General features: G+C 62.3%; 57 protein-coding genes (2 of these 57 running past the window's edge). 27 read left to right on the top strand and 30 right to left on the bottom strand.

The genetic code is table 11. From position 1 onward, the window contains the following. The 4 genes from QM609_RS11910 to QM609_RS11895 form a co-directional block, all read left to right on the top strand. Window positions 1–65, top strand: the 3' end of a protein-coding gene (locus QM609_RS11910) for a MerR family transcriptional regulator (RefSeq protein WP_003945791.1). Its footprint begins 223 nt before the window's first position; only the last 65 of its 288 coding nucleotides appear in the window; its start codon lies off the left edge, out of view; the stop codon is at window positions 63–65. 133 nt (window positions 66–198) lie between these two features. Next, complete coding sequence (locus QM609_RS11905; protein WP_050655891.1) at window positions 199–1,386, top strand: serine hydrolase domain-containing protein; 1,188 nt, start codon at window positions 199–201, stop codon at window positions 1,384–1,386. A gap of 188 nt (window positions 1,387–1,574) precedes the next feature. Further along, window positions 1,575–2,384 (top strand): PE-PPE domain-containing protein, encoded by an 810-nt coding sequence (locus QM609_RS11900; protein ID WP_003945630.1) that lies wholly within the window; start codon window positions 1,575–1,577, stop codon window positions 2,382–2,384. An 82-nt stretch (window positions 2,385–2,466) separates the two neighbouring features. Continuing rightward, on the top strand, window positions 2,467–3,315 hold the full coding sequence (locus QM609_RS11895) for a sterol desaturase family protein (protein WP_042449389.1): 849 nt from the start codon (window positions 2,467–2,469) through the stop codon (window positions 3,313–3,315). Window positions 3,316–3,333: 18 nt separating this feature from the next. Here the strand turns inward: QM609_RS11895 and QM609_RS11890 are convergent, their stop codons facing one another. After that, window positions 3,334–4,641, bottom strand: a complete 1,308-nt coding sequence (locus tag QM609_RS11890) for an FtsX-like permease family protein (RefSeq protein ID WP_042449387.1) — start codon at window positions 4,639–4,641, stop codon at window positions 3,334–3,336. Next, entirely contained in the window at window positions 4,638–5,483 is an 846-nt protein-coding gene (locus QM609_RS11885) for an ABC transporter ATP-binding protein (RefSeq protein ID WP_007734065.1), read from the bottom strand. Before QM609_RS11885 ends, QM609_RS11890 begins: the two co-directional genes overlap by 4 nt. Between QM609_RS11885 and QM609_RS11880 the strand changes: the two genes are divergently transcribed. Beyond that, complete coding sequence (locus QM609_RS11880; RefSeq protein WP_050655871.1) at window positions 5,458–6,207, top strand: helix-turn-helix transcriptional regulator; 750 nt, start codon at window positions 5,458–5,460, stop codon at window positions 6,205–6,207. The genes QM609_RS11885 and QM609_RS11880 overlap by 26 nt on opposite strands. 9 nt (window positions 6,208–6,216) lie before the next feature. On the opposite strand, the gene zapE is transcribed toward QM609_RS11880, so the two are convergent. Then, window positions 6,217–7,164, bottom strand: a complete 948-nt coding sequence (gene zapE, locus QM609_RS11875) for a cell division protein ZapE (protein WP_042449381.1) — start codon at window positions 7,162–7,164, stop codon at window positions 6,217–6,219. Window positions 7,165–7,275: 111 nt separating this feature from the next. On the opposite strand from zapE, the gene QM609_RS11870 reads away from it, so the two are divergent. After that, the gene (locus tag QM609_RS11870) at window positions 7,276–7,842 is read left to right on the top strand and encodes a TetR/AcrR family transcriptional regulator (RefSeq protein ID WP_042449379.1); all 567 of its coding nucleotides are present in this window, start codon (window positions 7,276–7,278) and stop codon (window positions 7,840–7,842) included. Window positions 7,843–7,852: 10 nt separating this feature from the next. Here QM609_RS11870 and QM609_RS11865 read toward each other — a convergent pair whose 3' ends face one another. Continuing rightward, window positions 7,853–9,013 (bottom strand): lipase family protein, encoded by a 1,161-nt coding sequence (locus QM609_RS11865; RefSeq protein ID WP_050655870.1) that lies wholly within the window; start codon window positions 9,011–9,013, stop codon window positions 7,853–7,855. Between the two features lie 209 nt (window positions 9,014–9,222). On the opposite strand from QM609_RS11865, the gene QM609_RS11860 reads away from it, so the two are divergent. Beyond that, window positions 9,223–10,017, top strand: a complete 795-nt coding sequence (locus QM609_RS11860; protein ID WP_042449377.1) for a putative protein N(5)-glutamine methyltransferase — start codon at window positions 9,223–9,225, stop codon at window positions 10,015–10,017. Here the strand turns inward: QM609_RS11860 and QM609_RS11855 are convergent. From QM609_RS11855 to QM609_RS11845, 3 genes are read right to left on the bottom strand one after another with little or no spacing between them, the layout of a single operon-like run. Further along, window positions 10,008–10,637 (bottom strand): TetR/AcrR family transcriptional regulator, encoded by a 630-nt coding sequence (locus tag QM609_RS11855; RefSeq protein WP_042449375.1) that lies wholly within the window; start codon window positions 10,635–10,637, stop codon window positions 10,008–10,010. The two genes, QM609_RS11860 and QM609_RS11855, sit on opposite strands and share 10 nt — an antisense overlap. A gap of 30 nt (window positions 10,638–10,667) precedes the next feature. Next, window positions 10,668–11,468 (bottom strand): ABC transporter permease, encoded by an 801-nt coding sequence (locus QM609_RS11850; RefSeq protein WP_003945537.1) that lies wholly within the window; start codon window positions 11,466–11,468, stop codon window positions 10,668–10,670. Then, entirely contained in the window at window positions 11,465–12,421 is a 957-nt protein-coding gene (locus tag QM609_RS11845) for an ATP-binding cassette domain-containing protein (protein ID WP_050655869.1), read from the bottom strand. The genes QM609_RS11850 and QM609_RS11845 overlap by 4 nt, the downstream gene beginning before the upstream one ends. 44 nt (window positions 12,422–12,465) lie before the next feature. Between QM609_RS11845 and QM609_RS11840 the strand changes: the two genes are divergently transcribed. After that, window positions 12,466–14,424 (top strand): glycoside hydrolase family 71 protein, encoded by a 1,959-nt coding sequence (locus QM609_RS11840; protein WP_238587987.1) that lies wholly within the window; start codon window positions 12,466–12,468, stop codon window positions 14,422–14,424. A 30-nt stretch (window positions 14,425–14,454) separates the two neighbouring features. Here QM609_RS11840 and QM609_RS11835 read toward each other — a convergent pair whose 3' ends face one another. From QM609_RS11835 to QM609_RS11810, 6 genes are all read right to left on the bottom strand, one after another. Then, window positions 14,455–15,915, bottom strand: coding sequence for an MFS transporter (locus QM609_RS11835; RefSeq protein ID WP_076948570.1), 1,461 nt, complete (start codon window positions 15,913–15,915; stop codon window positions 14,455–14,457). Then, entirely contained in the window at window positions 15,912–16,760 is an 849-nt protein-coding gene (locus QM609_RS11830; RefSeq protein ID WP_003945658.1) for a mycofactocin-coupled SDR family oxidoreductase, read from the bottom strand. Before QM609_RS11830 ends, QM609_RS11835 begins: the two co-directional genes overlap by 4 nt. A 103-nt stretch (window positions 16,761–16,863) precedes the next feature. Beyond that, window positions 16,864–18,057: a methyl acetate hydrolase AcmB gene (gene acmB, locus QM609_RS11825; RefSeq protein ID WP_064111503.1), complete on the bottom strand. Its 1,194-nt coding sequence runs from the start codon at window positions 18,055–18,057 to the stop codon at window positions 16,864–16,866. A gap of 126 nt (window positions 18,058–18,183) precedes the next feature. Then, a complete protein-coding gene (locus tag QM609_RS11820; protein WP_047269632.1) occupies window positions 18,184–18,594 on the bottom strand; it encodes a VOC family protein in 411 nt (136 codons plus the stop codon). Window positions 18,595–18,728: 134 nt separating this feature from the next. Then, window positions 18,729–19,730 carry an AraC family transcriptional regulator gene (locus tag QM609_RS11815; RefSeq protein ID WP_007734026.1) on the bottom strand — a complete coding sequence of 334 codons (1,002 nt, stop codon included), beginning with the start codon at window positions 19,728–19,730 and terminating at the stop codon, window positions 18,729–18,731. A gap of 31 nt (window positions 19,731–19,761) precedes the next feature. Beyond that, on the bottom strand, window positions 19,762–20,328 hold the full coding sequence (locus tag QM609_RS11810) for a GNAT family N-acetyltransferase (RefSeq protein ID WP_076948569.1): 567 nt from the start codon (window positions 20,326–20,328) through the stop codon (window positions 19,762–19,764). Window positions 20,329–20,413: 85 nt separating this feature from the next. Here QM609_RS11810 and QM609_RS11805 point away from each other — a divergent pair, with 85 nt between their 5' ends. Further along, entirely contained in the window at window positions 20,414–21,718 is a 1,305-nt protein-coding gene (locus tag QM609_RS11805; RefSeq protein WP_118606820.1) for an HNH endonuclease signature motif containing protein, read from the top strand. A 111-nt stretch (window positions 21,719–21,829) separates the two neighbouring features. Here the strand turns inward: QM609_RS11805 and QM609_RS11800 are convergent, their stop codons facing one another. The 6 genes from QM609_RS11800 to QM609_RS11775 all read right to left on the bottom strand — a co-directional run bounded on the left by QM609_RS11800 (window position 21,830) and on the right by QM609_RS11775 (window position 28,870). Then, entirely contained in the window at window positions 21,830–22,999 is a 1,170-nt protein-coding gene (locus QM609_RS11800) for a lipid-transfer protein (RefSeq protein ID WP_019746856.1), read from the bottom strand. Next, window positions 22,996–23,436, bottom strand: coding sequence for a MaoC family dehydratase (locus QM609_RS11795; RefSeq protein WP_042920527.1), 441 nt, complete (start codon window positions 23,434–23,436; stop codon window positions 22,996–22,998). The genes QM609_RS11800 and QM609_RS11795 overlap by 4 nt, the downstream gene beginning before the upstream one ends. Before the next feature lie 2 nt (window positions 23,437–23,438). Then, a complete protein-coding gene (locus QM609_RS11790; RefSeq protein ID WP_051649499.1) occupies window positions 23,439–24,440 on the bottom strand; it encodes a bifunctional MaoC family dehydratase N-terminal/OB-fold nucleic acid binding domain-containing protein in 1,002 nt (333 codons plus the stop codon). A gap of 7 nt (window positions 24,441–24,447) precedes the next feature. Next, window positions 24,448–25,599: an acyl-CoA dehydrogenase family protein gene (locus tag QM609_RS11785; protein ID WP_050657066.1), complete on the bottom strand. Its 1,152-nt coding sequence runs from the start codon at window positions 25,597–25,599 to the stop codon at window positions 24,448–24,450. Then, window positions 25,584–26,624: an acyl-CoA dehydrogenase family protein gene (locus QM609_RS11780; RefSeq protein WP_050657065.1), complete on the bottom strand. Its 1,041-nt coding sequence runs from the start codon at window positions 26,622–26,624 to the stop codon at window positions 25,584–25,586. Before QM609_RS11780 ends, QM609_RS11785 begins: the two co-directional genes overlap by 16 nt. 83 nt (window positions 26,625–26,707) lie before the next feature. Continuing rightward, window positions 26,708–28,870 carry an acyl-CoA dehydrogenase family protein gene (locus QM609_RS11775; protein ID WP_007734000.1) on the bottom strand — a complete coding sequence of 721 codons (2,163 nt, stop codon included), beginning with the start codon at window positions 28,868–28,870 and terminating at the stop codon, window positions 26,708–26,710. A gap of 94 nt (window positions 28,871–28,964) precedes the next feature. On the opposite strand from QM609_RS11775, the gene kstR reads away from it, so the two are divergent. Then, window positions 28,965–29,603: a cholesterol catabolism transcriptional regulator KstR gene (gene kstR / locus QM609_RS11770; protein WP_003945752.1), complete on the top strand. Its 639-nt coding sequence runs from the start codon at window positions 28,965–28,967 to the stop codon at window positions 29,601–29,603. Window positions 29,604–29,690: 87 nt separating this feature from the next. Beyond that, window positions 29,691–32,231 (top strand): trehalose-phosphatase, encoded by a 2,541-nt coding sequence (otsB, locus tag QM609_RS11765; protein WP_003945932.1) that lies wholly within the window; start codon window positions 29,691–29,693, stop codon window positions 32,229–32,231. 3 nt (window positions 32,232–32,234) lie between these two features. Here otsB and QM609_RS11760 read toward each other — a convergent pair whose 3' ends face one another. Further along, complete coding sequence (locus tag QM609_RS11760) at window positions 32,235–33,323, bottom strand: LacI family DNA-binding transcriptional regulator (RefSeq protein ID WP_007733995.1); 1,089 nt, start codon at window positions 33,321–33,323, stop codon at window positions 32,235–32,237. A 139-nt stretch (window positions 33,324–33,462) separates the two neighbouring features. Here QM609_RS11760 and QM609_RS11755 point away from each other — a divergent pair, with 139 nt between their 5' ends. The 7 genes from QM609_RS11755 (at window position 33,463) to QM609_RS11725 (ending at window position 39,361) form a co-directional block, all read left to right on the top strand. After that, window positions 33,463–34,413 carry a metal ABC transporter solute-binding protein, Zn/Mn family gene (locus tag QM609_RS11755; RefSeq protein ID WP_042920537.1) on the top strand — a complete coding sequence of 317 codons (951 nt, stop codon included), beginning with the start codon at window positions 33,463–33,465 and terminating at the stop codon, window positions 34,411–34,413. A gap of 120 nt (window positions 34,414–34,533) precedes the next feature. Then, entirely contained in the window at window positions 34,534–35,376 is an 843-nt protein-coding gene (locus tag QM609_RS11750; RefSeq protein ID WP_020723636.1) for a metal ABC transporter ATP-binding protein, read from the top strand. After that, a complete protein-coding gene (locus QM609_RS11745; protein WP_003945811.1) occupies window positions 35,373–36,254 on the top strand; it encodes a metal ABC transporter permease in 882 nt (293 codons plus the stop codon). Before QM609_RS11750 ends, QM609_RS11745 begins: the two co-directional genes overlap by 4 nt. Before the next feature lie 34 nt (window positions 36,255–36,288). Beyond that, window positions 36,289–37,050 carry a LamB/YcsF family protein gene (locus QM609_RS11740; RefSeq protein ID WP_047269640.1) on the top strand — a complete coding sequence of 254 codons (762 nt, stop codon included), beginning with the start codon at window positions 36,289–36,291 and terminating at the stop codon, window positions 37,048–37,050. Then, window positions 37,047–37,661, top strand: a complete 615-nt coding sequence (gene pxpB, locus QM609_RS11735; RefSeq protein ID WP_080961071.1) for a 5-oxoprolinase subunit PxpB — start codon at window positions 37,047–37,049, stop codon at window positions 37,659–37,661. The genes QM609_RS11740 and pxpB overlap by 4 nt, the downstream gene beginning before the upstream one ends. A 57-nt stretch (window positions 37,662–37,718) precedes the next feature. Then, window positions 37,719–38,591 (top strand): 5-oxoprolinase subunit C family protein, encoded by an 873-nt coding sequence (locus QM609_RS11730; protein WP_065456158.1) that lies wholly within the window; start codon window positions 37,719–37,721, stop codon window positions 38,589–38,591. 77 nt (window positions 38,592–38,668) lie between these two features. Further along, window positions 38,669–39,361 carry an LpqN/LpqT family lipoprotein gene (locus tag QM609_RS11725; protein ID WP_039973380.1) on the top strand — a complete coding sequence of 231 codons (693 nt, stop codon included), beginning with the start codon at window positions 38,669–38,671 and terminating at the stop codon, window positions 39,359–39,361. Between the two features lie 88 nt (window positions 39,362–39,449). On the opposite strand, the gene QM609_RS11720 is transcribed toward QM609_RS11725, so the two are convergent. Beyond that, window positions 39,450–40,091, bottom strand: a complete 642-nt coding sequence (locus QM609_RS11720) for a hypothetical protein (protein WP_047269642.1) — start codon at window positions 40,089–40,091, stop codon at window positions 39,450–39,452. Window positions 40,092–40,456: 365 nt separating this feature from the next. On the opposite strand from QM609_RS11720, the gene QM609_RS11715 reads away from it, so the two are divergent. Both QM609_RS11715 and QM609_RS11710 read left to right on the top strand, forming a co-directional pair. After that, a complete protein-coding gene (locus QM609_RS11715; RefSeq protein ID WP_003945935.1) occupies window positions 40,457–41,176 on the top strand; it encodes a hypothetical protein in 720 nt (239 codons plus the stop codon). Between the two features lie 180 nt (window positions 41,177–41,356). After that, the gene (locus tag QM609_RS11710) at window positions 41,357–42,154 is read left to right on the top strand and encodes a helix-turn-helix domain-containing protein (RefSeq protein ID WP_031332820.1); all 798 of its coding nucleotides are present in this window, start codon (window positions 41,357–41,359) and stop codon (window positions 42,152–42,154) included. Between the two features lie 21 nt (window positions 42,155–42,175). Here QM609_RS11710 and QM609_RS11705 read toward each other — a convergent pair whose 3' ends face one another. Next, complete coding sequence (locus tag QM609_RS11705; RefSeq protein ID WP_076948567.1) at window positions 42,176–43,165, bottom strand: iron-siderophore ABC transporter substrate-binding protein; 990 nt, start codon at window positions 43,163–43,165, stop codon at window positions 42,176–42,178. A gap of 200 nt (window positions 43,166–43,365) precedes the next feature. Here QM609_RS11705 and QM609_RS11700 point away from each other — a divergent pair, with 200 nt between their 5' ends. Together QM609_RS11700 and QM609_RS11695 are read left to right on the top strand one after the other, a co-directional pair. After that, entirely contained in the window at window positions 43,366–44,994 is a 1,629-nt protein-coding gene (locus tag QM609_RS11700) for an ABC transporter transmembrane domain-containing protein (RefSeq protein WP_050656962.1), read from the top strand. Then, window positions 44,991–46,772 (top strand): ABC transporter ATP-binding protein, encoded by a 1,782-nt coding sequence (locus tag QM609_RS11695; RefSeq protein WP_076948565.1) that lies wholly within the window; start codon window positions 44,991–44,993, stop codon window positions 46,770–46,772. The genes QM609_RS11700 and QM609_RS11695 overlap by 4 nt, the downstream gene beginning before the upstream one ends. Window positions 46,773–46,806: 34 nt before the next feature. Here QM609_RS11695 and rlmB read toward each other — a convergent pair whose 3' ends face one another. From rlmB to carD, 5 genes are read right to left on the bottom strand one after another with little or no spacing between them, the layout of a single operon-like run. After that, a complete protein-coding gene (rlmB, locus tag QM609_RS11690) occupies window positions 46,807–47,778 on the bottom strand; it encodes a 23S rRNA (guanosine(2251)-2'-O)-methyltransferase RlmB (protein WP_003945749.1) in 972 nt (323 codons plus the stop codon). 2 nt (window positions 47,779–47,780) lie between these two features. Next, window positions 47,781–49,175 carry a cysteine--tRNA ligase gene (gene cysS / locus QM609_RS11685; protein ID WP_003945830.1) on the bottom strand — a complete coding sequence of 465 codons (1,395 nt, stop codon included), beginning with the start codon at window positions 49,173–49,175 and terminating at the stop codon, window positions 47,781–47,783. 11 nt (window positions 49,176–49,186) lie between these two features. After that, window positions 49,187–49,663: a 2-C-methyl-D-erythritol 2,4-cyclodiphosphate synthase gene (gene ispF / locus QM609_RS11680; protein WP_047269647.1), complete on the bottom strand. Its 477-nt coding sequence runs from the start codon at window positions 49,661–49,663 to the stop codon at window positions 49,187–49,189. After that, window positions 49,664–50,362 carry a 2-C-methyl-D-erythritol 4-phosphate cytidylyltransferase gene (ispD, locus tag QM609_RS11675; protein ID WP_039972758.1) on the bottom strand — a complete coding sequence of 233 codons (699 nt, stop codon included), beginning with the start codon at window positions 50,360–50,362 and terminating at the stop codon, window positions 49,664–49,666. Between the two features lie 22 nt (window positions 50,363–50,384). Continuing rightward, window positions 50,385–50,873 (bottom strand): RNA polymerase-binding transcription factor CarD, encoded by a 489-nt coding sequence (gene carD / locus QM609_RS11670; protein ID WP_003945666.1) that lies wholly within the window; start codon window positions 50,871–50,873, stop codon window positions 50,385–50,387. Between the two features lie 265 nt (window positions 50,874–51,138). Here carD and QM609_RS11665 point away from each other — a divergent pair, with 265 nt between their 5' ends. Both QM609_RS11665 and radA read left to right on the top strand, forming a co-directional pair. Continuing rightward, on the top strand, window positions 51,139–51,774 hold the full coding sequence (locus QM609_RS11665; RefSeq protein ID WP_007726888.1) for a copper chaperone PCu(A)C domain-containing protein: 636 nt from the start codon (window positions 51,139–51,141) through the stop codon (window positions 51,772–51,774). 98 nt (window positions 51,775–51,872) lie between these two features. Next, window positions 51,873–53,306 carry a DNA repair protein RadA gene (gene radA, locus QM609_RS11660; RefSeq protein ID WP_003945739.1) on the top strand — a complete coding sequence of 478 codons (1,434 nt, stop codon included), beginning with the start codon at window positions 51,873–51,875 and terminating at the stop codon, window positions 53,304–53,306. Window positions 53,307–53,329: 23 nt separating this feature from the next. Here radA and QM609_RS11655 read toward each other — a convergent pair whose 3' ends face one another. Next, window positions 53,330–53,890, bottom strand: coding sequence for a PaaI family thioesterase (locus QM609_RS11655; RefSeq protein ID WP_003945494.1), 561 nt, complete (start codon window positions 53,888–53,890; stop codon window positions 53,330–53,332). A gap of 96 nt (window positions 53,891–53,986) precedes the next feature. Between QM609_RS11655 and disA the strand changes: the two genes are divergently transcribed. After that, window positions 53,987–55,072, top strand: coding sequence for a DNA integrity scanning diadenylate cyclase DisA (gene disA, locus QM609_RS11650; RefSeq protein ID WP_024487741.1), 1,086 nt, complete (start codon window positions 53,987–53,989; stop codon window positions 55,070–55,072). A 25-nt stretch (window positions 55,073–55,097) separates the two neighbouring features. Here disA and QM609_RS11645 read toward each other — a convergent pair whose 3' ends face one another. After that, window positions 55,098–55,841, bottom strand: coding sequence for a DUF4232 domain-containing protein (locus QM609_RS11645; RefSeq protein WP_007726893.1), 744 nt, complete (start codon window positions 55,839–55,841; stop codon window positions 55,098–55,100). A gap of 97 nt (window positions 55,842–55,938) precedes the next feature. Beyond that, window positions 55,939–56,577: a carbonic anhydrase gene (locus QM609_RS11640; RefSeq protein ID WP_003945421.1), complete on the bottom strand. Its 639-nt coding sequence runs from the start codon at window positions 56,575–56,577 to the stop codon at window positions 55,939–55,941. Between the two features lie 228 nt (window positions 56,578–56,805). On the opposite strand from QM609_RS11640, the gene QM609_RS11635 reads away from it, so the two are divergent. Both QM609_RS11635 and QM609_RS11630 read left to right on the top strand, forming a co-directional pair. Next, on the top strand, window positions 56,806–57,660 hold the full coding sequence (locus tag QM609_RS11635; RefSeq protein WP_228232436.1) for an MlaE family ABC transporter permease: 855 nt from the start codon (window positions 56,806–56,808) through the stop codon (window positions 57,658–57,660). Then, window positions 57,660–57,671: the beginning of an MlaE family ABC transporter permease gene (locus tag QM609_RS11630; protein ID WP_076948564.1), read on the top strand. 834 nt of this gene lie beyond the right edge of the window; 12 of the gene's 846 nt are visible here — the first part of the coding sequence; it begins with the start codon at window positions 57,660–57,662; its stop codon lies beyond the right edge, outside the window. Before QM609_RS11635 ends, QM609_RS11630 begins: the two co-directional genes overlap by 1 nt.

Here is a 57,671-nt window from a genome sequence, read left to right as displayed (position 1 = left end):
GCATCAACGCCGAGCTTCAGCAAGCGCAGGACCTGCGAGAGGAACCGGACGCGGCACCCGAATGAGGACTGCACTGGAACAGCAGTTGCGCCTATACGGTCGATCTGACCCCTCCTCCTTCCAACTGCGGTAAATTCGGCCAATTGGGACATTGCTCGGCGTCGGTTGCTCGATTTCCACATCGAAGGGATCGCAGGCATGACTTCCTCCCACCACCGCGCTCGGGTGCGGCTGTCTGCTCTGTCGATCGCCTTGACCGTTGCCATTGCAACCGCTGCGTGCAGTTCCGACGATGACTCCGCAACAAACACGGGCAGCGCCTCTCCCAGCACCTCGAGCAGTCGGGAATCCACCGAGATCACGGACATCGTCCGCCGCCAAGTGGCCGACTTGGGCCTCAGTGCCGCTGTGTTCGGGGTGTGGCGAGGCGACGACGAAGTTGCTCTCGGCGCCGTCGGAGAGTCCCCTGTCGGAGTTCCGGCGACAACCGACATGCAGTTGCGCGTCGGCCAACCGATGGAACCGATGCTCTCGACAGTCCTGCTGCAACTCGACGAAGAGGGAACGCTTCCCCTCGATCAACCGATCGCGAAGTGGGAACCGAACTTTCCACGCGCAGACACCATCACTCCGCGAATGCTGGCCAACAGCACGTCGGGCATCTCCGACTACGTGACCGATCCACAGTTCCTCAAACTCTTCACGGACAACCCGATGAAGGGCTGGACTTCTCGAGAGATCCTGGATCTTGCCAACTCCCGCCCGCCGTTGTTCGAACCCGGCACCAGTTGGGCGTACGCGCACAGCGACCTGACGCTGCTCGGCGACGTCATGGAGAAAGCGACTGGAAAACCGCTGGGCGAACTACTTCAGCAGCGCGTCTTCGATCCACTCGGGATGGATCACAGCAGCGTTGTACTCACGTCGCAGATGGACGAACCGATCCTGCACGGTTACACCAATGAACGTGGAGTATTCGAAGACTCCACTTTCTGGAATCCGACGGCGTTCCTGCACAGCGGAAACATGAACGCGCCTGTCGCCGACGTCGGAAAGTGGGTGCGCGCGCTGGGAACGGGAGAGTTACTCTCCGACAAGGCTTTCGAGCAGCAGATGGCGCCGACGACTGCGGGCTTGGGAAGTATGACGGCGGACAAGTTCTTTTCCTTCGGGACCGGGCACCTCGACGGCTGGCTGGTGATGAACCCGTCGTACGGCGGTTACAACGGTCTCGCGCTCTACTACCCCGATTCGAAGACGACGATCGTCGTCTACGCCACACTCGGGCCGACAACCAACGCGGACCTCAACAACACCGTGTCGATGGGGAAGGAGATCGGAACCCTCCTCGAGCCGGATCACCCGCCGCAGGTACCGACGCCGTGACGCCCCACACACGCTGGTAGTAAACAGCGCCGGTCGGCAACTTCCTGTTTACGCACGGATTACCTCCAGGACTTATCGCCCCATCACCATTCTCTTCAGTACCGAACGAAACGCGTCGGACCGCGGGTTGTCTCGCCAGTGAACGAGAACGTAGATAGATGGGGACAGGCCCGATGAGGAAATACGCGATGTCAGTGGCATGCACGGTTGCAGTCACAGCGGGGGTGACTCTTGTGATGTCGGTACCTGCCGGAGCGGACCCGAATGACGGTGGGTCGTGCCCGGCCGGTGCGGTATTCGCGGTCGGCGGAACGTGGGATCCGACGGGACAAACGACGCAACCCGTCACCGACCGCTACGTCGCCCAGGGTTACGCCTCCAAGCCGGTGACCTACCCCGCCAGCTTCTGGCCGCTCGGCGAACAGACGTACGACCAGAGCGTTGCCGCCGGCGCCCAGACGCTTCGCACCGAAGTCAACGCTTTCCACGCTCAGTGCCCGGGCAGCGAGATCGTCGTCACCGGATACTCACAGGGAGCACGGATTGCCGGCGACGTTCTCGGTGACATCGCACGTGACGGATCCATTCCCCAATCGCAAGTCGAAGGCGTCCTCTACGCCGACCCTCGCAACTCGGCCGGGGGCATCGAAACCGTAGTGCCCAATGTCGTTCCGGGAGCGACGATGTCCGGAGCACGCGGCGGATTCGGAGACATCGCAGTGCAGGAAGTCTGCATCGAGGGTGACGGCATCTGCAACATGCCCAAGCCGCGTGATGCGCCCGAGGTGTTCGTGGATTCGGTCTTCGGCTACTTCACGAAGCACAACACCTACACGCCGATGATGTCCGAGCCCGCTCCGCCTGCTCCCCCGGCGCTGCCGCAGACACCGTCGGTGCCACTGCAACCGGCTGACGTCGCCACTGCGATCGTGACACGGGTCGTCGAGAACATCACTCCGTATCTGAGCGCTGCACTCGCCACCGTGCTGACGAAGTAACGCGACACCGCTTGTTCGGCTGACTGAAAGTCGACCGATTCGTACAAGTCGAGGACCACCCGCGCCGTGCACCATCGAATACATGCTCACCCTCATCGTCAGATACGGGTACGTCCCGTTCATGCTCTTGGGAATCAACGGAGCCGCAATCGCGCTGGCGGCATCCGGTGCGCCGAAATGGTCACTGGTGGCATTGATTCTCTTCGCAGTGGTCTGCTCTTTCGCGGCCGAACGGGCGCTTCCCTACGAATCTTCGTGGAATGCTGCGGGACCGGACAGGTTTCGCGACGCTGTCCATGCGTTTGTCAACGAATCCCTCATCTTGGTCAGCGTCGCGGTAATCCCGTTGATGGCCGCGGTGATTCCGTTCGACGGGCTGTGGCCGAGCGGTCTTCCGTTTGTCCTTCAGGTCGTCTTCGCAGTGTTGGTTGCCGATTTCGGCATCACCGTGGTGCATTTGATCAGCCACAAGGTTGGATGGTTGTGGCGTTTCCACGCGGTTCATCACAGCCTCGAACGGTTCTACGGTATGAACGGACTGATGAAGCACCCCGTGCATCAGACTTTCGAAACCGCCGGTGGCGTCCTGCCACTGATCCTCCTCGGGATGCCCGTTCCAGTTGCCTCGGCGCTCGCGGTTTGTGTCGCTGTCCAACTCCTGCTTCAGCATTCGAATGCCGACTACCGCATCGGCCCCCTGTGTCCGATACTCGCCCTCAACGCCGGCCACCGATTCCATCACCTGAAGTGGGCGGGAATCGGTGACGTCAATTTCGGTTTGTTCACTCTGATCTGGGATCACCTGTTCCGCACTTATTCTTTCGATCCGGAAAAGCGCTTCAGCAGTGACGATCTCGGAATGGCGGCCAAGCCCGACTACCCGGACGACTACCTCGGCCAGTTGGCCGAACCGTTCCGGAGACAGAACTGACGGACGATCGGTGGAGATTCAGCCCGCGAGTACCCGTCGCATGACGGGCTTGGCTGCAAACGCACTGGCCAACACCAACGCGATCCCCACAGCCAGGGTGACGCCCAACTGAACCAGCGCCATCGGAGTGGTCAATACGGCTGCCCCTGCCAGCGGGAAGAGGAACAGCAGTGCAGCGCCGGCGCCGGCCAGTGCCATCACCACCACGGGAGTGCGAACGTGCCGCATGCGGGCGCTGTCCATCACCTCGACAGGTGTACCGGCCAGAGTCAGACTCCGATACAGCTCACGGTTGTCGAGGATCCCGGATACCTGGGTGAGCGCAGACGAGATTGCCGCCAACGTGAATGTTGCTCCGAGAGTGAACAACACCCCGGTTCTCATGTCCGCGAACAGGAACTCCTGCCCTGGCTGCACATCCTGCCCTTCCCCGTTGCCTATCGCGGCGAGGAGAGATGTGCCTGCGGCAACAAAGCTGGCCATCGTCACACCGCTGACCGTGCGCCACACAGCCTTCGGATTATCCAAGACCCGACGCGCCGCAATCAGCGAAGCACCGTCTTTGGCGCATTTGAGCATGATCCGTCCAAGCAGCGAAATGACGAACGGACCGACCAACGCAACAACGCCGAAGCAGAGACCAAGGCCCACCAGGATTGCCGCGATGCTTGCCGCGGAGCCCCCAAATGCACTCCACCCCAGAAGAACCCCCACCCCAGCCACCGCGAAGATCATCTTCGGTGCGGCGCTGGGATTGCCCGCCGTGACGCCCAACGGGCTCACGAACACCTGGCGCATCCCGAGCATCGACGTCAAAGCAGCCAGGATGGTCATTCCGAATACGATGCCCACCAGCGGAAGTGCGCCTACCCAAAGCTCACTCCACTCGAATGTCCGACCTTGAAATCTCAAGAGAGCTACGAGCGGCAACGCGAGGAGGTATCCCACCACACCGATCAACGCACCGGCCAAGCCCTGGATACCCGATTCCGCAGCGCACAGCGCAACGATCTGGCGAGGGGTGGATCCGATGAGTCGCAGCGAGGCAAGTCGTTCGTCGCGACGGCGCGCGCCCAAGCGGGCCGCCGCCAGGCCGAGAGTGACGGCTGGAACGATCATCAACACCGAAGCAACCCCTGCGAGTGCTAGGTACGCCTCGGCTTCGGGTTCGCTCGATCTGCCCGCAAATGCACCGTAGCCGCCGAGCACCGTCAGCAACAACGTCGTCGAGGCGGCAAAGGCCGTTACGGGAAGCGCGAAGGTACTCAAGGCCTTTCGGCCTTCACCTCGCACCGTCATCAATGCAACGCGCGCTGTGGCCTTCATGCCGCCACCTGTGTCCCGACGAGCGAACCGGCCTGCATCATCATCGTGCGATCACACCACCGAGCGACTTCGGCATCGTGAGTGACGACGACCAACGCAGAACCGATCTGTTGAGCCGAATCACGCAACACCCTCATCACTTCCCAACTCGTCTGCGCGTCGAGGGCACCGGTCGGCTCGTCTGCGAAGAGAACGGCGGGTTTGGTCACCAACGCTCGCGCAATCGCCACACGTTGCGACTGCCCACCCGACATCTGACCCGGGCGACGGTCCTGCAGCCCGTCCAGTCCCAATGGCGCAAAGAAGCCGTGCGCCGTCCGCTTGGCTTCGGCGATGGACAACCCGTTGAGCACCAAGGGCAAAGCGACGTTCTCGATCGCCGGAAGCTCCGGCAACAGTTGGCCCGATTGAAAAACGAATCCGTACGACTCGCGTCGGAGGCGGCTGCGGTCGTTCTCACCGAGGTTCTCGATATGCCTGCCGCTCAGCAGGATTGCTCCCGAGTCGGGCTTGACGATTCCTGACATGCAATGCAGCAGAGTCGACTTGCCCGACCCTGAAGGACCCATGATGGCCGTAGCAGTACCGGCGCGCACTTCCAGCGATACACCTCGGAGCACTGGAACGTCGCCGTACGACTTGCCCAGCGCGTGGACCGACAGGACTGCGGGTGCTTGTGCGTTGTTCATGATTCCACCTTCTCGTGAACCCCTCGCCAGCACATCGGCCCAGCGCACGATCTTCGAACCGAGTGCGGTCCTACCGGAGGATGACCGGACCCCGAGCTCTGTCAGGGTCGTCACTATGATTTCCGACATGACCTGGTCCGGCGCCGTCCACATGGAGCCCGGAATTCTCATGTTCACCGGCGCAGTGGGATCCGCGCACATGCATTCGCATGCCGCTGTTCAGATCATGATCGTCGACGACGGGGACGTCACGGTCACGGACGGGGACGGCCACAGTGAAGTCGTGCGGTCCGTGGTCATTCCATCCGGGGCGGTCCACGCGTTATCCGCCTCCGAGGGTGCGCGGGGACGAGCGATCTACGTGGACTCCACCACGGGAATGGGCCGGCGCATCAGGCCGCCTGTATCCGAGCACGGTGGTGTGGCCGACTGGTCGGACCGTGGGCAGACCGCAGTAGCGATGACGGACCGTGGCGCTGATTCGGATCTGGAATACGCAGCGAGGCTGATCGATTCACTGTCCGAAAGCAAGCAGCCGTCGAGCGTACGCGCTCTTCACCCTGCACTCGAGCATGCTCTGACGATACTGCCCGAGCGACTTTCGGGGCCGATAACGGTGACGGACACCGCCGCGCTGGTCTCCATCTCGCCCGGCCGATTGGGAAGAATCTTCAACGATCAACTGCAGATGAGTTTTTCGACCTACATTCGTTGGTTGCGGCTACGACGCGCCATGGAAGTGATGAGCGGTGGCGCAAGCCTGACAACCAGTGCCCACGAGGCCGGCTTCACCGACAGCGCCCATCTCAACCGGATCTGCCACAGCATGTTCGGACTCACGCCCAGCGCCGCGACCGGCGATCTCACCTGGAGTTGACGCTGCTCCTCAACTGATGCTGCCCACCGCCGACCTCGCCAGTAGCGACAGACGACTGTAGAGGCGCGCCAACCCCGGCACGTCCCGGAGGCTGCCTGCCACTTCTTCGACGTAAGCGTCGGCGTAGATCGTCAGCCGCGCATCGACGTCATAGAGAACATCGACGACATTCGCGAAACGGCGAAGGGCAAATTCCGACGCCTCGGCGAGCACCGGCACTCCGAAGATCACCCAGTCGTCGAAGCGGGCGGCGAGCGCGAGGTAATCGGCAGCCGAGGTCGAACCAGTGCACAGCACCTCGAAGTCGAACCAGACGACACCGTCTCGAATCGCCGAGCACTCCAATGTGCGTGTGCCTATTATCAATTCGACACTTTCGCCCGAAGGCCGCGTAGTTCCCGAGCCGAGGAGGAATTCTCCTGTCGCAAAACGGTAGTCCCCGGCACCTGGCTGTCCCGCCGTCCGATAGTCGACGGAGCCACCCAACTCGATCACCTCGAGAGTCCGTTCGATCAACTCGATCGACGGAACGAACTGCTCGTGAAAAAGCGGATTGGGAAGAAGATCGGTCGGCGGAACATTGGACGTGACGACAACAGTCACGCCTTTCGCGACGATTGTGTCGAGAACCCTTGCCATGAACATGGCGTCGGCGACGTCGTCGATGTGGAACTCGTCGAAACAGAGCACACGGATTCCATCGACGACGTGATCCAGTGCCACGCCCATCGAGCCGAGTTCATGCGCCCGAGAGTGCAGATCTGCAAAGAACCGATGAAAGTGAATGCGCCGCTTGCTGACCGGGAGCCTGTCGTAGAACTCGTCCATGAGCATCGTCTTCCCGCGGCCGACGCTACCCCAGAGATAGATCCCACCCCCGACCTCACCGCCCGAGATCCGGGCCTGCAGTGCGTCGAGGGCTTCGCGTGCCGCCAACTGCTCTTCGTCCAGTAGCATAAGACTCCTCTACGTCTGTAGAGTCGAGGCTAGTGATCGAAGGCAAATCGAGTCAATGTGACCCTCACGACGCACCATCTGCAGCATGCAACATCGACAACAAGGAACGACATGAAGCCTGATCGCAGAGCCCTCATCGCGGCATCCGCCGTCACGATCATCGCCGAGCAGGGCCCGCGTGCACTCACCCATCGGGCGGTTGATCAGTCCCTGGAACTTCCTGCCGGTTCGACGTCGTACTATTTCCGCACTCGCGAGGCACTACTCGAAGCAACCGCATTGCACATCGTGCACCGGTCACGTTCGATATTCGACGAACTCCGCGAGAGGCCCAGCGATCCTGCTGCCCTGACGGCCGAGTATCTCGATGATCTTCTCTCGCACCGCAGACACGAATTGATCGCGAGATATGCACTGCTCTTGGAAACTCCCCGAGATTCGGCATTGCACCAACTCCTCGAAGACAGCCTGTTTTCACGGGAGAAGGCAAGGCCTGTCTTCGACATCGTTGGCGTTGACGATCCTGACGTCGCCGCCGCAAATCTTCTGAGCCTTCTGGAGGGCTTGATCTTCGACTACTGCCTCGGAGCGCGTAGCCGAGATCCCCGCTCCTCCGAAACCGTTCGGCAACTTCGGATCCCGATCGACATCTATCTGCGCGGAGTTGGTGCCGCCTGAAAGATGTTGGTCAGCAGAGGCTTCCGGTGCATGGCCGTTGACCAGAGAACAGCGCCGCGACAAACGGGGTACTGTCTGGAACCGAAGCCGGAACGGTTCCCAGATGATCAGTGGGATAGGTATGGAATGCAAAGTCGACACCGTTGGCAGTAAGGTCGGCCGCGAACTTCAGTGTCAGCGGTGCCGGAACATCGATGTCCGACAACCCCTGACCGATGAAGAACGGGCGGTCGTATCCTGCGGTCGGCACAGTGAGCAGGTCACGCGCAGCCTCCATGAATACTGGATTGTCCAGCGACTTCGTCAGCACCTGCCCGAGTGTGACGGTTCCGTACTTCGTGCGCGCCTCGGTGTAGCACATGTTGTTCTCGACGTCGTCGAGGATGGTCTTGCCGAGCGGGGTCAGATACGAGTCGATGTCGATATCCGGCCGCGAAGCACGCAGTCCGTCAAGAACGTTCGCGATGTAGACCGTCGTACCCTTGAGCGGAAGCGCCGGGAAAGCCGGACCACCGAGCGGTAGAAGATTCTCGATGTTCGAGGGGACACCAGTGGCGACAGCGCCGCGGTAGTCCAACTCCGGCGCGTAAGCAGTGGCAAGCGAAGCGGTGAACATAGTCGCCTGCCCGCCCTGCGACTGCCCCATCGCAACCCATGCGCTCGAGAGGTCGTCGTCGACCGCACGAGCGGCACGCACCATGTCCACAACGCTGTGTGCAGCGGAACGCCCGTCGAGATACGGGTGAACACCGGGTGTTCCGAGCCCCACGTAGTCGGTGGTCACGACCGCGTATCCCTGCTCCAGCCAGTGACCCAGATGCGTCGCGGTCCGTTCGAGTGGAACACTGCTGCTCGGCGCACACTGATCCGCGACACCCACCGTCCCGTGCGCGTAGGAGATGACCGGCCAACCACCCTCGGGCGGAGCTCCCTCTGGGCGAAACACCACACCGGTACTCGTCATCGGCGCATCCTTCGGGCCCGTCGACCAGTACGTCACCTTCGTTGCGCTCACGGCACCCAGGATCACCCGGTCGGGACCGAGCAACTCCTGACTCACGACAGCACCCGGAGCATCGTTCGGTTCCGCTCCGGCCGGCGCCGCAACTGTCAACGCCACCAACGCACTCGCGCTCAGTCCGACGAGCGTCCTACACAGTCGCTTACTCACGTACTTCTCCTACCGATTGCGGTGACGGTGCATATGTGGTGATCGGCCCCACATCAGCTGATCGAGTTCAGACCATAGAACAGCCTTACCATTTGGTCAACCTAAATTTCCGCTCCGCATCGACCGTCGTGACACGCCTGCTCGGGTAGGGTGGCGATGTTCGATACGTGCAGGTCCCCCGCGAGATCAGGAGGCCGAAAGGCTCTCTCATGTCAGCACCTGATCTCCCGACCTTCCCTGCTTCGCAGCAGAAGTCGGTGGCCGCGATCCTCCGAGCAGCAGGTTGCGTCTTCGCCGAAGACGAGGCTCGCCTACTTCTTCACACCGCACGCTCTCGCGATGAACTCGACGCGATGGTCGACCGACGAGTTGCCGGCGAACCACTCGAGCCCGTCCTCGGATGGGCCGAGTTCTGCGGCTTGCGCATTCACATCGACTCCGGAGTCTTCGTCCCACGCCGGCGCACCGAGTTCCTCGCCCGGCAGGCCCGCTCACTTGTCACCCCAGGAAGCGTCGTCGTCGACATGTGTTGCGGCTCAGGAGCTGTCGGCGTTGTCCTGCAGTCGACGCTCGACGCCGTCGATTTGTACGCGGTAGACGTGGAACCGGCCGCAGTGCGGTGCGCTCGCCGAAACATCACACCGCCCGAGCGTGTACTCGAAGGCGATTTATTCGAACCACTGCCGACGAAATTACTCGGTCGCGTGGATGTCGTCGTCGCCAATGCACCTTACGTCCCCACCGAATCGATCAGGCTGATGCCGCCCGAAGCCCGTCTTCACGAACCGCTGGTCTCGTTGGACGGCGGTACCGACGGACTGGATCTGCAGCGTCGCATCATCGCGGACGCCGCGCCGTGGCTACGACCGGGTGGCTGTCTTCTCGTCGAGACGAGTACGGAGCAGGTCGAAATGACTGTTGAAACATTCACTCGGGGAGGGTTTCTCACTCGGGTGGCAACCTACAGCGAGACCGCGTCGACCGTGGTGATCGGTCAGCGTTGAAGGCGATCGGATCTTGGCGTGGACCACTCCCGAGCGCGGGCGGCAAAGCCGTCGACAAAAAGCCCGAACGCACGATCGACGCGGGCCCGGTCCCCGGTGGCCAGAAGATCCATCGACAGACCCCGCATTTGCGAGAGCAACAGAGTAGCGACAGAGGCAACATCGTCCTCGGGGCAACCCGCTTGTCGTAGACCGGCTTCCAGTGCCTCGATCCAATCGCCCACAAAACGGTCCAGGAACCGTCCGTAGCGGTCGCGGTCGCCGAGCGCGAGGGCGTAGATCTCGACCATCACCCGGAACCGCGGCAGGACCTCCGGCGTCGTACGTTCGGTCCACCACGCAGTCAGCACTGTCGCCGGATCGACCCCCGGTTTCATCGGCACCGCAATCGGAATGGACTCACCACGCATGTTCTCGATGACCTCGGAGAGCAGATTCTCCTTGCTATCGAAATGGTTGAGCAACGACGCATGCGACACACCCACGGCCTTGGCGAGCTGCCTCACCGTCAACTCCCCGACACCGTTGTCGATGACGTAGCGGGTCAGCGCGTCGAGCAACTCCTCACGTCGCCCGGCGTATCTCAGGCTGCGTTTGTCGATGCGTTCGGGCTCCGGCACATATCCACCCTACCGGCCGGAATCACCAGGTCAGCGGCTGACTGCCTTCTGATACCGACGAATAGCGAACGGCACGAAGACGATCAGCAAACCGAAAGTCCACAACAACGACGCGATGACCGGATTCTGCAGTGGCCACGCATCCGGAACCGTCATCGCAGGATTGGTATTGCCGAACAATTCACGCACCGCCTGAGTAACAGCCGACACCGGATTCCATTCGGCGATCACTTTGAGCGGGCCGGGAAGATTGGTGGTCTCGACAAAAGTGTTCGCGATGAACGACAGCGGAAAGATGACGATGAAGCTCGCGTTGTTGAATACCTCCGGTGTCCGGATCCAAAGCCCGACAACAGCCATGACCCACGACAACGCGTACGCGAAGAACAGAAGCAGCGCATAACCCGCCACCGCTTCGAGGAAACTGGAGTGAATCCGCCACCCGACCAGAAGACCGGTCAACGACATGACCACCAAACTGATGACGTTGATCAACACGTCACTCGACGTTCTGCCGGTCAGCACGGCAGACGGAGCCATGGGCAGCGATCGAAATCTGTCGATGATTCCTTTCTGAATGTCTTCGACCATCCCCAAACCAGTCCAGGTAGCACCGAATATGACCGTCTGCGTGAAGATTCCGGCGATCAGGAATTCTCGATACGACGTGCCCGGGACGGAGATCGCACTGCCGAACACATACGCGAACAAGAGCACGAACATGATCGGCGACAAAGTGGTGAACACCAGCAGATCCGGAACGCGCTTGATCTTGATCAAGTTTCGCCTGGCGATGGTCAAACCGTCTTCGAGCGCCATCTGCACGGTCATTTCTGATCCTCCAGTTCAGCCTGGTGCCCGGTCAGTGTGAGGAAGACATCGTCGAGAGTGGGTCTGCGCAGGCCGACGTCGAATACGCGGATGCCTCGTGCCGACAGAAGATTCAGCGCCGCGACCAACGCGTCGGTGCCGTCGTCGACAGGAACGGTGACGCGACGGACATTCTCTTGAACCTGAATGTCCCCCACGGCAAGCGAGCGCAATTCCTCGCGGACGATGTCGAGATGCTCGACCTCGTGCACGCTCAATTCGATGCGCTCACCCCCGACCCGCGCCTTCAACTGGTCTGCAGTACCGCGCGCGATGACCGAGCCGCGGTCGATGACGGCGATCTGGTCGGCCAACCTCTCGGCTTCCTCCATGTATTGCGTCGTGAGCAACAGCGTGGTCCCCTGAGCCACCAACCCTTCGATGACGTCCCAGAGACCGAGTCGCGCCCGAGGATCGAGGCCGGTGGTCGGCTCGTCGAGAAACAACACCTGTGGCCGAGCAACCAATGCGCCGGCGAGATCGAGACGTCGCCGCATTCCACCGGAATAGCCCTTGACCGGCCGATCTCCAGCCTCGACGAGATCGAACTGCTCGAGCAATTCTCGCGCTCGGGCCTTACTGTTTCGGGCGCCGAGGTGATACAGCCGCCCGACCATGTCCAGATTCTCGTAGCCCGTCAGGTACTCGTCGACCGCGGCGTACTGACCCGAAGCACCGATCTTGGATCGCAACGCCCGCGCATCCTCGACCACGTCCAGCCCGGCAACCTTGGCGCGTCCACCGTCGGGAATGAGCAGCGTCGTGAATATCCTTACCGCAGTGGTTTTTCCGGCACCGTTGGGGCCCAACAGAGCCATCACCGAACCCTCGCGCACTTCCAGGTCGATGCCGTCCAATGCCGTGACGTCGCCGTACTTCTTGACCAGCCCCTCGGCCACAATCGCTTCGGTCATGAGCCCTCCCGCATCGGTAATCCGTCGGTAGTCCGTTCCCCAGTGTGACCCAGGAGGCCGACACATTCCAGGAAATTTCGTCAGTTGCCCGGCTGCAATCACCTCCCTGGTTTCGCCGGTGCCTTTCGGCCACGAGGTACGGAACAGACCACACGTCCCAGTCCTGTCCAATACAGCCGATAAATTTCACCGACCTTTCGACGGATATATACCGCAAAGAAAAACCCGAAATTCTTGAACAAAGACCGCTTTCAGGTATTCATGATGAACGCGGCAGCGTTACACTCGTACAGCAAGTGACACTCGGGCCGGTGACGGTTGACTTATGGTGTCGAATCTCGAATTACAAATCAGACAGAGGCCGAAAAGAATTGAATCACCGATTCAGTGCACGCGGGGAAGACTCACACTTCGGGGGATCGAGAAAGGCTGACTGTGCCATGAGTATCAGAACTCGATACATCCGAACTCCGTGGATCCGAAAAACGGCGAAATATTCCTTCGAGACCATCTGCTTCACCCTGGCCGTGATTATCTCGGCCGCACTGATCGCCGCGTACAACACACAACCACGCTCCGCGCCGACGTACACGCCGGCCTCGTTCTCGGCGAATCCTGAATCTGCAGCGCTGCCCTTCGACATTCCACCCAAGTCGGCACTGAACGGAAAGTTGGTTTTCGCTCACTACTTCCCGCCCTATCCGGTTTCGATCGACAATGCGAATCCGTCTGGCGATTACTATGCGACACAATATCTTACGGTCAACGGCGAGAACAACAAACACGTTCGCTACGGAGGATTCCTCCGCGATCGGCCGACACCGCGGCAACCCATCGCCGATACGCAGTGGCGCCAACGCGACCTCGAAAACGAAGTTCGTTCGGCAATCGCCGCGGGCATCGACGGATTCTCCGTCGACATCATCGCCAAGGCAACCGACACCAGTTGGTGGGGTTCCACCGTGCCCACCGCCCTGATCAAAGCGGCCGCAGCAGTCGATCCGAATTTCAAGATCATGCTCATGCCTGATATGAACGGCGCGTTCAAAAACATGACCGCAGCTCAAATGGCAGCAGAGATGAAACCGTATTCGACCATGGCATCATCGTTCAAATTGAACGACGGACGACTAGTGATCTCGCCATTTCTTGCCGAAAACAAGACTGCGGGCTGGTGGTCGGAGTTCATCACTATTATGAAAAATTCTTACGGAATAAATGTGGCATTTGTTCCGGTTTTCCTCGACGCAGCAGCCAACCGGAATTCTTTTGCATCGATCAGCTACGGGATGTCGAATTGGGGTAACCGAAATCCGGCAGGAAATCCGCTCTCGGGCTCGAACCCGAACTCTCCGATGGGGCTTGCTGCTGCCGCTCACTCCTTGGGAAAGATATGGATGCAGCCAGTCGCCTTCCAAGATGTTCGTCCGAGTCAGTCGATCTACGACGAGGCACAGAATTCACAGAATCTGCAGAACATGTGGCAGATTGCGATTGCGTCCAACAGTGAATGGGTACAGCTCGTCACCTGGAACGACTACAGCGAGGGAACGTCGTTCGCACCCAGCGCCGGTCATGGGCGCGCGTTACTCGACATGAGTTCCTACGGGCTGTACAGCTTCCGCTCCGGCGCCTCACCCGCGATTGTTCGCGACACCGCGTATCTCGTCTATCGCAATCAGTCGGTCTCCGCGGTCCCCGTCAATCGCTCTGCTGCCCCTATGACACTGCGCCAATGGTCATCCCCCGCTCGCGATACCGTCGAGGTTCTCACCTTCTTGACCGCTCCCGCAGTCGTCAAAGTGACGGTGGGAACCACGATTACCACCTGCAATGCCCCGGCCGGGATGAGCAGCTGCATCGCCCCGTTGAAAGTAGGTTCCATCAAGGCCTCTGTCGTTCGCGGCACTACCGAGGTGTCTCGGGTGAGTTCGCACGCGGCGGTGACGGCCACACCGTACAACCAGAATCTCGAGTACCTGGTCGATTCCAGTCGGAGATAACGGTGACGAAGATCGGGTGAGTCCGTCGACTCACCCGATCTTCGTTGCGCCATCGGTTTCGGCTGCAATTGGTAACTCGGGCCGCGATACCGCCCCCGTCCGCTCCACCCTCACTGCCAAGGTCACCGCGGCCGCCAGTGCCGATACGCCCGCTCCGATCCAGTACAAAACCGCGAACGAATGCAGGGTCGGCACAGTGCTCGCACCGATCACCACCGTCGAACCGGCCAATACCGCTGCCGCAACGGCGCTTCCGGTGGAGGTACCGACCGAACGGAGCAGGCTGTTGAATCCGTTGGCCGAGGCGGTCTGATGGATCGGCGCAGATTCGGTGATCAGAGTCGGCATGGCTGCCAGGGAAAATGCCACACCGGCCGATACCACGGCAGCGCCGATCACGATATTGACCAGCGTCGGCGTCAACAGCACACGCAAGACGTATCCGATTGCGATGACGATCGCTCCTGAGGCCAACGTGGCCTTCGCTCCCCATCGCCTCGTCACCTTCGACGACACCGGCGCCAATCCGATCATCAGGACTCCGCCCGGCATCATCGCCAGTCCGGCTTCGGCAGCCGAGAGTCCGAGACCGTCCGCCGACGCCAGGGGCAACTGAAGTTCCTGCGTTGCCGCCAACGCGCTGATGAACATGGCAAAACCGAGTAATACTGCGCAGACGTTCGAAACCAGAATCGGAGCGCGAAGGGAAGTCCGCAGATCGACCAGCGGTGCCGGCGTGTGCAGTTCCCACGGAATCCATCCACAGAGCAAGACCACGCCGGACGCGATCAGAACCAGAACCTCGGGGCTTGCCCAGCCCCATTCGGTTCCTTTCGAAACGGCCAGCAGCAGTGCAGTCATAGCGAGCGTGAGGACTGTGGCTCCCAGAAAGTCGAAGCGTCCGCGACTCTTCACAGCCGATTCCGGCACCACCAGAGGCAAGACGACTATCAGTACGACCCCGAATCCACCGGTGACCCAGAAAAGCGCGGGTAGCCCCCAGTGCGCCGAGATCACCCCCGCCATCGGCATACCGAACATGCCGCCGATCCCCAACGTCGCACTCATGAGAGCTACTGCACCACTGAGCTTTTCCGGAGGAAGGACATCGCGCATGATGCTGATTCCGACGGGCAGAAGTGCCGTCGCGAACCCCTGCAACGAGCGTCCGAGGATCAGTAACCAGAAACTCTGGCTGAGCGCAGCAACCATGCAGCCGACGATCATCACGGCAAGGCAGACGAGCATCATCGCGCGCTTTCCGAACATGTCGGCGAGTCTGCCGATGAGAGGGGTCGCGACGGCACCGGTCAGCAATGTCGAGGTCACCAGCCAGGAAGCGGTGGACGACGATACTCCCGATGCCGTCGCGAACGCAGGCAGGACCGGCACCACCAAGGTCTGTTGCAGCGCGACCACCACACCGCTCAGACTCAGGACGCCGACGACCCACGCGGTCCGCGCTTTCGCGCGAACAGTCTTGTCCGTCAAGCGTTCGAGCGAGCGGCTACTCCGGCGTCGACAGGAACCACGATGCCACTCATGTGGGCACTCGCGTCGGCGGCGAGGAACAGGACTACTCGCGTGATCTCGAAGGGATCCAGCCAACCGACCGGCTGCGCATGCAGAGTCGCGTACACGGGTTCGACGTCGTCTGCCGTCGGCGATTCGAGGTCAGGCCGCATCATCGCGTACATCATGTCGTTGTGAATCATCGGCGTCGAGATGTTCCCCGGTGCAATAGCATTCACGGTCACACCCGAGTTTGCCAGTTCGAGCGACACACTCTTCGTCAAACCGATGACGCCCCACTTGGAGGCGCCGTACGCAGCCATCTGGGTGCCACCGGAGCGACCCATCATCGAGGAAATCGTGATGATGCGACCGTAACCGCGTTCCGCCATTCCACCTGACACGGCTGCAACGGTGTTGAACACACCGGTCAGGTTCGACGAGATGACTTCGTTCCACTGCGCCGACGTCATCGACGTGATCGGAGCGGGCACGGACACACCGGCATTCGCGACGGCGATGTCGACACGGCCGAACTCGGCTTCAGCGCGGGCAACGAGCGCGTCCATTGCGTCGCGATCAGCAGTGTCTGCCTTGACGGCAATGCACCGACGACCGGTGGCTTCCACCAAACGAACGGTTTCCTTCAGATCCTCCTCGTTTGCGAGGGGGTAGGCGACGACATCACTGTTCTCGCACCGGTCGCAGATCACGATGTCCGCGCCACGCTCCGCGAATGCGACAGCGTGGGCGCGCCCCTGACCGCGTGCGGCGCCGGTGATCAGTGCAACTTTTCCTTCGAAGCTGCCTTCGAGGCTGTTCATGCCGTCTCCTAGTTCGTCGTATGCAAGCGTGCGCTGTACTGCATGCGTACTCCGAACCCGCCCGAAAGAAACAGTCGATCCCGGACAGCGGGAATCCAGCCGATCACTGGTAAACGGCGGTCTCGAATTCCAGGTATCCGTTGATGGATCCAGCGTCCGCGAACGGCAGAATCTGCGTTGCCCAGAACCCGCCGACGCCGGTCTGCCGGTCGATCCAGTAATAGAGGTTGGCAAGACCCGCCCAAGCCAGCGATCCGGCCGGCCTACCGGTGGGTGCCACCTCTTCATTTGTCATGAAGGAGTATGCCCATCCTTTGGGTACACCGGGGAAGAATTCCGCATCGTTGGACAGCGTCGGGAGAACTCCGGGCAACAACCCCACGTGCTGGCCTTCGAGCCCGTTCTGAACGGCTGCAGCTACCGTCTCCGACGACAACACGCGACCCGAAGTGCCCGCGCCGTCGTTGAGCCACATACGGATGAACTTCATGTAGTCGCCGACAGTGCCGTGCAAACCGTGACCACCCATGTGCACCTCGGGTTCGGCCGGAAGCTCGAATCCGATGAGCGGAGTGAGGCTTCCGTCGCTCTCGCGCTGATGGATCGGTGCAAGTCGATCCTTCATCGACGGGCTCATCGTGAATGCCGTATCCGTCATCTCGAGAGGTTCGAAGATGCGCTCGCGCATGACATCGCCGAGTCGCTGACCTCGAATCGACTCGACGACCTGTCCGGCCCAGTCGATGTTGGTGCCGTACTCCCACTTCTCACCCGGGTCGAAGAGCAGCGGTGTCGTGAGCGCCGCTTTGCTACACGTGATCACGCTGGGCTGCCCATGTTCCTGCGAGAGCCGGTTGTACGACTCGTTGAAGAAGTCGTAGCCGAACCCTGCAGTGTGAAGGAGCAGCATGCGAGTGGTGATGTCACGCTTGGGTTCCCGAAGAACGGGGTTTCCGCCGGCGTCGAAACCGTCCAGGACCTTCAGCTCACCGATGTCGGGAACATAGGTCGCTGCAGGTGCATCGAGATCGAGCAACCCCTCCTCCACACATTGCAGGACAGCGGTACCGGTAATCGCCTTGGTGGTGGAGAAGAGCGCAAAGGTTGTATCGAGGGTCATCGGTTCGCCGTGACCGAGAGCCCGCTCACCGGCTGCACCCTCGTAGATGTTGCCTTCTCGATCCGTGATCATCGCGACGACACCCGGGACTCGGTCAGCCCGCTGAGTTGCTCGCGCCAGCACGTCGTCGAGGTGCTGCTTCGAAAGGGGCTTCCGCGCAATATCTTCGATCGTCACTGCATTTCTCCATCCGACTTGCAACTTATCTTGTCGAACAGAATGTAACGGCGATCACATACCCGGTTCTGCCTCGAAACGGCAGTAAAACTGTCTCGTTTCGGCAGAACCGGGCAGAGCTTGGAGTCAGCTCTGGGGCGCTCCGATATTCACCAGCCAGGAAATGCCGAATTTGTCTGTACAGGCGCCGAATTCGTCGCCCCACATCTGCTTCTCGAGTGGAACGCTCACCGTTCCCGTTCCCGACAACTGCTCCCAGTACCCGCGCAGCACATCGCCGTCGTCGCCGCTGAGGCTGACCGTGATGTTGTCGCCGGGGTTGTACGGCATGCCGGGCGGAGTGTCGGCACCCATCAGGGTGTATCCCTGATCGGTTTCGAGCATTCCGTGCATGATCTTGTCGCCGCCTTCACCGGGATTGCCGAACTCACCGAACGTGCTCAGCGCCAGCGTGCCACCAAAGATTTCTTTGTAGAACTCCAACGCCTCACGGGCATTGCCGTTGAAGCTGATGTACGGATTGAGTCGAGTTGCCATGACGTACTCCTAGCTCGTGGGATTGCTGTCACGTTCGATTTCAATCCTTGCAGAACGCTCCGACACGAAACAACGGATCACGGCAGTTCATCGAGTGCGTAAAACGATCGTCATGACCGTTCAAACAACTGTCCTCAGAGTCGATTCCGGGTCTCGGAAGGCAACTCTCCGAACCGTTTCCGGTATGTGGCCGCAAACATACCCAGATTGACGTAGCCCCAGGCGTTGGCGATTTCGGAGACGGTTCTCCCGTCGGAACGCAACAGTTCGCCGCGTACACCCTCCAACCGACGCGCGCGCAATCGTTGCCCCGGCGTGGTGTCTCGGTACCGTCGAAATCCCGCAGTGAGCGCCCGGACACTGACACCCACCGCAGCCGCGATCTCCGATGCCGTCGGCACCGAGCGAGCAAACGTATCGATGTACTCCTCTGCAGATCGCACGTAGGCAGGTTCGGCGGAGGCGACGTCGACGCCGAGTTGCAGCCCGGCCTGCGTCGCCCACTCGTCGAGAAGCTGAGCCGCGATGAGTTCTTGAACTCTGGCACCCAGCCTTTCGCTCGACATCGCCTCAGGCGACTCTGCAATTGCGCGAACGACGTAGTCCATCAATGCCAGCCAACTCGAGCCCCGCCCGCCGATGGTGCACTTGTGCCGCCACAGACGGTCGTCGGGAACCGACCCGAACCATTGCATGGCGTGATCGGCGACAAGCTGATGCGGCACAGTGAGATTCAGCTGCAGATGATCTTCGTCGAATTCGACGAAGTAGTCGGTCCGGCTACAGTCGGCGACAAAGGTCTCCCCCACGGCAGTATTCACCGCAGTTCCTCCGCCGAGGGCATGTCGACCGTTGCCTCTGATAGTCGTCAGAACCAGAATGTTTCCGGCCTCAGGCGAACATTCACCGACGGAGACCGGAATCCCGTAACAGAATCTGGTGACGTCGATCTTGCCGACTGCCGCGGAGTACATGTCCGAAGCCGGCTTCAACCGACTTCCGATCGGCGTGACCGTATACGGCATGTAGATGTTGTCGGACCACTCCTTGATGCGGTCCCAGTCCCGAGAAAAGGCCTGGTGATGCTGCATAGTGGGCCGGCCGGCCGCGTCGATGAGCAAGGCATCCTCGAACATGGTTCGAGTATCGCACCAGGGCCCGGGAAGGTCACGCGAAGTGAGCTGACGTGATCTCTGGCTGTACGGCGGCGGGTCGTGTTGCAGCAAAAAGCAGCGAATCCACCGCGGTCCCCCGGATCACCATGTGTGCCCTCATTCGCCCCTCCTCCTCCATTCCGATTTTGGTGAGCACCGACGCCGACGCCGAATTCTCCGGACGACACGTTGCCTGCACTCGCTGCGCTCCGAAGCGAGCAAAGGCGAATTCCAGAACCGCGCGCCCCGCCTCCGACGCATAGCCCCGCCCTTGGAACTTCGGGTTCACGACAAAACCGAGTTCCGCCCGCCGGTGCGCGGCGGATACTTCCCACACAGCTATCGAGCCGATGACTGCTCCATCGGCCTTCGACGTGATGGCCAGGGTGAACGTGCGACGTTCGACGAGCGCAGCTTCGAGTGCCGCGTCCGCCAGGAATGCCCTGGTCACCGCGGGGGTGTTCGGCCCCCAATCAACATATCTACAGACGGCAGGGTCGGACGCGTACTGATGGACGGCACCTTCATCCGCGGCAGTGAAATCTCGAAGAACAAGGCGTTCCGTAGTCAACGTGAACATCCAGCGATCCTAGAGCGAGCCCAAAAGCACCTCTTGACTCGAACGCATGTTCGAGTATGATTTGGGGAGGGGATCGGGGGATTCAATGAGTGTCTTGTTGTCGGACGTGGTTTCGGGTTCTGCGGTGGGGTTACGCGGACGTCTGTGGCAGTTGTCGGCTGCTGAGTTACGTGCGGCTGCGGTGTCGGCGAGCGCGGAGATTCTTCGTCTCGAGGCTGTGCGGGTGGCAGTGGTCGACGAACTCTCGATGCGCCCGGATGATCAGGTGATCGCCAGCCGCGGGGTCGGTTCGTGGTTGGCGGCCAACACGATGCTGCAGGTTCGGGACGGGAAGAAGATCGCCGCATTGGGTGCGGCTTTGCGGCCGTTTCCGGCTGTGGCGGCTCGGTTCGATGGCGGGGATTGCTCGTTCGAGCATGCCGTGTTGATCGTGGCGTTCTGCGAATCACCACCGAAAGGCATGCCGGAGGAGGCGCTACCGAAGTGCATCGACCTACTGTTGGCTGCTGCATCCGGTGTCGAGTCCACGACCACGAAGGTGCGGAACGTGATCGCGACCTTGGAGCGGTTGTTCGAATCGGATGAGATTCCACCCGCCGAAGACGTCGACCGGAACGAGTTGCGGATCGCGTCGACATTGAACGGTCGAGTGGTGATGCGCGGTGATTTCGACGCCCTCACCGGCGAAATGCTGTTGTCTGCGTTGTCGAATCTGACGATGCCCACCCCGGCACCGGACGGAACCCCCGATGCCCGGTCGGCGGCGAAACGCACGGCCGACGGGTTCACCGAACTGATCCGCCGCTATCTCGATTGCGCCAAGACCGGCACCGATGGTGGTCAGCGTCCGCACGTGAACGTGCACATCAACGCTCGCGATCTTGCGGAGCACCGGGACTGCGCCGCAACACCCTCCACTTCTGATGACGGAATGGCTGTATCGGATCTCGATGTCGGGCACATGCCCTGGCTCGGACCACTGTCCGTGTCACAGACCAGACTCCTCGGCTGCGACTGCTTCCTCTCCACCGTCCTGCTCGACGATCACGGCGCACCGCTCGATGCGAAACCAGGAAAGAGGTTGGTCACCGCCGATCAACGCGTCGCGTTGATCGCCCGAGACAAGGGCTGCGCCTTCCCCGGCTGCACATGCGTACCCGCCTGGACCGATGCGCACCACATTAAGCACTGGGCCAACGGTGGCCCGACGGTGATGAACAACCTGGTCCTGCTGTGCCGTTCACATCACCGGCTGATGCACCGCAAATCCGGGTTCGTCGGGAAATGGAAAATCCGCATCGGCGCCGACAACAAACCCTGGTTCATCCCGCCACCCTCGATCGACCCCGGACAGCAACCCAGGCCGGCGAACACCACCTTCAAAACCTGAGAGGTCAAACCTCTTTGGCGACAACAGAACACGAACCGAGCACCGCATCGAAGGAGACCTCGATGCGGTGCCAACCGGCCGTGACGCTTGATGAAGCTGTGCCCACGATAATCAGCGAGTCAGCACAAGCCCCGATGTCGGAACGCCCGTTCCCGCAGTCACCAGTACATTCTCGACGGAGTCGACCTGGTTGACCGAAGTACCGCGGATCTGCCGAACACCCTCGGCGATACCGTTCATCCCGTGAATGTATGCCTCGCCGAGCTGTCCACCATGGGTGTTGATCGGAAGCTTGCCGCCGAGTTCGATTGCGCCACCGGCGATGAAGTCCTTTGCCTCTCCCCTGCCACAGAAACCGAGTTCCTCGAGCTGCATCAGAACATAGGGCGTGAAGTGGTCGTAGAAGATCGCCGTCTGCATGTCCGACGGGCGCAGCCCACTTTGTGACCAGAGCTGATCGCCGACAAGGCCCATCTCCGGTAGGCCGGTCAAACCGTCGCGGTAATAGCTGGTCATGATGTATTGATCTGCCCCGCTGCCCTGTGCGGCGGCAGCGATAACGGCGGGGGTGTTCTTCAGATCTTTGGCTCGTTCTGGCGAGGTGACGACGATCGCGATGCCGCCGTCGGACTCCTGGCAGCAATCGAGAAGATGCAAAGGTTCGGCGATGAACCGCGAATTCTGATGGTCCTCGAGGGTAATCGGTTTTCCGTAGAAGAACGCCTTCGGATTGGTGGCTGCATGCTTACGGTCCGCGACGGCGATTCGACCGAAGTCCTCGCTGGACGCTCCGTATACGTGCATGTATCGCTGCGCGACCATCGCGACAAACGATGCAGGAGTACCCAATCCGTGAGGATAGGAAAAGGCGTTATCCGTGCCCGACGAATTGACCTGCGCCACAAGGCCGGAGTTCACCTGCCCGAAACGCGCACCCGATCGCTCGTTGAACGCGCGGTAAGCGACGACGACGTCTGCGACGCCGGTGGCAACAGCCATGGCGGCCTGCTGAATCGTCGCCGCAGCGGCACCGCCTCCGTAGTGAATGCGGCTGAAGAACTTGAGGTTCGGAATCCCCACCGAACGAGCTACTGCCACTTCGGTGTTGGTGTCCATGGTGAACGAGGTAAGACCGTCGACGTCGGCGGGTGTCAGACCGGCGTCGTCCAACGCGGCTTGAACAGCCTCGGCGGCCAGTCGCAGTTCACTGCGACCGGAGTCCTTCGAGAAATCCGTGGCTCCGATTCCGACGATCGCTGCCTTGCCGGACAATGCGCTCATTCAATGTCTCCGTTTTCAGTGTCTCCATTCGAGCCCGACGCCGGAAATGCCAGTGTGACCTGTGCGGTGATGTGATCTCCCAGGCTGTTCTTGCCGACCACCGCGAGTGACACGAGATCCTCGTCGTAGGAGGTCACCGTTCCGGAGAGCGTCAAGGTGTCGTAGGCGTACCAGGGGACTCCGAGGCGGAGTTTGATCGACGTGAGTACAGCCCGCGGTCCTGCCCAATCGGTCACGAATCGCTGCACCAAGCCGGTGTCGGTGAGGATGTTGACGAAGATGTCCTTCGAGCCGCGTTTCTGTGCGAGATCGCGGTCGTGGTGAACATCTTGAAAATCGCGGGTAGCGAGCGCCGCCGAGACCACAAACGTCGGGTCGCCGTAAATCGAAAGCTGCGGAAGAACCTCTCCCACAGTGATATCCGTCGTCGAAGTCATCGTCACTCCTTCACCGCAGAAACCGCAGACACCGCAGACACAGAAACCGGCTGCCAGGCGTACAGAGTCCAGGGAGTTCCCCCGGTCTCGTCGTCTCCGGGGAAGTCGAGGTAGATCGCCTCCACCTCCATTCCGATCGACACACTCGACGGATCGACGCCGCGCAATTCGCCGAGCATCCGCACACCCTCGGGCAGTTCGACCAGGGCCACGACGAACGGCAACGACCGACCAGGAACCTTGGGGGCGTGGTGAACGACAAAGCTGAAGACCGTTCCCCGACCTGACGCGACCACGTAGTCGGTCTGCTCCGACTTGTCTTTCCAGATCGCGGGCACCGGCGGGTGCTGTACCGACCCGTCCGCACGCAGTTGAATACGTAACTCGTGTGCGGCGACACCGTCCCAGAAGAACTGCGTGTCGAGGGATGCTGTCGGACGCAGCATTCGAGATGCGTCCAGGTCCGCAGGCACGTCAGTGGAGGAACTCTCGCTGACTGGCGGCGCGAACTTCAAGATCCGGAACATCATCTCCGAGACCAGTTCTTCGCCGACCCGCCAGAAGCTACGGGTAGTGAAGAACCACCCTTCACCAAGACCTGTCTTCTTGGGTCCCACTACGTCTTCCAACACCGAGGAGATGGTGACTTCTTCACCCGGCTTCAAGTAGCGGTGGTAGATCTGATCGCAGTTGGTCGCGACGACGGAGGTGAATCCGGCCTCGTCGAGGATGTCCGTCATCCGGCCCAACGGGTCGTCGGCTTCTCGAATTGCCCCCAGACCGCGCATCGTCCATACCTGCGCCATCGCCGGCGGTGCGACTATTCCGTCGTGTCCGGCGGCGCGGGCAGCCGATTCGTCGACGTAGATCGGGTTCTCGTCACCTATCGCCTCGACCCAGTTGCGGATCATCGGCAGGTTCACGGGGTCCCGGCCGGCGCGAGGAGCGCTTGGCCCGTCCTCTCGAACCCGCTCGGCAGCAGTGAGAATGGGATCTGACACGATTTGTTTCCTATCTCGGAACGCGAGGAAGCTTCAGGCCGGCGGTGGCGATCAATTCGCGCATCACCTCGTTGACTCCACCGCCGAAGGTGATCACCAGGTTGCGCTTGATCTGCATGTCCAGCCACTCCATGAGATCAGCAGTTTCGGGATCGATCGGATTTCCGTACCGCCCGACGATCTCTTCCGCCAGTCGACCGACCCGCTGGATACGCTCGGTCGCAAACACTTTGGTTGCCGAAGCGTCGGCGATATCCACCGACTCCGAATCACTCGACGCCACTTGCCAGTTGAGCAGTTCGTTGAGGCGGTACGTCGCATGTATTTCGCCGAGCGCGCGCCGTACGTCAATGTGATCAAGCAGGTTTTCACGCTTGGCCCAATCGAAGACGTGGTCGTAAATCCCTGCGACACGACCTGCCGGACCGAGCATGACGCGCTCGTGGTTGAGCTGCGTCGTGATCAAGCGCCAGCCCTGATTCTCCTCACCCACAAGCATGTTCGCCGGAACGCGAACGTCCTCGTAGTAGGTGGCGTTGACGTGATGCGCACCGTCGCAGGTGATGATCGGGGTCCAGGTGTAGCCGGGATCTTTGGTGTCCATGATCAGGATGGAGATGCCGCGGTGCCGTGAATCGGCAGACCCTGTCCGCACGGCGAGCCACACGTAATCGGCGTCATGCCCGCCGGTGGTGAAAATCTTCTGGCCGTTGACGACGTACTCGTCACCATTTCGTGCCGCCGAAGTGCGCAGTGCTGCAAGGTCGGTGCCGGCTTCCGGTTCGGTGTAGCCGATCGCGAAGTGCACTTCACCGGCGAGGATCGCGGGCAGGAATTTCTGCTTCTGCTCCTCGCTGCCGTACTTCTGCAGAGTCGGGCCGACGGTCTGCAACGTCACCGAAGGCAGTGGGACATCCGCCCGCACAGCCTCGTTGACAAAAATCTGCTGCTCGACTTCACCGAACCCACGTCCGCCGAACTCCACCGGCCAGCCGACGCCGAGCCAGCCGTCCTTGCCCATACGACGGATGACCTCGCGATAGGTAGGGCCATGCCGCTCCACGCGCATGATCTTGGCCTCTTCGGGCGAGATCAGCGTCGAGAAGTAGCGTCGAAGTTCAGCTTGCAATGCGCGCTGACTGTCGGTCAGATCGATGAACACCGGGCCCCCACGAGGTCGAGTCGCTGCGAAGCACCGCCGAGCAGGCGTGCCAGGTCTTTTGCAGTCGAGTAGTAACGATGAAGTGGATACGTGACGTCGACGCCCAGACCGCCGTGCAGGTGGTGAAGCACCTGCATCGTGGCAGGCACTTCTTGGGCGATCCAGTACGCCATGACGTCGAGGTCCGACTGGGCGTCCAGGCCCTCCGACACGCGCCAGGACGCCGACAACGCCGCGACGTGAAGGGTCCGAGAGGTGACGTACGCGTCGGCTATCTGTTGTGAGACTGCCTGGAACGTGGCGAGCGGCTTACCGAATTGCTCACGCGAGCCGACATGCGCCGCAGTGAGATCGACGGCACCGGACACCAAACCATCTGCAACGGCTCCGATGCTTGCCGTGGCGATCCGGTACAGCGTCTGGACGGCTTCCTCGCCGGCACCGAGAAGTTCACCGACTGCCTCGTCCATGGTGACTGCGAACTCGGGACTGCCGGACGCACTGGGAGTCGGCGTCAATGCGACGCCGGCGGCGGTCGGATCGACGAGAACGACTCCGGCGTCGGTGGGCACAAGAATTCTGTGTGCGCTCGCCGCGAAAGGCACGGCAAGCACCGTCCCGCTGACGCGATACCAGTCGCCCGACTGATGGGCGGTGGTCGACGGCTGTGCCGGGAACTGCTGACCCGGCTCACCGAGCGCCGCGGTGAACACCCGTCCGGCGCCGACTCCGGTGAGCAATTCGTCCTGTTGAGCGTCGGTCCCCAGTGCGACTATGGGGAGTACACCGAAGCCGAGGGTTGCGAGAGCCGGAATTGGAGCGGCGGCCCGGCCGACCTCGACGAGGAGGGAACCGACGTCGGCGACGGAGAGTCCCTCGCCGCCCAGACGCTCGGGCAGGGCCAACGTGAGCAGGTCGGCATCGGCGAATGCCGCCCAAAGCGCGTCCGGCTCCAGTTCGCGGGCAAGGAGCGCGGTAGCCACCTCGGCTACCGCTTCCTGGGTTTCATCGGGAGTGAAGTCCACGCTGGCAATCCTGTCTCTGATGTAGAACGTGTTCTAGTTGTATCACCAACGTGGACATTTCTAAAGGCCTCTACTCACGCCGTCTAATCACGGGGCAGGCCCAGAATTCTCTCCGCGGCGACGGTCAACAGAATCTGCGTGGTTCCGCCGGCAATCGACAGGCATCGCGTGTTGAGGAACTCACGCGAAAGCGGGCCCTCCACCCACCCGGCAGTACCACCCAATTCCATGGCGAACTCCGCGACATTCTGGCGCTGGCGCACGCCCACCAGCTTGCGGACGCTCGACGCCGGACCCGGATCCTGACCGTCCAATTGCCGCAGTGTCGTGCGCAATTCCAGCAGTGAGCCCACCATGGCGGTTCCGATCAGCCCACCGAGCTTGTCTGCCACCACAGGATCGGGGTCGCCGGCCAGCTCGAGCAATTCCTCCATCGCACCGCCGAGCGAAGAGCCACCGCTCATCGCGACTCGCTCGTTGGCGAGGGTCGTTCGGGCCAGTTTCCAGCCTCCACCGAGCTGGCCGACGACGCACTCGTCCGGGACGAAGACGTCGTCGAGGAAGACTTCGTTGAACAGGGCATCTCCGGTGATCTCGCGCAGCGGCGAGATCCGAATCCCGGCCGTCTTCATGTCGAGAAGGAAGTACGTGATGCCCTTGTGCTTGGGAACCTCGCGATCGGTCCTGGCGAGGCAGATGGCCCAGTCAGCTTCACGCGCAAGCGAAGTCCAGACTTTCTGGCCGTTCAGCTTCCAACCGCCGTCGACCTTTTCCGCGGTCGTGCGCAGTGCGGCAAGATCGGAACCTGCGCCGGGTTCGCTGAAGAGCTGGCACCAGGTGATCTCGCCCTTGAGCGTCGGAGTCGCAAATCTTTCGATCTGCTCCGCACTGCCGTGCTCGAGGATGGTCGGCACTGCCCACCAGCCGATCACCAGATCAGGTCGGCCGATACCGACGGCCGCCAATTCCTCTTCGATCAGAATCTGTTGCGCGGCCTTGGCGCCCCGGCCGTACGGCTTGGGCCAGTGCGGCGCAAGGTAGCCCGATTCGGCCAACGCGTTGCGCTGCTCGGATTCGGGCAGCGTCACCAATTGCGCTACCTCTTCGCGAATTTCGGACCGGTCGGATTCGAGCTCACTCAAGTCGATCTGAAGGTGACGCCGTGCGCCGCCGATCGTCAATTCCGCGACGCGTGCGCGCCAATGAGACGATCCGCCCAGAATCTGCCGGAGCGACAGTGCTCGACGAAGGTAGAAGTGCGCCTCGTGCTCCCAGGTGAATCCGATGCCGCCGAGCACTTGAATGCAGTCCTTTGCCGTGTCGACAGCGGCATCCAGCGACACCGCGGCGGCCACTGCTGCGGCGATCGGAAGTTCGTCGCCCGACTCGGCAGCGACCGCACCATCCCAGGCGACGGCTCCGGCATTCTCTACGCGACACAGCATTTCGGCGCAGATGTGTTTGATCGCCTGGAACGAGCCGATGGGCTTTCCGAATTGTTCGCGAATCTTCGCGTACTCCACCGCAGTACGCAGGCTCCACGCCGCAATTCCGGCAGCTTCGGCAGCCCCAAGTACCGCCGCTAGGTCGGAAACCGATCCTGGCGCAATGTCATCGAGGATTCGGTCGGCATCGACCGTCACTCGATCGAAGGAGACTCGCGCCAGTGGTCGCGACTTGTCGATCGTGTCGACCGCTTCGTAGGTCACGCCTTCGCTGTCTCCGTCGACGAGAGCCCAGACGACACGCGAGCCTTCGTCTTCGGACACGACGCCCGCCGACACGAGTACCGATACGCCTGAATCGCCGCCCCAGGCGTAACCTCCTTCGCCATGAAGCTCGATGCCGCCGGACGCATTCGCCGTTGCCGCAACTGGACTTTCGTCCAATACGACGGCACACGGCAGCGCACCGTCGGCGAGCGTTTCGGACCATCGCTTGGCAGCGGGCGACGAACTACGCCCCACCACCAGAGCTGCGAGTGCAGTCGTGAGAACAGGACCCGGCACGAGTTCGATTGCCGCCTGCTCGAGCATTGCTGCGAGATCGACGATTTCGGCCCCGGCTCCGCCTACCGCTTCGGGAACGGCGACCGAAAATATCCCGAGAGACGCGAACTCGGACCATTTCTCCCGCCACGAAACTGCTGGTCCACGGCGTACCATGTCCATCGGCGTGGCCGAGCGAGCCCAGGCCTCTATCGATTCCTGGACCGCCCGCTGTTCATCGGTCGTGGCGATTGTCACAACTGGTTCCCGCCTCTCGATAAGTGACACAATTGTTTAGAACGTGTTCTAATATGACACCTGGCCAAGAGTCAAGGCGCGAAGGAATTTGTCGATGACCACAACATCCCGATCCCGCTCCAACGCGGTTGCTTCTGCAACGCTCGGGGACGACGATCTCAGCTCCAACGCGCAACGTGAACGCCGCAAGCGGATTCTCGACGCAACACTCGCCTTGGCGTCCAAGGGGGGCTACGAGGCTGTTCAGATGCGCGCCGTGGCCGAGCGTGCCGACGTCGCAGTCGGAACGCTCTATCGCTACTTCCCGTCCAAGGTTCACCTACTGGTGTCCGCCCTGGCACGCGAATTCGAGAAGATCGATTCCAAGGGCAAGATCCCGCCTGGAACCAGTCCGCTCGAGCGGATGCAGCTGATCCTCAGCCTCATCACCCGCGCGATGCAGCGCGATCCGCTCCTCACCGAAGCGATGACTCGCGCGTTCATGTTCGCCGACGCCTCCGCAGCGGCCGAGGTCGATCAGGTGGGCCAGTTGATGGACCGCCTCTTCGCACGAGCGATGACCGAAGAGGAGCCAACCGAAGAGCAGTTGGCGATCGCGCGCGTGATTTCCGATGTGTGGCTGTCCAATTTGGTGGCATGGCTCACGCGACGCTCTTCGGCTACCGATGTCGCCAATCGACTGGAATTGACGGTTGAACTGCTGCTCGGTGACGGAACTCGGAAACCCGAGTAGACATCCTTTGTCGCATCTGTCATTTTTGCACTGATCGGCCGGAAACGTATCGAGCCAGGAGTCGCTGCATCACCTAGATTTGAAGAGGTGAGCGCACAAGATCTGTCCATCGAACTCCGCCGAGCGCTGTCAGGCGTGGCACGCACGCCGCGTCTGCTCGTAGCCTCCGACTACGACGGGACGATGGCACCCATCGTCGCCAACCCGGACAAGGCGTATCCCCGGGCGGAAACGGTGCGTGCGCTTCGCTCTCTCGCCAGCCTCGCGTCGACGACGGCTGCCGTGATCTCGGGCCGCGCCCTCAAGGATCTGGCTGCGCTGTCCCGACTTCCCGCCGAAGTGCAATTGGTCGGCAGCCACGGCTCCGAGTTCGACATCGGATTCGTTCACGCGATCGACGCCGACGCCAGGAAACTGCTCGACGAGATCGTCACCGAGTTGGGCCGAATCGCCGCCGACACCCCTGGGGCAACGGTGGAGAAGAAGCCCGCCAGCGTTGCACTGCACGTACGCAACACCAGTGCCGACGACGCCGAGAAGGCGCTCATCGCCGTCCGCACCGAATCGGCACTCTGGCCAGGCGTTCAGGTCACCGAGGGCAAATCGGTGGTCGAGTTGGCTGTCATCGCCACCGACAAGGGGCACGCACTCGACTTGATTCGCCATCAGGACGGCGCAACCGCTGCCGTCTTCATCGGCGACGACGTGACCGACGAAAAGGCGTTCAGCAGGCTTCAGGGGCCGGACATCGGAATCAAGGTCGGCAGCGGGGACACCGTCGCCGACTATCGCGTCGACAGCACCGAGGACGTCGCTGCCGCTCTGGCATTCCTGCTCGACGAGCGTCGTACGTGGCTTTCCGGCGCCGACGCTCCGCCCATCGAGCGACTCTCGATGCTCGCCAGTCCGCGCACCGTCGCTTTGGTGACCCCGGATGCGACGCTGACCTGGTTGTGTCACCCGGAACCGGATTCAGCGGCCGTCTTCGCACACCTTCTCGGCGGAACCGGGGCCGGCCACTTCTCGGTCGGGCCTCGACGCACAGCCTTGCCGCTGAGCCAGAAGTACATCGACAGCACGATGACAGTTCAGACCCGCTGGGCGAGCCTGTCCGTCACCGACTACCTCCCCCACGACGTCCCACAGGGACGAACCGACCTGACCCGCATCATTTCAGGTCAGGCCGACGCGATCGTCTCGTTTGCACCCCGTCCCGAGTTCGGCCAGGGTCAGGTCACGCTCGAGGTCGTCGACGAGGGCATTCGGGTCCTCGGCACCAACGAGCCGTACGTACTCCGCTCCCCCGGTGTGCTGTGGAACATCGCCACTGACGGAAACCAGCAGACCGCCCACGCCATCGTCGAGCCGTCCAAGGGTGACGTCGTCCTCGAATTGCGCTGCGGAACAGAAGAAATCGGCCCTTCCGACGTTCCGGAGCTCGAGCGTCGAGCGACCTCGGAGGCCTACTGGTCCGATTGGGCCAAGACGCTCGAACTCCCGAAGCTGAAGCCGGACTTGATGAAACGCTCTGCACTGACCTTGCGCGGGCTGGTCCACGCCGATTCCGGTTCCATCATGGCTGCCGCGACGACGTCCCTGCCGGAAGAGATCGGCGGAGTCCGCAACTGGGACTACCGCTATTGCTGGTTGCGCGACGCCGCCCTCACCGCAACAGCTCTCGTGAGCGTCGGATCCACCGACGAGGCCGAGAACTACCTGGACTGGGTCCACCGCGTGCTCGAAACACTGCCGGGACCCGAGCGCCTGCACCCCCTCTACACGCTCTACGGGACTTCGCTACCGCCAGAGGCCGTCATCGATTCACTCCCCGGATACGCCGGCTCCCGGCCGGTCCGCGTCGGAAACGCCGCGAATCAGCAGGTTCAACTGGACGTGTTCGGCCCGATCGTCGAGCTCATCGTCGAACTGGCGAATGCACGCGAAAAGGCCGGTGATCCCGATCCTTTGAGCGACCGCGACTGGGAACTGGTGTGCGCCATGGTCGAAGCAGTGCAGCGGCGCTGGTTCGAACCCGATCACGGCATCTGGGAAATTCGCGACAACCCGCGCCACCACGTCTATTCCAAGGTTATGGGCTGGGTCACCGTCGACCGCGCCGTCGATCTTGCGACCCGCTTTTCTCGCGAGGCTCTGCCGGAATGGGCGGAACTGCGTGACCAGATCGCCGACGAAGTACGACACAAAGGCTGGAAGGACGACGTCCAGTCGTACACCGCAGCCTACGACGGTACCGATCTCGACGCGGCGACTCTGCACATCGGACTGTCGGGGCTGATCGATCCGACGGATCCGCGCTTTGCAGCGACCGTCGTAGCCACCGAGGCTGAACTACGCAGCGGCTCAACGGTATACCGATACCATCACGACGACGGTCTGCCCGGCATCGAAGGTGGGTTCCACCTCTGCGCCGCCTGGCTCGTCGAGGCCTACCTGCTGATCGGACAACGCCTGCAAGCAGAGGCACTGTTCGATCAGTTGGTCGCGGCAGCGGGTCCTACCGGACTACTCGCGGAGGAGTACGACCCCATCGCGGAACGCTCGCTGGGCAACCACCCCCAGGCGTACAGCCATCTGGGATTGTTGCGCTGCGCCCAACTCCTGGCGTGAGCGCTACCCCTTGATCCGACCTGATGTTCGCCCGGCCAGTAGTTCAGTGTCGAGCATCTCGACTATCGGAACGCCGGATCCGGACGGCGACATCAGGAGCGCACCGGCGCGCCGGCCCTTCTCTTCCTGGGGCTGGCGCACCGTTGTCAGTGATTCGCGCAGCGCCTCGTCGACGCCGTCGAATCCGGTGATCGACAGTTGGCCAGGTACATCGATGCCCTGCCAGCGCGCCCAGTCCAAGGCGCCGAGAGCCAGCACGTCGGTGGTGCAGACCAGTGCGGTGATCTCGGGGTTGGTCGCGAGAGCTTCCGCCGCCGCCGAGTGCCCGGACTGCGATGTGTGGACGTACCGCTCGATCACCGTGAGTGAGAGTGGGTCCATGTCGGACGCCACCATCGCGTCGCGCACTCCTTCGATCCGCTCGCGCTGGACGTGGAAGTGCGGGGACTTGAGTCGTTCCTGGCTGACCACGCCGTCCATCCGGTCGCGCCCCAGCCTCATGCAGAGCACGCCGATGTCGCGGTGGCCGAGCCCGATGAGGTAATCGGCGACCTTGCGCATGGCAGCGCGGTCGTCGATGCCCACGAGGGATGCACCGGGAATCTCGCGCGGCTGGTCGCAGACGACGATCGGAATGTGACGCTCGAGCACGGCAGCAAGATACGGATCGTCGTCGGCCACGGAGTAGACGACAAAGCCGTCGACGCCCGCCTGCTGGACCACGGCTGCAGCATCCACCTCGTCGCGGCCGGGCCCGGCCGGGATGAGCAGCAAGCCCTGGCCGGCGTCCTCACACGATTCCGAGAGACCGGCAAGGAAGCTCATGGCGGCCGGGTCACGGAACGAATAACTGAGTGCTTCGGTGAGCAGAAGACCGACGGCACCGGCTTTGCGAGTTCGCAAGGAGCGGGCGACCGGATCAGGTCCGGGGTATCCGCGTCGCTTGGCCGCTTGGAGCACTCGATCCCGCAGCTCGACGGAGAGCTGATCGGGTCGGTTGTACGCGTTCGAGACTGTAGTTCTCGACACATTGAGCTCGGCGGCAAGCGACGCCAAAGTGGCTTGACGGCGTGGCTGACGGGACCGGGGCATAAACGGACGTTAGCCGTAGTGCCCGCAGACGGCGCGTTGGGGCTGAACCGAAGGTGAACTACCAGCGACTATGCGCTAATGTGTAACGGTAACGGTTTCCAATAGCATTTAGCCCAGCCTTTGTTCAGGAGAAAAGCACGTGCGTTCGTCGTCGAAATTCCGCACCGCCACCGCCCTCGCGGCCGTCTCGGTCGCCGCAGCATTCGCGCTCACCGCGTGCAGCTCAACCTCCTCGAAGGACGACGGCATCACCGTCGTCGCATCGACGAACGTGTGGGGCGACGTCGCGCAGGCCGTCGCCGGCGACAAGCTGACCGTGACGTCGATCATCAACGAGCCGTCCGCGGACCCGCACTCGTTCGAGGCGACTCCCGCCGATGCCGCCAAGATCACCGACGCATCGCTCGTCGTCTACAACGGTGGCGGCTACGACCAGTTCATCACCGACGTCCTCGACGCAGGCAAGGGCGAGCAGAAGACGGTCAACGCCTACAACCTGCTCGACGGCGGCATCCACGCCGGCGAAACCGCGGGCGAATCGCATGACGGTCACACCCACGGCGCAGTCAACGAACACGTCTGGTTCGACATCCCGACCGTCGACGCCGTCGCACATTCGGTGGCCGATCAGCTGAGCGCTCTCGATCCGGACAACGCGGCGACCTACGAGGACAACGCGAAGGCATACAGCCAGAAGCTCGCCGGCGTCACAGCGATCACCGATTCCATCGCCGCTGCCCACGCGGGCGCACCGGTGGCTCAGACCGAGCCGATCGCGCACTACCTCCTGGTCGCAGCTGAACTGAAGGACGCAACTCCCGAGGAGTTCACCAGCGCCATCGAAGACGGCAACGATCCGTCACCGGCCGCAATCGCCGCAACCCGCCAACTCCTCTCGGAGAAGCAGGCCCGCGCACTGGTCTACAACATCCAGACGCAGGACAAAGTGACCCAGGACATGCGCACCACAGCCGAAACCGCCGGAGTGCCCGTCGTCGAGGTTACGGAGACTCTCCCCGAGGGCCTGGACTACATTCAGTGGCAGACGCAGACCGCGGAGTCGCTCGCAAACGCCCTCTCTGCCCAGTAATTATTTGCCCCACCATTTCCGAGAAGAACCGATCGGCTTGTGACAGAAACTTCCGCGAATACTCCTGTGCCCCCTGGTAACACCGTGCCTTCTGGTAACACCGCGCCTTCAGAGGCCTCCGTGCCCGCTGTGACGCTGAAGGACGCTCGATTGTCCTTCGGCGCCCGCACATTATGGGACGGGCTCGATCTCGAGGTACAGCCAGGTGAGTTCATCGCCGTACTCGGGCCGAACGGGTCGGGCAAGACCTCGCTCCTGAAGATTCTGCTGGGCCAACTACAACTCAGCGGCGGTAGTGCACAGATCGTCGGCACGCCGGCACGGGCCGGGAACTCACACGTCGGGTACATCCCGCAGCAGAAATCGATCGACGACGGCCTCCCGCTCCGCGGCCGCGACCTGGTCGGCCTCGGCGTCGACGGTCACCAGTGGGGTACGGGCCTACTGCGTCGGGGTCGTCGCCGCAAGATCGTCGACGACGCCATCGCACAGGTCAGCGCCCAGTCGTTCGCCGACGCTCCCATCGGTTCCATGTCCGGCGGTGAGCAGCAGCGACTACGGATCGCACAGGCTTTGGTCGGCGACCCGCGGATCCTGTTGTGCGACGAGCCGCTGCTCAGCCTCGACCTCGCCAATCAGCACCTGGTCTCGACGCTGATCGACAAGCGGCGGCGCAGCCATGACACCGCGGTGCTGTTCGTGACGCACGAGATCAATCCGATCCTGCCGTTGGTGGATCGAGTGCTCTACCTGGTGGACGGCAAATTCCGGATCGGGACGCCGGCCGAAGTGATGACGTCCGAAGTTCTCTCGGATCTGTACAACACCGACGTCGAAGTGTTGCAGGTTCGTGGCCGCCTCGTCGTGATCGGCACCGGCGACGCCATCGACGCGCTCGGCAGCGCAGGCGGACTACGCCCGGGAGAAGGCGTTCACCATTCTGATGAGGATCACCACCAGTGAGTAACAAGTTCACCGACGCGATGTCGCGGATGTTCGACGTGTCCGCCACCGTCGACCTACTGCAGTACGACTTCGTCCAACAGGCGTTGATTGCCGGTGCCATCCTCGGATTGTTGGCCGGCATCATCGGGCCGCTGATCGTGAGCCGTCAGATGTCGTTCTCGGTGCACGGAACGAGTGAGCTGTCACTGACGGGCGCATCCGCCGCACTTCTCGTCGGTGTGGGCGTCGGCTTCGGTGCCATCGTCGGATCCGTGGTCGCGGCAGTGCTGTTCGGACTGCTCGGAGCCAAAGCGCGCGACCGAGATTCGGTGATCGGCGTGATCATGGCTTTCGGTCTCGGCCTGTCGGTGTTGTTCCTCTGGGCGTACGACGGTCGCACGGGAACCAGCTTCTCGTTGTTGGTCGGACAGATCGTGGCGCCGGGAAACAGTGGTCTCGAACTTCTGCTGCTGTGCGCGGTCATCGTGATCGGCACACTCGGATTCATCTACCGCCCTTTGCTGTTCGCAAGCACCGACCCCGAAGTTGCTGCAGCTCGCGGTGTTCCGGTTCGGGCACTGTCGATCGTGTTCGCAGTGTTGGTCGGCATCACCGCAGCACTCGGCGTACAGATCGTCGGTGCTCTGCTGGTGATGTCGCTGCTGATCACCCCCGCAGCGGCCGCCGCGTACGTCACGGCAAGCCCACTCAAGGCCACGATCCTCTCCGTCGTGTTCGCCGAACTGGCAGCCGTCGGCGGCATCCTTCTCTCGCTGGCCCCCGGCGTTCCCGTCTCGAGTTTCGTCACCTCGGTCTCGTTCGTGATCTACCTGATATGCCGACTCTTCGGATCCGCACGTCGCAAGAATGCCGGACGGATTCCGGCGCACGCCTGAACACCGAGAGCCCATACCTACCTAGAATCGAGGTATGGGCTACAGCGTTGATCTGAACAGCGACCTCGGCGAGGGCTTCGGAGCCTGGACCCTGGGCGACGACGACGCCATGCTCGAACTTGTCACCAGCGCGAACATCGCCTGCGGATTCCATGCCGGCGACCCGACAACGCTGTTGGCGACTTGCGAATCCGCAGCCACCCGCGGCGTGCGGATCGGCGCGCAGGTGGGTTACCGAGACCTCGCCGGTTTCGGCCGACGCTTCATCGACATGTCCCCGAAAGACCTCACCGCCGACGTCATTTATCAAATAGGGGCACTCGACGGTTTGGCCCGTGTCGCCGGATCGCGGGTCACGTACGTCAAACCCCACGGCGCGCTTTACAACGCAATAGTCCATCACCGACGGCAGGCGCGGGCAGTGGTCGCCGCCGTCGTTGCCTACGACAGTTCGCTACCTGTTCTCGGACTACCGGGTTCGGTGTTCCTGGAAGAGGCGCGCGAAGCCGGTCTCGACGTGGTCGCCGAGGCTTTTGCCGATCGTGCGTACACGGCGGAAGGCACCTTGGTCCCCCGCACCGAGTCGGGCGCCGTTCTGCACGACCCGACGCTTGTTGCAGAACGGGTTCGGCGAATGGTCGTCGACGGCGAGTTGGACGCAGTCGACGGGAGCACGTTGAAAGTCGCTGCCGCATCGGTGTGCGTGCACGGTGACAGTCCGGCAGCCGTCGACATGGCCGTGGCAATCCGCGCTCTCCTCGAATCTTCCGACGTCGAGATCACGCCGTTCACATGATCGCGATCCTGCCCGCCGGTGAATCCGCAGTCCTCGTCGAGTACGACGAACTGCCGAGTGTGCTGGGCAACTTCAGGGCTCTCGACGCCAGTCGGATCCCCGGAGTGATCGACCTGATTCCCGCGGCGCGAACCATCTTGATCGAGTACGACAACACGATCACCGCGCACCAACTGGTGGAGAAATGGGTACGTGGGGCCGTACCGATCGAACTCACAGCAGACGAGAGCGGGTCTGCTGTCGAGATTCCGGTCCGCTACGACGGCCCCGATCTCGTAGAGGTGGGCAAGCTGACCGGCCTCGGGGTCGACGGTGTGATCGACGCTCACACGGCTGCGTCGTGGACCGTCGCGTTCATCGGTTTCGCCCCCGGCTTCGCGTATCTGACCAGCAACGAGAGAAAGCTCGAAGTTCCACGTCGATCGGACCCGCGCAGGCAGGTCCCGGCCGGTGCAGTCGGGTTGGCCGGACCGTTCTCGGGCGTCTACCCGCGTAGTTCCCCAGGCGGCTGGCAGTTGATCGGAACGACTGAACTGTCGGTGTGGGATGCCGAGCGCCGCCCGCCGGCGCTGCTTCTACCCGGCACCACAGTCACCTTTGTCCGTGCATGATTTTGGTGCAAGCATGATTTTGGTGTCTTCACCGCGCTGTTGCGGGACAATGGATTCATGGCCTGGCTCGAGGTTGTGCGTACCGGCCCGCTCGCCACAGTTCAGGACCGCGGGCGGAGAGGCTACGGCGCCCTCGGGGTCGGAAGATCCGGCGCCGTCGACATGATCTCGCACGACAGCGCCAACAGACTCGTAGGCAACACTTTTCGAGCAGCAACCATCGAAGTCACCGCTGGCGGTTTCGCTATGCGGGCCGTCGGTTCGATGACGGTGGCAGCGACAGGCGCGCGGGTGCCGCTGGCCGTCGACGGACGGCCGGCACCTGACTACGCGAGCATCCATCTGGGTGGTGGCAGCATTCTCGAATTGGGTTACAGCACAACCGGGTTGAGAACGTATATCTCTGCACGCGGTGGCGTCGACGTCCCGCAGGTACTCGGAAGCAGATCCACCGACACGCTCTCCGGACTCGGACCGCCGCCGCTCGCCGCCGGCGATCTAGTCCTCCTCGGGGCCGAGGAAGGGACGTGGCCCACCGAAGAGTTGATTCCACCGCCGGCATCTGCACTCGGCGCAGTTCCGATCGAGATCACGCTCGGCCCCCGAAATTCCTGGTTCACCGCCGCATCCGTTCACGCGCTCCTTCACACCACGTGGAAAGTCACCGAACACACCAACCGAGTCGGGGTCCGGTTACAGGGCCAAGGGCCTTTGCATCGCTCACGCACCGAGGAATTGCCGAGCGAAGGCGTCGTGACGGGATCCATCCAGGTGCCACCAGGCGGCCAGCCCGTCGTGTTCCTCGCCGACCATCCCGTGACCGGCGGATACCCGGTCATCGCCGTCGTTTCCGACGCCGGGATTGCGTCGCTGGCACAGCTGCGGCCCGGCAGCACCATTACCTTCAAGGCCACTACTCGGCCGTCGTAGCGCTGATAGTCTCAGCCGCGCCAGCAATGCTGCCGGCGGCGCTCGGCCGTCGCCAGAACCTGAAGGACTGTCACACTATGAGCCCTAAGAGCAGCACACTTGCTCTCGGAATAGCGTCACTGATCACTGCTGCACTCGTCTTGTCCGGATGCAGCAGTTCGGAAAGCGGCGACGCCGTCTCCAGTGATACCAACACCAGTGAGACCACCGCTTCCGAAAGCTCTGCATCCTCACCGTCTGCCGCTGCCGCGACGCCGACTTTACGGGACGGAACACCGTTCATCGGTGAGCGGACGACGATCGAAACCGGCGACGACCCCGAAGCGCCGAGCATCAGCGTCAGCCTCCCGCCGAGCTGGACTCACGGCGAGAACATCCCTGCCGGCGTTACGGACGCGTTGTCCAGCAACAGCCAGGAACCCAGCGGTTTCATGCCGAACACCACGGTGACGGTCGAAAACCAGGGCACCGCAACAAAAGACGAGGTTCTTGCCGCTGCGCGTGAAACGATCGCCACTCTCGACGGGTGGACCGAGGTGAAGTACACCGAGATCGACGTCGACGGACAGCAGGGTTTCCGCCTCTCCGGAACCTGGACCGCCCCAAACCTGGACGTTCCGCTCTACGCCGTCATGACGGTCGTCGCTTACCAAGCCGACGACAACTCGCCGGTCTACCTGGTCAGCTTTGCAAACCAGTTCACCGACACGACGAACATGCAGACCTCCAACCAGGTGGAAGAAATCAACACCTCGATCGAATTCGGCTGAGCACCTGATGGTTTGAATACCCGATCTCCGAACAACCGCGGCGGGCCGAGACTACGACAGTCTCGGCCCGCCGTTTCACAACTCTCGCCTAGCTCGAACCGAACAGGCCGCTGAGGGAACCGAGGCCACCACTCAACGAGCCGAGCGATCCGATTCCGCCACCGGTTCCGGGGCCAGTGGGATCAACCGGATCAACGGGATCGACCGGGTCAACCGGATCGACCACATCCGCGGCGCGGACAGTGATGGACGGGCCCAAGTTGGCGAAATTCGCACTCGACTGGAATCCGTTGCCCATCACCGTGGCACCTACCGCCAATCCACTTCCGTACACGGTTCCCGGCGCACACGAAGCAGTAACCGTGTAGCTGGTCTTCATGGTCACCGGTTTGCTGCCGTTGTTGATCCAGCCGGCACTGGTCACCTCGAGCGTCGTGGCTGTCAGTTCCGGCGTTTCAGTGGTTTCGGTCATCGTCCCGCCAACGTGAAACTTCGTGACCTTCGCCGAGCCCGGGACAAAGGTCAAGCATGCGGCATGCGTCTCGGTGAACCTGCTGATATACCCGTCGATTCCGCTCTTCTTCGACACTGTCGTGTAGGTGATCGTGTCACCGATCTTCGGCGACGCATTGTCCACGGTGCGAGTAAATGTGTAGGCACCGGAAGTTGCTGTCTCGGCAGTCGCGACTCCCGCACCCAGCGCGCTTGCGCCCACAGCAAGAGCAATCACCCCCAAACCAGCTCCAACGGTGGACAGACTACGATTCCTGGATCCAAACTTTGCCACGAACAATCTCCACTCTGTGTGGTTCCAGGACAACCGAATTCATTGATTACTGGAACTTGTTGCAACCCGACTCTCGAAGTACGATACAGTCGACCTGGACATTCGACCAGCTTTTCGTCGAAATAGTCGACAATCAGTTAACGGCAGGCAATCGACACCGAAAAAGTCCTCTCAATTCGGACTTTTCCGTAAATTCTGCCGAACTGATACATAGGCAAGCGTCCGATAGGTTTCAATGGTTACCGCGGCGCAACCTTTGAAGAGTCATCCCATCGCCGTCAGCGTGAACCCCTCGAACGGAGAATTTCATGTCACGTTTTTCAATGCGCAAAACACTCACCGGAATCGCAATCGCTGCACTTGCCACCAGCGGACTCGTGATGACCGCAGGCACCGCGAGCGCCGATGCCACCCACCCGTCCGCGGCAACGGTCAACTCCTCCAACGTCCGAATCACCAAGAGCATCGTGGGCGACGGCGAAGTTGCACCCGGCGGCAAAGTCACCGTGCGCACGGTCATCTCCACAACAGGCCACCCCGAGCGTTACGTCGACCAGTTCGTCGACCGCTACCCCGCCACGTTCAAGTACATCCAGGGCACGGCAACGGTCAACGCGTGGCACTTGATCGGCGGTCAGAAGACCGAATCCGTCACGCCTTCGGTTGACACTGCCGCCCGAACCGTGAATGTGCCCAGCACCGGCTGGCTGATCTCACCCACCGGAAGCAAGACCGTGACGATCGAGGCGCAGTACCTCGTCGCCGACGATGCACCGATCGGCTCGTACCAGGAAATGTCGAGCTCGATCGGTATCTCGACGTTCAATACCGAACAGAACATCAGCGGCGTCTACGCCAAGATCCGCGCCAAGAACCCCGGCGAGGCGGCCGCATCGGGCTCGGCAGATCTGGGCTTCGGCTCTTCTGACGGCGAGGGCGGAACCGGTTCGGCCGGATCCTCCATCCTCGACAACCCGGCCGGCTTCATCTCCGACATCATCAGCGGTGTCCTGGCCAACGGCAGCTGATTCACTCGCTCCGCCTGCTCCACCTGTAAACACTCCGTCGGGGAATGTGTTCGAGGGTGGCATCGAGTCTTCGGACTCGGTGCCACCCTCGATCTTTTGTGGCGATCACACTCCGTCGCGCCTGCATCAAAGAACCAAATAGGAAAGCATTACCTAAGTCATTCGCGGTATGATCCACCGATGAGTTCCACAGGATTTCCGTACTGGGCTGTGCCGGCAGGCCGGTACGTTCCGCTCCCCTTCTCGATGACGACGTCCACCATCGGGCGTGATCAGAAGCGCGCGTGGCGTGAGATCCGCCATCCCGAACACGAACTCCTCTGGGGCGCTTCCGGCGAGATGAGCGCGTACATCGACGACGTTCGTTGGCAGATACCACCGACGGTCGGCATGTGGATTCCGGCTGGAACTCCACGGCGCATCACGCTCGGCGCATCCACCGAGGCTCGTTTCACCTATTTCCGGCCCGAGTCGTTCCCCCACCCGTGGACAAAACCCGCGATCATCGGCATCGACGACGTCGTCAAGACGATGCTCATCCATCTGCACCAGCGAAATATGCCTACCGAGGCTCGCTTGCGCGCCGAATCCGTAGTCTTCGACACGCTCGCGCCCATCGAGGCGGCTGATGTCGCAGTGCCGATGCCCGCCGATCCCCGGGCCCTCGCCGTTGCACGCCGCTTGATCGCCGACCCCGCCGATCAACGCGGGCTTGCCGATTGGGCCTATGTGGTCGGCGGAAGCCCCCGCACCCTGAGCCGTGTGTTCTCTCAAGGCACGGGGATGTCCTTCACCGAGTGGCGAATTCAAGTTCGCGTCCGCGCTGCGATGTCCTATCTCGCTGCGGGCGTTCCTGTTTCGACGGTAAGCCGTCGCGTCGGATACGAAACCCCCAGCGCCTTCACCAGCGTGTTCCGCAAGGTCACCGGACGCACACCGAAGAACTACTACTCGGACGCGTGCGAGTTGTCGGCCTAGCTGGTCAGTTTCATCAGCGGGTCAGAACCCGTTCATCTTCGAGACCAGTTCCGCGAAAGCATATTTGACGCTCAGCGACGTGGGTGAAGCCAAGGCCATCACTCGTGCCAGACCGAGCTGCTGAATCAGCCTGCCGTCCTTGACTGCCGGCAGGTCGGCAAACAACTTGTCCCCCATCAATCCGGGGAGCCCCTGCCCACTCGCGTCGTTGAGCACGATCACGTCCGCGTCCAGTTCGTTGTACTGTTCGCGCGATGCAGTCACCGACCCCTGGGTGTCGCCGCACAGCTCTGCGCTTCCGGCCGACTGCTTCAGTCCGAGCTGGGACATCAGGATGACTCGGCCGTCGTCAGCGCAGTAATTGGTGAGGCCGTCGATGTTTCCCGAGAGGAAGGTCAAGGTTTTCCCGTTCAGATTCGGGGATCCGGCAGCCAGGTCGGCTATGGAATCGTCAGTTTCCTCGATCAGCTCGGCAGCCCGCTTCGGTTGGCCGAGTACTGATCCGATGGTCGACAACTGTTCCTGCCACGTGGTCGCCCATGCGGTCTCCTTGAACGGAATGGTGGGTGCGATCTGGGAAAGACGTGCATAGTCGTCTTCGGTGATTCCCGAGACCACTGCGATGATCACGTCCGGCTCCAACGCCAGGATCTGCTCGAACGGCACACCGGACGCGCTGTCGAGCAACGTGGGTTCGACATCGCCCAACAATTCTTCGTCCCACGGCAGGATGCCGTTCTCCAAGCCTGCCCCACTGAACGACTCCATGGCGACGGGTGTCTTGCCCAGTGCGAGGACCGAATCCTGGCTGTTCCAGCCGATCGTCACGATCCGCTGAGGTTCGGTCTCGATGGTGGTCGACCCGTACGCGTGATCAACGGTGACCGGCAGCGCGCCGGCCTCGGCCAACTGCGTCGTGCCCTCCGACGCTGTTGACTCGGTGCTGCTCTGGCAGCCTGCGAGCAGGGCAATCGCGGCCAACGCAGCCACTATTCGGGTAGTGCTCTTCATCTTCTGTCAGCTCTCTTCGCAAACGTACTTTGTTTCGACCAGCCAGGTATATCGAGACCCGATCCCGGTAATGGGGTGTCGATACTCCATCTGTCCGCTGCCGCGTAGCCCTTGGCATCTGCGAGCACTTTCCGCACTCGCACCGGCTTTACCGTAGAACTGCACAACGAGTGTTCAGATCTGGGCGAGGAGTTTCACGAGTGTCAGCGCTGCCCGAAACTCGTTCCGGTCCGATGGAGATGATCCGAGTCGGATCATTCTCCGCCGGACGCGGCCCGCGACTGGTTGCAGCCGTCACCGGGCAGGCGTCGTATCAGGTAGCTCAAGCCCTCATCCCGGTGCTGATCGGCACCGTCGTCGACCGGGCAATCGGAAAGTCCGACAGCACAGCACTTCTCGTGTGGCTTGCGGTGCTGTGTGCTCTGTTCGTGGGACTCGCTCTGTCGTGGCGCATCGCAGTTCGCCTGAACACGCAGGTCTTCGTCTACGGCGAACACGACCTACGACTGAATGCTGCCAGACGAATACTCGATGCCAGGGGGATGAAAGCTCAGCGTTCGACCGGTGAGGTTCTCACCATCTCTACCTCGGATGCCTCACACGTCTCGGGCTTCTCCTGGGTTGTCGCCGAACAGGGCTCGGCATTTGCGGGGCTCGCCGCGGCAGTGATTTCGCTTGCCTTCGTCTCGTGGCCGCTCGCACTGATCGTCGTACTCATCACCGCTGCGCAGCTCATATTCATCCACAAGATCAGCGGTCCGTTGGACGAGCGCGTGTATGCAGAGCAGAAGAAGGCAGCCGAGGCAGGCATGCTTGCAACGGATTTCACGCTGGGACTGCGGGTACTGAAGGGTTTCGGGGCTGAACCCACCGCCCTGTCGCGATACGTCAACGCGAGCCGGGAGTCGATGAAGGCAGCGATCCGGACGGTCAGAGCAATGTCCAGCCTGACCGCGCTCAATTCCGGGGTCTCCGCGTTGGTGCTGGCTTCGGTTGCGCTTGGAGCCGCGTGGATGGCGCATCAAGGCACGATCACCGTGGGCAACTTCGTCACCGTTGTCGGCTTGAGCAGAGTGATTGCCGGTCCGATGGAAACGCTGGGGTTCTTCGGTGCCGAACTCGCTGCCAAGCGAGGTTCCGCGCGCAGACTTTCCGAACTGTTGGCCGAGCCACACCTGATCGAATCGCTGGCCGCCACGGCCACGACCGAACCTGCCAGAAGTGGAGACGCCCTATTGATTTCGGCGGACAACGGAACTGTCGTCTCAGCTCGACGCGGAGAAGTGGTGGGCGTGCGCGCTGACGATTCCGCCGACCGACTGGCACGACAACTCGCCTATCAGACCCCGCTCGCCCCCGACTCTTACTTCGTATTCGGCACCGATGCAACCGACCTCGGCCCGGACGGAGTTCGTGATCAGGTGTTCGTCTCCGCCCATGAAGGAACCGTGTTCACCGGCACCGTCTTCGACAATCTGGCTGCACCGAACGTCGACTCGTCGGCAATGACGTCATCTGCGCTCGACGACGTGTTGACGCATCTGCCCGACGGCCACCTCTCCGAGGTAGGCGAGCAAGGAAAGAAACTCTCCGGAGGTCAACGCCAACGCCTTCTCCTCGCCCGCGCTCTCCATCAACCCCAGCCGATCCTGGTCCTCCACGAACCCACCACTTCCGTGGACTCTGTCACCGAGCATCGAATTGCACACTCGCTGAGAAACTTCCCCGACAAGGCCATTCTGGTGATCACCTCGAGCCCGACCCTGCTCCATTCGTGTGACCGTGTCGTCACGATCGACCACGGCGTTCGGGAGGGAGAGTCGCTGTGACCGATACCCTTCCGGATGCATCTGCTGTTCCGGTTGCATCTGCCCTGCCGATCGCGTCGACCAAGCAGACCGTCCGCGCATTGATCGCACTGCTTCGGCCACGCAAGCGAGCGCTCGCACTCACGACCGTCGTGCTTCTCTCTGCTACGGCCTGCGGCCTGTCCACCCCGGCACTGCTCGGACTCATGGTCGATGCGGTCACGGAGGGCAAACCGTTTGCCTCACTCCTGCGTATCACCGCGTTCATGCTCGGCGCAGCGGCAGCAGGGGTTGCGCTGACCTGGTGGAGCACACAGCTTCTGGCGAACGTCGCGCAGAACGTGCTGGCCGATCTTCGTGAGGACGTGTTCGCCGCCACCCTCGCGCAGCCGTCGTCACTGGTCGAGGATGCCGGAACCGGTGATCTGATTTCCCGGGTCTCGGGCGACGTCGAAGCGGTAAACACCGTCATCGCGCGAGTACTACCCGCCACCGTGTCTGCCCTGTTCATGATTTCACTGACGCTTGTCGGTGTGGGAGTGATCGATTGGCGCTTCACCGTGGCAATCGTTGCCGTTGCGCCGATTCACTATTTCGCTCTTCGTCATTTCCTCCGACGCTCCGGACCCGTCTACCGACGCTCTCGCGCTGCGCAGGCCAGGCGGGGACAACAGCTCATCGAAACTCTCGGAGGCGCAGGCACTGTCACTGCCCTGCGGCGAACAGACGAGCACATCGACCGAATCGCCGAGACCTCCGAGCATGCCATCAGCTTCGACATGCAGGTAGTTCGCCTGCGCACCAACTTCTTCGCCCAACTCAACGGCGCCGAACTGCTCGGACTGGCCGCCGTCCTGAGCGTCGGCTACTGGCTCGTGACCACAGGCTCGGTGTCCATCGGGGCCGCTACCGCCGCCGCCCTCTACTTCCACAGTCTGTTCAGCCCCATCGCGGTATTTCTCTCGAACATCGACGAATTGCAGGATGCGGGTGCCAGCCTGGCTCGCCTGATCGGAGTCACCGCGATGCCCGGGCGGCCCACGAGCATTCCTGCCTCGGCTCGGTCCGAACCCATCGGCGTCGAGGTGGACCGGGTTTCCTACTCGTACGACAACTCCACCCCGGTGATCGATTCGATCTCGATCTCGATCGCACCGGGGGAACGAATCGCCGTCGTCGGAAGCAGCGGCGCCGGAAAGACCACGCTCGCCAAACTGATTGCCGGCATCATTCCCGTCGGGGACGGGCGAATCACCGTCGACGGCAAACTGATTGACGACCTGAGTGATGCCGAACTTCGGCACGAAGTCGTCCTCGTCAGCCAGGAAGTTCACGTGTTCGTCGGGACGATCGCCGACGATCTCCGGTTGTGTGCACCAGATTCGGACGATGCGAAGATCGCCGAAGCCGTCGACACGATGAAAGCTCAATGGATTCATGAACTTCCGGACGGACTCGAGACCAGGGTCGGGGCCGGTGGGTACCAGTTGACGGCGGCGCAGGCACAGCACATAGCCCTCGTCCGACTGGCTCTGCTCGATCCTCCCGTCGTCATCCTCGACGAGGCGACTGCCGAAGCCGGAACCACCGCAGCCGGTCTACTCGATCAGGCAGCCGAGCTCGCAGTCACCGGCCGGACCGCCGTGGTGATCGCACACCGGCTGAGCCAAGCAGTCCGCGCCGATCGCATACTCGTCATGAGCGGTGGCCGCGTAGTCGAGAGCGGGACACATGACGAACTGATCGGCGCGGACGGTTCCTACGCTGCACTGTGGGAAGCCTGGTCGGTACGGAGCTAGAACCCCGCCAGACTCACCCGAAAGCCGTTACAACTCAGCTGCTACGACGCCTGCGGGCGATGTCCGCCAGGACGACTCCGGCGGCAACCGAGGCGTTGAGCGACTCGACCGGACCGGCCATCGGAATCGACAGGATCGCGTCGCAGTTCTCGCGGACGAGGCGCGAAAGGCCCTTGCCCTCGGAACCGACCACGATCACAACGGGACCGCTGCCGTCGAAATCGTCGAGAGTGGTGTCGCCCTCGGCGTCGAGACCGACGACCTGAACACCCTTCGATGCCCAGTCCTTGAGCGTGCGGGTGAGGTTGGTTGCCCGAGCAATCGGCAAACGAGCGGCAGCGCCGGCGCTGGTGCGCCAAGCGACAGCACTCACGCTCGCGCTACGACGCTCCGGAATCACGACGCCGTGTCCACCGAAAGCTGCGACCGAGCGCACGACGGCACCCAGGTTGCGGGGATCGGTGATGTTGTCCAGCGCGACGAGCAGCGGCGGCTCGGCATGCTTGCGTGCCTCCGAGAGAAGATCGTCCGGGTGCGCGTAGCGGTACGGCGGAACCTGCAGGGCGATGCCCTGGTGAAGACCGTTGGCGCTGAGGCGATCCAGATCGGTGCGGGGGACCTCGAGGATCGAGATGCCGGCATCCGCAGCGAGCTGAACGGATTCCTTCAGTCGATCGTCGCTCTCGGTGCCGACGGCGACCCACAGTGCAGTCGCCGGAACGCCGGCGCGTAGGCACTCGACCACCGGGTTGCGTCCGAGCACTGTCTCGGGACCGTCGAGAACCTTGCGGCCCGGACCCGGACGGCCACCGCGGCCCTGCTTCTCGTCGGCACGTGCGGCGCGCGCTGCACGCTTTGCCGCGGGATGCTTGGTGCGTGCCTCGGCGGGCGGCGTAGCGCCACGCCCTTCGAGACCGCGACGGTGCTTACCGCCGGAACCGGCAACCTGGCCCTTCTTGGTGCCGCCCTTACGGACTGCGCCGCGCCTGCTCGAGTTTCCAGCCATTGTTACTGCCCTGCCTTAAGGGACCATTCGGGTCCGTCGGGAGTATCGGTTACTTCGATACCCGCCTTGATGAGGCGATCGCGGACCTCGTCCGCCACCGCCCAGTTCTTTTCCGTACGTGCCTGCTGCCGACGATCGAGATCGGCCCGCACCAACACGTCCAAAGCTTCCATTGCCGTCTCGGTGTCGCCACCGGACTGCGTCCAATGCTCGTCGAGTGGGTCGACGCCCAGGATCGCGAGCATGGCCCGCACCTGGCCGGCAGCCACCCGAGCCGCGTCGAGATCACCGGCAGCGAGCGCGGAATTACCCTCGCTCGCCTTGCCGTGAATCTCGGCCAACGCGATCGGCACCGACAAGTCGTTGTCGAGAGCCGCCGCGAAACCTTCGGTCCACGTACCGAGTTCGACGCCGCCCGCACGCTTGTGTGTGCGCAGGACGAACGACTCGAGCCCCTGGTAGGACTTCGCACTTTCGTCCAACGCCTCGTCCGAGTACTCGAGATTGGAACGGTAGTGCGCACTACCGAGGTAGTACCGAAGTTCTTGCGGACGAACCTTCTTGAGCACGTTCGGCACCGAGAGAACGTTGCCCAACGACTTGGACATCTTCTCGCCACTCATCGTGACCCAGCCGTTGTGCAACCAGTACTGAGCGAAATCGTCGCCGGCGCACTTGGCCTGCGCAATTTCGTTCTCGTGGTGCGGGAAGACGAGATCGCGTCCACCACAATGGATGTCGAATGCCGCCCCGAGATAGAACTCCGCCATGGCCGAGCACTCGAGGTGCCAGCCCGGACGGCCGGGTCCCCACGGTGTCGGCCACGAGGGCTCACCGGGCTTGACGGCCTTCCAGAGGGTGAAGTCGCGAGGATCGCGCTTGCCCTCGGCCGCACTCTCGCCCTGATGAACGTCGTCGAGTTTGTGGCCGGACAGTGCGCCGTACTCGGGGTAGCTCTGCACGTCGAAGTAGACGTCGCCGCCCGCCGCGTACGCGTGGCCGTTCTCGATCAGGCGTTCCATCATCTCGACCATCTGCGTCACGTGACCGGTGGCCCGCGGCTCGATGGACGGCGGCAGCACACCCAGTTGGTCGTAGGCCCACGTGAACGACCGCTCGAACGTCGCCGCCCACTCCCACCAAGGTCGACCGGCGCCGGCGGCCTTGTTGAGAATCTTGTCGTCGATGTCCGTCACGTTGCGCACGAAGGCAACGTCGTTGCCGTGCGCCAACAGCCAGCGTCGCAGCACGTCGAAAGCGACGCCGCTACGAACGTGTCCGATGTGAGGATCGCCCTGAACTGTCGCCCCACACAGGTACACCGATGCATGTCCGGGGGCCAACGGAACAAAATCCCGAAGGGCCCGCGTACCGGTGTCGTATAGGCGCAGGGTCACGACCAGCGATCTTACCTGTCGTGTTCGGTTGTCATGACCAACGCGGTGGCCATGGCGGCGATCCCCTCGCCGCGACCGGTCAAGCCGAGGCCGTCCGTGGTGGTCGCGGACACCGAAACAGGCGCGCCGAGAATGTCCGAGAGCACCTTCTGTGCCTCGTCGCGACGTGGCCCGATCTTCGGACGGTTGCCGATGACCTGCACCGCGGCGTTGCCGACGGCGAACTGGTTCTCTTCGAGCAGTCGGCGAACCTCGGCAAGCATTCGAGCGCCGCTCACGCCGTCCCATTCGGGCCTGCCGGTGCCGAAAACCGAACCGAGGTCACCGAGGCCCGCCGCAGAGAGCAACGCGTCACACAGCGCGTGGACGGCGACATCGCCGTCCGAATGGCCCGAGCACCCGTCTGCTTCCTCGAACAGCAACCCGGCCATCCAGCAAGGACGACCGACCTCGATGGGATGAACATCCGTGCCGAGACCGACGCGCATCTAATTTCCGTCCTGTGAATCCGCACTCAACGCTGTCTCCGAGCTCAGGAGCGCCCGTGCAAGGACCAGGTCGAGCGGAGTGGTGATCTTGAAGGCGAGAGCGTCGCCGGGAATCGTCTGCACCGAAACACCGAGACGCTCGACCAGAGCGGCGTCGTCGGTCGCGGCGACGTCACCGGCGTCGTACGCACTGCGCAGGACGTCGGTGGAGAATCCTTGGGGAGTTTGAACCGCACGCAACTCCGAACGCAGAGGCGTACCGGTGACTGCGCCGAGTACGTCGACCGACTTGATCGTGTCGGTAACCGGAAGTACCGGGATGACAGCGGAGCTGCCGGCTCGGAGAGTTCCGACGACGCGCGCGATCAACGCCGGCGGTGTCAATGCCCGTGCGGCATCGTGCACGAGTACAAAATCTGCGTCGCCGGCAGCGCTGAGGCCGGCTCGAACCGAATCGGTTCTTTCGGCACCACCGCCGACGACGTCGACGTCCGCTGCACGACCGAGGTCGGCTACGACGGATTCGACCAGTTCAGGCGGCACAATGACAACAACGCGGTCGATCGCTCCGGATTTCCGGAGTCCATCGACCGCGCGTGCAAGCATGGTGCACCCACCGAGTTCGACAAATGCCTTGGGCAATTTCTCGCCCAATCGCACTCCCCGACCTGCGGCAGGTACCAGGGCTACTACTGCCACTGTCAGCTTTGTTGTGTTGCAGTCAGGACGCGGCCGCGAGGACCTCGTCGAGAATGGTCTCTGCCTTCTCGGTGTCAGTGCCCTCGGCGAGCGCGAGCTCTCCGACGAGAATCTGACGAGCCTTGGCGAGCATGCGCTTCTCACCAGCGGAAAGTCCGCGGTCCTGCTCACGACGCCACAGGTCACGAACAACTTCTGCAACCTTGTTCACGTCACCTGAGGCAAGCTTCTCGAGATTTGCCTTGTATCGACGAGACCAGTTGGTGGGCTCTTCGGTGTGCGGTGCTCGCAGAACCTGGAAAACCTTGTCGAGGCCTTCTTGGCCGACCACGTCACGAACTCCGACGTACTCTGCGTTGTCTGCAGGAACCCGTACTGTGAGATCGCCTTGAGCGACCTTCAGAACCAGGTACTCCTTCTGCTCACCCTTGATGGTGCGGGTTTCGATAGCTTCGATCAGCGCCGCACCGTGATGGGGGTATACGACGGTGTCTCCGACCTTGAAAATCATGTGTCCCGTGCCCCTTTCGATTCCACTAGTTTAACACGTGAAAGAACCGACCACTCATCAACTATGCAGGTCAGGGGCATCCTTGCTCGAGCGTAGGGGTTGACAGGGCTTGTTGTACGTGCATTCAACTGGTCTGGAGCACCCCTGCGTAACGGACTGAAAGCCCACGCAGACAACCGTTGTGGCGACCCGACGGCCAGCCCGCGGGACCTTATCTACTACTCTGCCTAGTGGAGTGCGAACCTGACGCCGTGGAGGACAAATCGTGACTGCTATCCGTAAGCCGACTCGTCGAGTCGCTACCGCCATTGCACTGGCTGCAGGCGCAGCCATCGCGCTGTCCGCTTGCGGTTCCGGACAGGTGAGCCAGACCGCCGTCCAGCAGGCCGCCGTGAACGGCAACAGCGCCGACCTCGGTGAGATCGCACTGCGCAACGTGCACATCGCTTACCCCTCGTCCGAGGAGTACAGCATCGAGCCGGGCGGCAACGCCGTGCTCGCGTTCACCGTCGTGAACGACAGCGCCGAGACCACGGACAAGCTCGTCAGCATCACCACCGATTACGCAGCACGCGTCATCGCAGGTGAAGAGGTAGGTGGCTTGACGATCAAGCCGCAGACGTCGCTGCAGGCCGGTCAGTTGCCCGCAGGCGAAGGCGCCGCGACCGAGGCCGAGACCCAGATCAAGAACAACGAAGAGAACGACGACGCACCCGCTGCGCTCTCTCTCGTCGTTCTGCAGGACATCAAGGCAGGCGTTCGCCCCGGCTTGACCGTCCCGATCACCTTCAAGTTCGAGAAGGCCGGATCGGTCACCGTCGACGTACCTGTCGACGCCGGCCCGCAGCTCGAGCGCAACGAGTCGGACAAGTCGCCCGACGTTGCAGAAGCTGGGCACTGAGCCTCGAATTATCAAGGCGCACAATGCGCCTCGCAGAACAACTTCAAAATCACACTAGAGGCGGGGTCCATGTCGGACCCCGCCTCTAGTCTGTCCCGGTGGCCAAAGTGAAATCGAACTACCGCTGCTCCGAATGCCAGTCGGTAGTGCCCAAGTGGGTCGGTAGATGTCCGGACTGCGATTCGTGGGGCTCGATGACCGAGGTCGCCGTAGTGGCACCCGTCGCCAGTCGCGCCGGCGCCTCACTCGCCAAAGCAGGATCAAGCGCCGTGCTGCCTACGACGCCGGCCACGCCGCTGACACAGATCGACAGCACCTCGACGCAGGCCAAACCCACGGGGATCGGTGAGTTGGACCGCGTCCTCGGCGGTGGCGTCGTACCGGGTTCGGTGGTGCTGCTCGCGGGCGAGCCCGGCGTCGGAAAATCGACGCTACTTCTCGAGGTCGTCTACCGCTGGGCGATGCGCAGCGCGGATGATCGAGCGTTGTACGTCACGGGCGAGGAGTCTGCCGGTCAGGTTCGACTTCGGGCAGATCGCACCAACTCTGTCCACGAACGGATGTATCTGGCGGCCGAATCCGATCTCGCGACCATCCTCGGCCACATCGAGCAGGTCAAACCGACACTGGTCATCGTCGACTCGGTGCAGACCATGCTTGCTGCCGACGTCGACGGGGTCGTCGGCGGCGTGACTCAGGTCAAGGCCGTCACCAGCGCCCTGACCTCCCTGGCCAAGGCCAGTGGAATCCCGGTGCTTCTGATCGGCCACGTCACCAAGGACGGCGCCGTCGCCGGTCCGCGCTCGCTCGAGCATCTCGTGGACGTGGTTCTGCACTTCGAAGGTGACAAGCACTCCACCCTGCGCATGGTCCGCGGCGTGAAGAACAGATTCGGTGCGGCCGACGAGGTCGGATGCTTCGAGCTGAGCGAGCAGGGCATCAACGAGATCAGCGATCCGTCCGGCCTGTTCCTGCATCACCGTGAAGAAGCTGTGGAAGGCACTGCCGTCACCGTGATGATGGACGGTAAGCGACCTCTACTCGGTGAAGTTCAGGCGCTCGTCGCCGCCACGCCGCTACCGACACCTCGCCGAGCCGTCAGCGGGCTCGACACCGCCCGTGTGGCCATGGTTCTGGCCGTGTTGGAACGCCGCGTCGGAGTGTCGATCTCGAAGGCCGACGTCTACGCCGCGACCGTCGGCGGTATGCGGATGACCGAGCCGGGTGCCGATCTGGCTCTCGCCATTGCGGTCGCTTCCGCCGTGAAAGCCAAACCCGTCCCCAAGGGGCTCGTCATCCTCGGCGAGGTCGGACTCGCCGGGGAGGTTCGACGGGTTGCCGGGGTGAACCGACGGCTGATCGAAGCTGCCCGACTGGGATTCACCAGCGCCATCGTGCCGGTCGATTCCGGCCCGAACATTCCCGGCATGCGCGTCAACGAAGTAGCGAATCTGGCCGAGGCACTGGCCTACGCCGGATTGATGGGCGGCAAACAAGCCCCGTCTCGCCCCAAGCTCACGCCGGTGAAGTGATCGTCCCTCGGCCGACTACCTCGTCAGACCGACGAGGTGCCGAACGGGGACGTCGGTTCGCCGTCCACGAACTCCTTGGTCTTGGCGAAGTGTTCCGAGGTGATGGTCAGGAACAGTCCCCGGGAGGTTCCCACCACCGTGTCCGGATCCGCTGTCGGACCTTCGACGATCACCGCTTCTGCACTGGTGTAGACCTTGCGGCGTACAACGCCGTCGATGCGAGCCCGGAATTCGAGCACCGATCCCAACGGGATCGGCCGGGCGAAGTCGATCTCGAGGTGCCCGGTCACCACCGGCGAGCCGAGAGCCATACATGCCATACCTTGAGCCTCGTCGAATGCCGTCGACAGAATGCCGCCGTGAATGACACCTGGACCGCCCTGATACTTCTTGGCGACCTCCAGACGACCGGTCACTTCCAGTCCGTTACCAGCCCTGAAACTCATCGCCATTCCCGCAGGCTGGTCGTCGCCGCAGCCGAAGCATTTCGACCAGTGCTGAGGCAGCTTCTCGCCGGCGGCCGGAAAGAATTCGACCGGCTCCGGGACAGTCAGGTCATCAGGCAGGGTCCAGGTACTACTCATGGATAGGTAATCTAAACGGGGATCCGTCCGGCGCAGGCATCGGACCCGACCGAAGTGACATCGACCTCAGCAGGGAGTTTCTCAATGATCAGTGCGATGGCGGACACACAGTCGTCGTCGGCATTGCGAGAGACCATCGCCAGGTTGGCGCCGGGTACCGCTTTGCGAGACGGGCTCGAACGAATTCTGCGCGGCCGTACCGGCGCGCTGATCGTCCTCGGATACGACGAGGAAATGGAAGCGCTGTGTGACGGCGGATTCAACCTCGACGTGGAGTTCGCACCGACCCGATTGCGTGAGCTGTCGAAGATGGACGGCGCGGTTGTCCTCTCGACGGACGGCACACGCATCGTGCGTGCCAACGTCCAGCTGGTTCCCGATCACAAGATTCCCACCGTCGAATCCGGCACGAGGCACCGCGCTGCCGAGCGCACGGCAATTCAGACCGGCTATCCCGTGGTCTCGGTCAGTCAGTCGATGTCGATCGTCAGTGTGTACGTCGGCGGCATCCGGCACGTCATCGACGGCTCGGCCACCATACTTTCGCGCGCCAACCAGGCCGTCGCGACGCTCGAACGATACAAAGCGCGACTCGACGAAGTGACACGGCAACTGTCGGTCGTCGAGATCGAGGATTTCGTGACTCTGCGCGACGCGTTGACCGTCGTACAGCGCCTCGAAATGGTTCGCCGCGTGTCGATCGAAATCGAACAGGATGTCCTCGAACTCGGCACCGACGGTCGCCAGTTGGCACTGCAGCTCGAAGAACTGGTCGGCGACAACGACATTGCACGTCAACTCATCGTTCGGGACTATCTTGCCGGTCCCGAACCCATCGGCACCGCGGCGATGGACAACGTCCTCGTCGCACTCGATCGCGTCACCGACGCCGATCTACTCGATCTCACGACTCTTGCGCGTGTTCTCGGTTATCCGGGCACGATCGAAGCCCTCGACACTCCGATGACTCCTCGCGGATATCGCGTGCTGATGCGTGTACCTCGATTGCAGTTCCATCAGATCCACCGGTTGGTCGGATCCTTCGGCACTCTCCAGTCGCTGCTGGCCGCTACGGCTGCCGATCTGCAGTCGGTCGAGGGCATCGGCGGGCTGTGGGCTCGTCACATCCGTGAGGGACTTTCCCGGCTCGCGGAGACGTCGATCACCGGATCCTTCAACTAGCGGGCCTGTTCGGGCTTGCCCGCGCTCATGCGATGTTGAACGGCTCCGGGGAGCTTCGCAGTGCACCGAGCTGCCCGACAACCGTGTAAGCGCCTGCGCCCACCGGATTGCGCTCGGGGTTCTGCGCGGTCGCGCACTCGGGGGTCGACGTCGTGGCCGACCAGGCGACCTTGAACGCAGCTTGCTCGCCGGGCGCGAGATTGCGTACGTCGGCTGCGGGCTGTGGGTAGCAGTCGACGTTGGACCACAACCGGGTCTTGCCGTCGATGCTGTAGACGAGCACCTGCTGAAGGCCGCCCGCCAGATCTCGATCACAGGGTGCCGAACCGATGTTGGTGATGACGATCGTGAACGACGGCTCTTCGCCGGGAGCGAAGGTCGCCTTGTCTGCGGTGGCCTTGACTGCCAGCGACGAGTCGGCGCACTGACCGGCCGGGACCGGAGCCCCGGTGGTCGACGAAGAGGAAGAAGACGAAGACGATCCCGAAGCCTGCGTGCCCGAGCCACCTGATCCACCGGCAGCGCCGCCACCCGAGCCACCGCCACCGTCCGGCGCGTTGGAGCCGGAAGGGTTGGGGGTGAAGGAGACGTCCGTCGTCAGCGAGGAACTCGCAGCGGCCGAATCGGCCTCCGGGGTATCACTTCCACCGCCGAAGAGGGCGGATGCCGCCCAGATGATCAACGCCAGTGCAATGACGGCGGCACCAATGGCCAGCGCCCGGCGACGCCAGTAGATCTCGGGGGGCAGTGGTCCATTAGGTTCCAACACGGACTCAACGGTAGTTGGCGCAGGGTCCACTAACCGTCAGCTGAGGCGGCGTGTCGGTACCCATTGTCTGCTGCCAGGTACCACTGCCCCGGAAGATCTAACCCTCGACGGTCTCGACGCTCTCGCCGATGTCGCCGACCGCGCCCTGAACTCGCATGTGACCGTCGGACAACGTGTACGTGACGCCGACGATCGCGCACGCACCCTTGTCCACCTTGTCGGCGATGATCCGCGACCTCTGCATGATCAGCGAGCCGGTCTCCACGACGTGACGGCCTTCGAGTTCGTCCACGGTGGACAAGCCCTCGTTGCGGCCCATCAGGATGGACGGAGCAACACGCTCGACCACACTGCGGATGAATCCGTCGGGAACTGCGCCCTCGTCCAGGGCGTCGAGCGTTGCCTTCACGGCACCGCAACCGTCGTGCCCGAGGACGACGATGAGCGGCACGTTGAGCACGTGAACCGCGTACTCGATGGAACCGAGCACCGAATCGTCGAGCACGTGACCTGCAGTGCGCACGACGAACATGTCGCCGAGACCCTGGTCGAAGATGATCTCGGCGGCTACGCGCGAATCACCGCAACCGAACAGCACCGCTGTGGGGTGCTGCCCATCGACGAGTTTCGCGCGGTCCGCGATTCCCTGGCTGGGGTGAATGGACGCGTCGTTGACAAATCGCTCGTTGCCTTCGCGAAGGGACTTCCAAGCGGAAATGGGGCTTGATCGTGGCATTCACTCATTGTGCACCCGCCGCATTTCGGGCTCTCGCCGGGAAGGTTGCGTGGACGCAAACGAAAGTTCCGCGTCGACATTCGCGCCCGGTGATGAAGTGGCCGAAATGGAACTTACTTCAGAGTCAGTTTCCTGATACCGTCTCCGAACGTGACCTGGAGCACTTCGAGCTCCCGAGTGTGATCGAAGAAACCCGACCAGAACGATTCGGCCGGAGAGGGGGATGGCGTGAGCACCGAAGCTACGACGACCGGGAATGGAACAACCGGGGAAACAACTGCTGTCTCCCCCGCCAAGACGAACATGTTCTCGAACCTGCTCTCCGAGATCGGACTGCTCTTCACCTTCACCGTTCGCGTGTGCGTTGCGGCGTTCACATCTCTTCGACACAAGCGCCTCGCCTGGCGTGAGGCGCTCGACCAGATGTGGTTTCTCGCCCACGTCACCTCGGTCGCGTCCGCTCTGGTGATGATTCCCCTCGGTGTCGGGGTAGCACTGCAGATCGGTGCGCTCGCAGATCAAATCGGCGCGGGTGCGTACAGCGGTGCCGTCGTCGCGTTCCTCATCATCGGACAGGCCGGCCCCCTGGTGTGCGCCCTGATCATCGCCGGTGTCGGCGGTTCCGCAATCTGCGCAGATTTGGGAGCGCGAACGATACGCGAGGAAATCGATGCACTCGAAGTGCTCGGTCTACCCGTGCTCGAACGCCTGGTCGTACCCCGGATGATCGCCATTGCCGTCGTCTGCCTCCTACTGAACTCGATAGTTCTCGTAATCGGTTTGGGCGCAAGCCTCTTCGTTCACGTCCTGATACTCGACGGCAACGCACAGAGTTTCCTGCGCAATCTCGTTCAATTCAGTCAACCCAGCGACTTCGTCGTCTCCGGCATCAAAGCCGTTGCCTTTGCTCTCATCTCGGGAATCGTGGCCTGCTACAAGGGCCTGACCATCAAGCGCGGAGCTCAAGGCGTCGGCGACGCAGTCAACGAGACCGTCGTGCTCTCGTTTGTCCTCGTGTTTGTCGCCAACCTCGCAATTACTCAGTTCTACCCACTGTTCGTCTCGGTGAAAGGTGCCTATTGATGCACCTGCCC

The organism is Rhodococcus sp. IEGM 1302, from assembly GCF_030056935.1.
In the GTDB taxonomy this organism is placed as follows: Bacteria; Actinomycetota; Actinomycetes; order Mycobacteriales; family Mycobacteriaceae; genus Rhodococcus_F; species Rhodococcus_F qingshengii.
The sequence above is the reverse complement of the archived record's forward strand: the minus strand, read 5'-3'. Positions and strand labels throughout refer to the sequence as shown.

Excerpts from the sequence above, each read along its gene's own strand:
- kstR (WP_003945752.1), top strand. The coding sequence starts at position 28,965 with ATGACCACAACATCCCGATCCCGCTCCAACGCGGTTGCTTCTGCAACG.
- QM609_RS11820 (WP_047269632.1), bottom strand. The coding sequence starts at position 18,594 with ATGGCAACTCGACTCAATCCGTACATCAGCTTCAACGGCAATGCCCGT.
- pxpB (WP_080961071.1), top strand. The coding sequence starts at position 37,047 with ATGATCGCGATCCTGCCCGCCGGTGAATCCGCAGTCCTCGTCGAGTAC.
- QM609_RS11760 (WP_007733995.1), bottom strand. The coding sequence starts at position 33,323 with ATGCCCCGGTCCCGTCAGCCACGCCGTCAAGCCACTTTGGCGTCGCTT.
- rlmB (WP_003945749.1), bottom strand. The coding sequence starts at position 47,778 with ATGGCTGGAAACTCGAGCAGGCGCGGCGCAGTCCGTAAGGGCGGCACC.
- QM609_RS11905 (WP_050655891.1), top strand. The coding sequence starts at position 199 with ATGACTTCCTCCCACCACCGCGCTCGGGTGCGGCTGTCTGCTCTGTCG.
- QM609_RS11705 (WP_076948567.1), bottom strand. The coding sequence starts at position 43,165 with ATGAAGAGCACTACCCGAATAGTGGCTGCGTTGGCCGCGATTGCCCTG.
- zapE (WP_042449381.1), bottom strand. The coding sequence starts at position 7,164 with ATGCTACTGGACGAAGAGCAGTTGGCGGCACGCGAAGCCCTCGACGCA.
- QM609_RS11845 (WP_050655869.1), bottom strand. The coding sequence starts at position 12,421 with ATGACCGAAGCGATTGTGGCCGAGGGGCTGGTCAAGAAGTACGGCGAC.
- QM609_RS11870 (WP_042449379.1), top strand. The coding sequence starts at position 7,276 with ATGAAGCCTGATCGCAGAGCCCTCATCGCGGCATCCGCCGTCACGATC.
- disA (WP_024487741.1), top strand. The coding sequence starts at position 53,987 with ATGGCGGACACACAGTCGTCGTCGGCATTGCGAGAGACCATCGCCAGG.
- QM609_RS11880 (WP_050655871.1), top strand. The coding sequence starts at position 5,458 with ATGACCTGGTCCGGCGCCGTCCACATGGAGCCCGGAATTCTCATGTTC.
- QM609_RS11815 (WP_007734026.1), bottom strand. The coding sequence starts at position 19,730 with ATGTTCGAGGATGCCTTGCTCATCGACGCGGCCGGCCGGCCCACTATG.
- QM609_RS11805 (WP_118606820.1), top strand. The coding sequence starts at position 20,414 with ATGAGTGTCTTGTTGTCGGACGTGGTTTCGGGTTCTGCGGTGGGGTTA.
- QM609_RS11710 (WP_031332820.1), top strand. The coding sequence starts at position 41,357 with ATGAGTTCCACAGGATTTCCGTACTGGGCTGTGCCGGCAGGCCGGTAC.
- QM609_RS11655 (WP_003945494.1), bottom strand. The coding sequence starts at position 53,890 with ATGAGTAGTACCTGGACCCTGCCTGATGACCTGACTGTCCCGGAGCCG.
- QM609_RS11895 (WP_042449389.1), top strand. The coding sequence starts at position 2,467 with ATGCTCACCCTCATCGTCAGATACGGGTACGTCCCGTTCATGCTCTTG.
- QM609_RS11730 (WP_065456158.1), top strand. The coding sequence starts at position 37,719 with ATGGCCTGGCTCGAGGTTGTGCGTACCGGCCCGCTCGCCACAGTTCAG.
- QM609_RS11885 (WP_007734065.1), bottom strand. The coding sequence starts at position 5,483 with ATGTGGACGGCGCCGGACCAGGTCATGTCGGAAATCATAGTGACGACC.
- QM609_RS11830 (WP_003945658.1), bottom strand. The coding sequence starts at position 16,760 with ATGAACAGCCTCGAAGGCAGCTTCGAAGGAAAAGTTGCACTGATCACC.
- ispF (WP_047269647.1), bottom strand. The coding sequence starts at position 49,663 with ATGCGCGTCGGTCTCGGCACGGATGTTCATCCCATCGAGGTCGGTCGT.
- QM609_RS11740 (WP_047269640.1), top strand. The coding sequence starts at position 36,289 with ATGGGCTACAGCGTTGATCTGAACAGCGACCTCGGCGAGGGCTTCGGA.
- QM609_RS11640 (WP_003945421.1), bottom strand. The coding sequence starts at position 56,577 with ATGCCACGATCAAGCCCCATTTCCGCTTGGAAGTCCCTTCGCGAAGGC.
- carD (WP_003945666.1), bottom strand. The coding sequence starts at position 50,873 with ATGATTTTCAAGGTCGGAGACACCGTCGTATACCCCCATCACGGTGCG.
- QM609_RS11795 (WP_042920527.1), bottom strand. The coding sequence starts at position 23,436 with ATGACTTCGACGACGGATATCACTGTGGGAGAGGTTCTTCCGCAGCTT.
- QM609_RS11900 (WP_003945630.1), top strand. The coding sequence starts at position 1,575 with ATGTCAGTGGCATGCACGGTTGCAGTCACAGCGGGGGTGACTCTTGTG.
- QM609_RS11715 (WP_003945935.1), top strand. The coding sequence starts at position 40,457 with ATGTCACGTTTTTCAATGCGCAAAACACTCACCGGAATCGCAATCGCT.
- QM609_RS11850 (WP_003945537.1), bottom strand. The coding sequence starts at position 11,468 with ATGACCGTGCAGATGGCGCTCGAAGACGGTTTGACCATCGCCAGGCGA.
- QM609_RS11860 (WP_042449377.1), top strand. The coding sequence starts at position 9,223 with ATGTCAGCACCTGATCTCCCGACCTTCCCTGCTTCGCAGCAGAAGTCG.
- QM609_RS11890 (WP_042449387.1), bottom strand. The coding sequence starts at position 4,641 with ATGAAGGCCACAGCGCGCGTTGCATTGATGACGGTGCGAGGTGAAGGC.
- QM609_RS11800 (WP_019746856.1), bottom strand. The coding sequence starts at position 22,999 with ATGAGCGCATTGTCCGGCAAGGCAGCGATCGTCGGAATCGGAGCCACG.
- QM609_RS11725 (WP_039973380.1), top strand. The coding sequence starts at position 38,669 with ATGAGCCCTAAGAGCAGCACACTTGCTCTCGGAATAGCGTCACTGATC.
- QM609_RS11810 (WP_076948569.1), bottom strand. The coding sequence starts at position 20,328 with ATGTTCACGTTGACTACGGAACGCCTTGTTCTTCGAGATTTCACTGCC.